The sequence below is a fragment of the Psychrobacillus sp. NPDC093200 genome, from assembly GCF_050280345.1.
GTDB classification, from domain to species: domain Bacteria; phylum Bacillota; class Bacilli; order Bacillales_A; family Planococcaceae; genus Psychrobacillus; species Psychrobacillus faecigallinarum.
This window is the reverse complement of record NZ_JBNNVC010000002.1, coordinates 113843-171513: the sequence shown is the minus strand read 5'-3', so window position 1 is coordinate 171513 and position 57671 is coordinate 113843. Positions and strand designations below refer to the sequence as shown.

General features: G+C 36.8%; 56 protein-coding genes and 2 riboswitches (2 of these 58 running past the window's edge). Of the genes, 14 read left to right on the top strand and 42 right to left on the bottom strand.

The window, feature by feature from the left end; translation table 11 throughout:
* The 7 genes from ACQKNZ_RS08455 to citZ all read right to left on the bottom strand — a co-directional run.
* Positions 1 to 891: the 5' portion of an ATP-grasp domain-containing protein gene (locus ACQKNZ_RS08455; protein ID WP_154310413.1), read on the bottom strand. 324 nt of this gene lie to the left of the window's left edge; 891 of the gene's 1215 nt are visible here — the first part of the coding sequence; the start codon lies at positions 889 to 891; its stop codon lies beyond the left edge, outside the window.
* Positions 892 to 902: 11 nt separating this feature from the next.
* Positions 903 to 2435 carry a two-component system histidine kinase PnpS gene (pnpS, locus tag ACQKNZ_RS08450; RefSeq protein ID WP_340863433.1) on the bottom strand — a complete coding sequence of 511 codons (1533 nt, stop codon included), beginning with the start codon at positions 2433 to 2435 and terminating at the stop codon, positions 903 to 905.
* Positions 2432 to 3142, bottom strand: a complete 711-nt coding sequence (locus tag ACQKNZ_RS08445; RefSeq protein ID WP_144537110.1) for a response regulator transcription factor — start codon at positions 3140 to 3142, stop codon at positions 2432 to 2434. Before ACQKNZ_RS08445 ends, pnpS begins: the two co-directional genes overlap by 4 nt.
* Before the next feature lie 70 nt (positions 3143 to 3212).
* Entirely contained in the window at positions 3213 to 3656 is a 444-nt protein-coding gene (locus ACQKNZ_RS08440; RefSeq protein ID WP_229654041.1) for a MaoC/PaaZ C-terminal domain-containing protein, read from the bottom strand.
* A 205-nt stretch (positions 3657 to 3861) separates the two neighbouring features.
* Complete coding sequence (gene mdh, locus ACQKNZ_RS08435) at positions 3862 to 4803, bottom strand: malate dehydrogenase (RefSeq protein ID WP_144535415.1); 942 nt, start codon at positions 4801 to 4803, stop codon at positions 3862 to 3864.
* Positions 4804 to 4884: 81 nt separating this feature from the next.
* Positions 4885 to 6150 (bottom strand): NADP-dependent isocitrate dehydrogenase, encoded by a 1266-nt coding sequence (gene icd / locus ACQKNZ_RS08430; protein ID WP_144535413.1) that lies wholly within the window; start codon positions 6148 to 6150, stop codon positions 4885 to 4887.
* Positions 6151 to 6230: 80 nt separating this feature from the next.
* On the bottom strand, positions 6231 to 7346 hold the full coding sequence (citZ, locus tag ACQKNZ_RS08425) for a citrate synthase (RefSeq protein WP_144535411.1): 1116 nt from the start codon (positions 7344 to 7346) through the stop codon (positions 6231 to 6233).
* A gap of 213 nt (positions 7347 to 7559) precedes the next feature.
* Between citZ and ACQKNZ_RS08420 the strand changes: the two genes are divergently transcribed.
* The gene (locus tag ACQKNZ_RS08420; RefSeq protein WP_186318034.1) at positions 7560 to 8513 is read left to right on the top strand and encodes an AI-2E family transporter; all 954 of its coding nucleotides are present in this window, start codon (positions 7560 to 7562) and stop codon (positions 8511 to 8513) included.
* Here ACQKNZ_RS08420 and ACQKNZ_RS08415 read toward each other — a convergent pair.
* From ACQKNZ_RS08415 to ACQKNZ_RS08380, 8 genes are all read right to left on the bottom strand, one after another.
* Positions 8491 to 8883, bottom strand: a complete 393-nt coding sequence (locus tag ACQKNZ_RS08415) for an FxsA family protein (RefSeq protein ID WP_144535407.1) — start codon at positions 8881 to 8883, stop codon at positions 8491 to 8493. The genes ACQKNZ_RS08420 and ACQKNZ_RS08415 overlap by 23 nt on opposite strands.
* A 73-nt stretch (positions 8884 to 8956) precedes the next feature.
* Positions 8957 to 10717: a pyruvate kinase gene (gene pyk, locus ACQKNZ_RS08410; protein ID WP_144535405.1), complete on the bottom strand. Its 1761-nt coding sequence runs from the start codon at positions 10715 to 10717 to the stop codon at positions 8957 to 8959.
* A gap of 38 nt (positions 10718 to 10755) precedes the next feature.
* Positions 10756 to 11715 (bottom strand): 6-phosphofructokinase, encoded by a 960-nt coding sequence (gene pfkA / locus ACQKNZ_RS08405; protein ID WP_427659131.1) that lies wholly within the window; start codon positions 11713 to 11715, stop codon positions 10756 to 10758.
* 67 nt (positions 11716 to 11782) lie between these two features.
* The gene (accA, locus tag ACQKNZ_RS08400; RefSeq protein ID WP_154310403.1) at positions 11783 to 12748 is read right to left on the bottom strand and encodes an acetyl-CoA carboxylase carboxyl transferase subunit alpha; all 966 of its coding nucleotides are present in this window, start codon (positions 12746 to 12748) and stop codon (positions 11783 to 11785) included.
* Positions 12742 to 13614, bottom strand: a complete 873-nt coding sequence (gene accD / locus ACQKNZ_RS08395) for an acetyl-CoA carboxylase, carboxyltransferase subunit beta (RefSeq protein WP_154310401.1) — start codon at positions 13612 to 13614, stop codon at positions 12742 to 12744. The genes accA and accD overlap by 7 nt, the downstream gene beginning before the upstream one ends.
* Entirely contained in the window at positions 13615 to 14259 is a 645-nt protein-coding gene (locus ACQKNZ_RS08390; RefSeq protein WP_427659128.1) for a FadR/GntR family transcriptional regulator, read from the bottom strand.
* 401 nt (positions 14260 to 14660) lie between these two features.
* Positions 14661 to 17714, bottom strand: coding sequence for a DNA polymerase III subunit alpha (gene dnaE / locus ACQKNZ_RS08385; protein ID WP_427659126.1), 3054 nt, complete (start codon positions 17712 to 17714; stop codon positions 14661 to 14663).
* A gap of 10 nt (positions 17715 to 17724) precedes the next feature.
* Complete coding sequence (locus ACQKNZ_RS08380) at positions 17725 to 18657, bottom strand: DHH family phosphoesterase (RefSeq protein WP_427659124.1); 933 nt, start codon at positions 18655 to 18657, stop codon at positions 17725 to 17727.
* Positions 18658 to 18749: 92 nt separating this feature from the next.
* Here ACQKNZ_RS08380 and ACQKNZ_RS08375 point away from each other — a divergent pair, with 92 nt between their 5' ends.
* Positions 18750 to 19058, top strand: coding sequence for a YtpI family protein (locus tag ACQKNZ_RS08375; RefSeq protein ID WP_154310395.1), 309 nt, complete (start codon positions 18750 to 18752; stop codon positions 19056 to 19058).
* A 59-nt stretch (positions 19059 to 19117) separates the two neighbouring features.
* Here ACQKNZ_RS08375 and ACQKNZ_RS08370 read toward each other — a convergent pair whose 3' ends face one another.
* Together ACQKNZ_RS08370 and ACQKNZ_RS08365 are read right to left on the bottom strand one after the other, a co-directional pair.
* On the bottom strand, positions 19118 to 20425 hold the full coding sequence (locus ACQKNZ_RS08370; RefSeq protein WP_144535390.1) for a DRTGG domain-containing protein: 1308 nt from the start codon (positions 20423 to 20425) through the stop codon (positions 19118 to 19120).
* Between the two features lie 61 nt (positions 20426 to 20486).
* Positions 20487 to 21170, bottom strand: a complete 684-nt coding sequence (locus tag ACQKNZ_RS08365) for a metal-dependent hydrolase (RefSeq protein WP_154310393.1) — start codon at positions 21168 to 21170, stop codon at positions 20487 to 20489.
* A gap of 114 nt (positions 21171 to 21284) precedes the next feature.
* Here ACQKNZ_RS08365 and ACQKNZ_RS08360 point away from each other — a divergent pair, with 114 nt between their 5' ends.
* Positions 21285 to 22376: a M24 family metallopeptidase gene (locus ACQKNZ_RS08360; protein WP_154310391.1), complete on the top strand. Its 1092-nt coding sequence runs from the start codon at positions 21285 to 21287 to the stop codon at positions 22374 to 22376.
* 398 nt (positions 22377 to 22774) lie between these two features.
* Here the strand turns inward: ACQKNZ_RS08360 and ACQKNZ_RS08355 are convergent, their stop codons facing one another.
* The 3 genes from ACQKNZ_RS08355 to ald all read right to left on the bottom strand — a co-directional run bounded on the left by ACQKNZ_RS08355 (position 22775) and on the right by ald (position 24667).
* Positions 22775 to 23128: a fluoride efflux transporter FluC gene (locus ACQKNZ_RS08355; RefSeq protein ID WP_427659121.1), complete on the bottom strand. Its 354-nt coding sequence runs from the start codon at positions 23126 to 23128 to the stop codon at positions 22775 to 22777.
* The gene (gene crcB / locus ACQKNZ_RS08350) at positions 23125 to 23481 is read right to left on the bottom strand and encodes a fluoride efflux transporter CrcB (protein ID WP_427659119.1); all 357 of its coding nucleotides are present in this window, start codon (positions 23479 to 23481) and stop codon (positions 23125 to 23127) included. The genes ACQKNZ_RS08355 and crcB overlap by 4 nt, the downstream gene beginning before the upstream one ends.
* A 70-nt stretch (positions 23482 to 23551) precedes the next feature.
* A complete protein-coding gene (gene ald / locus ACQKNZ_RS08345; RefSeq protein WP_154310384.1) occupies positions 23552 to 24667 on the bottom strand; it encodes an alanine dehydrogenase in 1116 nt (371 codons plus the stop codon).
* A 199-nt stretch (positions 24668 to 24866) separates the two neighbouring features.
* On the opposite strand from ald, the gene ACQKNZ_RS08340 reads away from it, so the two are divergent.
* Entirely contained in the window at positions 24867 to 25319 is a 453-nt protein-coding gene (locus ACQKNZ_RS08340; RefSeq protein WP_144535378.1) for a universal stress protein, read from the top strand.
* Positions 25320 to 25643: 324 nt separating this feature from the next.
* On the opposite strand, the gene ACQKNZ_RS08335 is transcribed toward ACQKNZ_RS08340, so the two are convergent.
* From ACQKNZ_RS08335 to sppA, 5 genes are all read right to left on the bottom strand, one after another.
* Positions 25644 to 26834 (bottom strand): acetate kinase, encoded by a 1191-nt coding sequence (locus ACQKNZ_RS08335; RefSeq protein WP_154310382.1) that lies wholly within the window; start codon positions 26832 to 26834, stop codon positions 25644 to 25646.
* A gap of 65 nt (positions 26835 to 26899) precedes the next feature.
* Positions 26900 to 27829 (bottom strand): class I SAM-dependent methyltransferase, encoded by a 930-nt coding sequence (locus ACQKNZ_RS08330; protein WP_154310380.1) that lies wholly within the window; start codon positions 27827 to 27829, stop codon positions 26900 to 26902.
* Between the two features lie 73 nt (positions 27830 to 27902).
* On the bottom strand, positions 27903 to 28406 hold the full coding sequence (tpx, locus tag ACQKNZ_RS08325; RefSeq protein ID WP_144535373.1) for a thiol peroxidase: 504 nt from the start codon (positions 28404 to 28406) through the stop codon (positions 27903 to 27905).
* 34 nt (positions 28407 to 28440) lie between these two features.
* Positions 28441 to 29025: an RDD family protein gene (locus ACQKNZ_RS08320; protein WP_191696765.1), complete on the bottom strand. Its 585-nt coding sequence runs from the start codon at positions 29023 to 29025 to the stop codon at positions 28441 to 28443.
* Positions 29026 to 29037: 12 nt separating this feature from the next.
* Positions 29038 to 30051, bottom strand: coding sequence for a signal peptide peptidase SppA (sppA, locus tag ACQKNZ_RS08315; RefSeq protein ID WP_144535369.1), 1014 nt, complete (start codon positions 30049 to 30051; stop codon positions 29038 to 29040).
* Between the two features lie 155 nt (positions 30052 to 30206).
* Between sppA and ACQKNZ_RS08310 the strand changes: the two genes are divergently transcribed.
* Positions 30207 to 31007 (top strand): NAD kinase, encoded by an 801-nt coding sequence (locus tag ACQKNZ_RS08310; protein ID WP_144535367.1) that lies wholly within the window; start codon positions 30207 to 30209, stop codon positions 31005 to 31007.
* 7 nt (positions 31008 to 31014) lie between these two features.
* Here ACQKNZ_RS08310 and rarD read toward each other — a convergent pair whose 3' ends face one another.
* Positions 31015 to 31923 (bottom strand): EamA family transporter RarD, encoded by a 909-nt coding sequence (gene rarD, locus ACQKNZ_RS08305; RefSeq protein ID WP_225215932.1) that lies wholly within the window; start codon positions 31921 to 31923, stop codon positions 31015 to 31017.
* A gap of 158 nt (positions 31924 to 32081) precedes the next feature.
* Between rarD and ACQKNZ_RS08300 the strand changes: the two genes are divergently transcribed.
* The gene (locus ACQKNZ_RS08300; RefSeq protein ID WP_427659114.1) at positions 32082 to 32669 is read left to right on the top strand and encodes a hypothetical protein; all 588 of its coding nucleotides are present in this window, start codon (positions 32082 to 32084) and stop codon (positions 32667 to 32669) included.
* Between the two features lie 148 nt (positions 32670 to 32817).
* Here ACQKNZ_RS08300 and mbcS read toward each other — a convergent pair whose 3' ends face one another.
* The 5 genes from mbcS to ezrA all read right to left on the bottom strand — a co-directional run bounded on the left by mbcS (position 32818) and on the right by ezrA (position 39015).
* Complete coding sequence (mbcS, locus tag ACQKNZ_RS08295) at positions 32818 to 34398, bottom strand: acyl-CoA synthetase MbcS (protein ID WP_427659112.1); 1581 nt, start codon at positions 34396 to 34398, stop codon at positions 32818 to 32820.
* A 185-nt stretch (positions 34399 to 34583) separates the two neighbouring features.
* Entirely contained in the window at positions 34584 to 34784 is a 201-nt protein-coding gene (locus ACQKNZ_RS08290; RefSeq protein ID WP_144535358.1) for an alpha/beta-type small acid-soluble spore protein, read from the bottom strand.
* Between the two features lie 81 nt (positions 34785 to 34865).
* A complete protein-coding gene (gene thiI / locus ACQKNZ_RS08285) occupies positions 34866 to 36068 on the bottom strand; it encodes a tRNA uracil 4-sulfurtransferase ThiI (RefSeq protein ID WP_154310368.1) in 1203 nt (400 codons plus the stop codon).
* A gap of 5 nt (positions 36069 to 36073) precedes the next feature.
* Complete coding sequence (locus ACQKNZ_RS08280; protein WP_427659109.1) at positions 36074 to 37207, bottom strand: cysteine desulfurase family protein; 1134 nt, start codon at positions 37205 to 37207, stop codon at positions 36074 to 36076.
* A gap of 107 nt (positions 37208 to 37314) precedes the next feature.
* Entirely contained in the window at positions 37315 to 39015 is a 1701-nt protein-coding gene (gene ezrA / locus ACQKNZ_RS08275; protein WP_427659107.1) for a septation ring formation regulator EzrA, read from the bottom strand.
* Between the two features lie 147 nt (positions 39016 to 39162).
* On the opposite strand from ezrA, the gene hisJ reads away from it, so the two are divergent.
* Positions 39163 to 39960, top strand: a complete 798-nt coding sequence (hisJ, locus tag ACQKNZ_RS08270) for a histidinol-phosphatase HisJ (RefSeq protein ID WP_427659105.1) — start codon at positions 39163 to 39165, stop codon at positions 39958 to 39960.
* 14 nt (positions 39961 to 39974) lie between these two features.
* Entirely contained in the window at positions 39975 to 40454 is a 480-nt protein-coding gene (locus ACQKNZ_RS08265) for a GAF domain-containing protein (RefSeq protein WP_144535348.1), read from the top strand.
* Between the two features lie 67 nt (positions 40455 to 40521).
* Here the strand turns inward: ACQKNZ_RS08265 and megL are convergent, their stop codons facing one another.
* From megL to ACQKNZ_RS08250, 3 genes are all read right to left on the bottom strand, one after another.
* Entirely contained in the window at positions 40522 to 41715 is a 1194-nt protein-coding gene (gene megL / locus ACQKNZ_RS08260; RefSeq protein WP_427659103.1) for a methionine gamma-lyase, read from the bottom strand.
* Positions 41716 to 41790: 75 nt separating this feature from the next.
* Positions 41791 to 43650: a sensor domain-containing diguanylate cyclase gene (locus ACQKNZ_RS08255; RefSeq protein ID WP_427659101.1), complete on the bottom strand. Its 1860-nt coding sequence runs from the start codon at positions 43648 to 43650 to the stop codon at positions 41791 to 41793.
* A gap of 70 nt (positions 43651 to 43720) precedes the next feature.
* Positions 43721 to 43873, bottom strand: a complete 153-nt coding sequence (locus ACQKNZ_RS08250) for a hypothetical protein (protein WP_154310360.1) — start codon at positions 43871 to 43873, stop codon at positions 43721 to 43723.
* Positions 43874 to 44019: 146 nt separating this feature from the next.
* Between ACQKNZ_RS08250 and rpsD the strand changes: the two genes are divergently transcribed.
* From rpsD to ACQKNZ_RS08225, 5 genes are all read left to right on the top strand, one after another.
* Positions 44020 to 44622 carry a 30S ribosomal protein S4 gene (gene rpsD, locus ACQKNZ_RS08245; protein ID WP_144535344.1) on the top strand — a complete coding sequence of 201 codons (603 nt, stop codon included), beginning with the start codon at positions 44020 to 44022 and terminating at the stop codon, positions 44620 to 44622.
* A 297-nt stretch (positions 44623 to 44919) separates the two neighbouring features.
* Positions 44920 to 45594, top strand: a complete 675-nt coding sequence (locus ACQKNZ_RS08240) for a response regulator transcription factor (protein WP_144535342.1) — start codon at positions 44920 to 44922, stop codon at positions 45592 to 45594.
* On the top strand, positions 45591 to 46961 hold the full coding sequence (locus ACQKNZ_RS08235) for a sensor histidine kinase (protein WP_427659097.1): 1371 nt from the start codon (positions 45591 to 45593) through the stop codon (positions 46959 to 46961). The genes ACQKNZ_RS08240 and ACQKNZ_RS08235 overlap by 4 nt, the downstream gene beginning before the upstream one ends.
* Before the next feature lie 282 nt (positions 46962 to 47243).
* A complete protein-coding gene (locus ACQKNZ_RS08230) occupies positions 47244 to 48278 on the top strand; it encodes an ABC transporter permease (protein ID WP_427659095.1) in 1035 nt (344 codons plus the stop codon).
* Between the two features lies 1 nt (position 48279).
* Entirely contained in the window at positions 48280 to 48954 is a 675-nt protein-coding gene (locus ACQKNZ_RS08225; RefSeq protein ID WP_154310354.1) for an ABC transporter ATP-binding protein, read from the top strand.
* A gap of 284 nt (positions 48955 to 49238) precedes the next feature.
* On the opposite strand, the gene ACQKNZ_RS08220 is transcribed toward ACQKNZ_RS08225, so the two are convergent.
* The 5 genes from ACQKNZ_RS08220 to ACQKNZ_RS08200 all read right to left on the bottom strand — a co-directional run bounded on the left by ACQKNZ_RS08220 (position 49239) and on the right by ACQKNZ_RS08200 (position 54204).
* On the bottom strand, positions 49239 to 49469 hold the full coding sequence (locus tag ACQKNZ_RS08220) for a hypothetical protein (protein ID WP_427659093.1): 231 nt from the start codon (positions 49467 to 49469) through the stop codon (positions 49239 to 49241).
* 304 nt (positions 49470 to 49773) lie between these two features.
* The gene (kdpC, locus tag ACQKNZ_RS08215; RefSeq protein WP_427659091.1) at positions 49774 to 50328 is read right to left on the bottom strand and encodes a potassium-transporting ATPase subunit KdpC; all 555 of its coding nucleotides are present in this window, start codon (positions 50326 to 50328) and stop codon (positions 49774 to 49776) included.
* A 25-nt stretch (positions 50329 to 50353) separates the two neighbouring features.
* A complete protein-coding gene (kdpB, locus tag ACQKNZ_RS08210; RefSeq protein ID WP_427659089.1) occupies positions 50354 to 52393 on the bottom strand; it encodes a potassium-transporting ATPase subunit KdpB in 2040 nt (679 codons plus the stop codon).
* A 36-nt stretch (positions 52394 to 52429) separates the two neighbouring features.
* The gene (kdpA, locus tag ACQKNZ_RS08205; protein ID WP_427659087.1) at positions 52430 to 54100 is read right to left on the bottom strand and encodes a potassium-transporting ATPase subunit KdpA; all 1671 of its coding nucleotides are present in this window, start codon (positions 54098 to 54100) and stop codon (positions 52430 to 52432) included.
* A 26-nt stretch (positions 54101 to 54126) separates the two neighbouring features.
* Entirely contained in the window at positions 54127 to 54204 is a 78-nt protein-coding gene (locus tag ACQKNZ_RS08200; protein ID WP_144537104.1) for a potassium-transporting ATPase subunit F, read from the bottom strand.
* A 543-nt stretch (positions 54205 to 54747) separates the two neighbouring features.
* A riboswitch (cyclic di-AMP (ydaO/yuaA leader) is annotated at positions 54748 to 54889 on the bottom strand.
* 252 nt (positions 54890 to 55141) lie between these two features.
* A riboswitch (cyclic di-AMP (ydaO/yuaA leader) is annotated at positions 55142 to 55283 on the top strand.
* A gap of 245 nt (positions 55284 to 55528) precedes the next feature.
* Between ACQKNZ_RS08200 and ACQKNZ_RS08195 the strand changes: the two genes are divergently transcribed.
* Positions 55529 to 55897: a DUF2294 domain-containing protein gene (locus ACQKNZ_RS08195; protein ID WP_151113516.1), complete on the top strand. Its 369-nt coding sequence runs from the start codon at positions 55529 to 55531 to the stop codon at positions 55895 to 55897.
* A gap of 262 nt (positions 55898 to 56159) precedes the next feature.
* On the opposite strand, the gene ACQKNZ_RS08190 is transcribed toward ACQKNZ_RS08195, so the two are convergent.
* The 3 genes from ACQKNZ_RS08190 to ACQKNZ_RS08180 form a co-directional block, all read right to left on the bottom strand.
* Positions 56160 to 56906: an alpha/beta hydrolase gene (locus tag ACQKNZ_RS08190; RefSeq protein ID WP_154310345.1), complete on the bottom strand. Its 747-nt coding sequence runs from the start codon at positions 56904 to 56906 to the stop codon at positions 56160 to 56162.
* A gap of 105 nt (positions 56907 to 57011) precedes the next feature.
* Positions 57012 to 57620, bottom strand: a complete 609-nt coding sequence (locus tag ACQKNZ_RS08185; RefSeq protein WP_427659084.1) for a response regulator — start codon at positions 57618 to 57620, stop codon at positions 57012 to 57014.
* 12 nt (positions 57621 to 57632) lie between these two features.
* Positions 57633 to 57671: the final stretch of a sensor histidine kinase gene (locus ACQKNZ_RS08180; RefSeq protein ID WP_260866563.1), read on the bottom strand. 1047 nt of this gene lie beyond the right edge of the window; only the last 39 of its 1086 coding nucleotides appear in the window; its start codon lies beyond the right edge, outside the window — the gene reads right to left on this strand; its stop codon occupies positions 57633 to 57635.

The following is a 57671-nucleotide window of genomic DNA, read 5'->3' as shown; positions in this document are numbered from 1 at the left end:
AACTTCAAATACTTTATATTTGCCATCTCGCTCATCATATTTTAAATCGAAGTTAGCAAAACCGACATATCCAATCGCTTCAAGGAAGTGTTGAAGCTTTTTCATTAACTCTTCATCATAGCGAGTAATAAGTGCGGTATAGTTTCCAATCGCCGTAACCGTGTGCTCTTGTAAAACTACTTGAGCAAGTGTACTTAGCTGCGCCTTGCCCTCCGAGCTAACATAAAACACAGAATCCCACATATATGTGTCATCTCCAGGAATATAATCCTGGATGATTAAGTCTTCCTCATAGCCACTTTCATTTACCTTGCGAATCACGTCATCTAATTCCTGCTGAGATTCAACTCTATATACTTTTTGTTGCCCTACAAATTTATGCTTATAATATTCAACCCCATTACTAGGCTTGATGATTAATGGGAAAAGGACATCTTCTGTAAATGGTTGTTTTTTAGCGCAAGAGTAAAAATACGTTTTAGGTGTATCTATACCATGCTCTTCACAGAGCTTATAAAAATTAGACTTTACTAAAAGGTTGTTCATTAAATCCTCGGGCATATAATTAAACACAAACATTTCTTTTAAGACATCTGCATTTTCAATGATCAAACGCACATAAAAATCATTTGTGCCTATTAATAATAACTTCTTATCGGCTGTTTTATATTTCTTTGCAACTTCAGTTAAAACGGACACGAATTCCGACTTGTCCCATAAGTTTGGGTGTATTTCTATATGACCTATAACACTACTCAATTTAGTGAAGGACATTTCTTCCTTCCCAACTAAAATTGGCTTGATACCGTATTCCTCGTGGAAGGAAATAGACATATTGTAAGCATTCATATCTGTCCCAATTATAATAGGGATAAAGGGTTGATTATTCATGATGACCTCCATTAACTATTCATGAGTGGAATGTACACAGTGAATGCTGTACCTTTTCCTACCTCACTTTCAACTTTTATCAAACCATGATGAGCTTCAACTATATGCTTGACGATTGCCAGACCTAATCCAGTACCACCAGAGTTGCGACTCCTAGCTCGATCTACACGATAAAAACGTTCAAAAATACGATCTATTTCTTCAGTTTTTATACCTATTCCTTGATCCTTAATCGTAAAGTAACCAAATTTATGATCTTTACCAATAGTAATCGTGATAAAGGTATCCTCAGAAGAATAGGTAATTGCATTTGTTAATAAGTTCATCATGATTTGCATAATTCGATCGGAATCTCCTAGCACCTCTACCTTTTCATCCAAAGAGAGGGTCAATTCCATATTTTTTTCTTCTAATAAATGATTGGTCATTTCAATACTTTGAATGAGCACATCATAAAGTTTCACTTTATTTAACTTAATTTCGTATCCAACTTGCTCGACAGTTGATAAGTCCAGTAAATCATTAATAAGCATTTGTAGCCGATTACTTTCCTTATAAATTATCTCTAAAAACGAAAGTAAGGTATCTTCCTTTTTATATGCACCGTATAAAAGTGTTTCAGAGAACCCTTTGATAGATGTTACAGGGGTTTTTAATTCGTGTGAAACATTAGCAACGAAGTCTTTTCTTACCTGTTCTAGCTTCACTAACTCCGTGACATCATGAATCACAACAACTATTCCTAGCCATCTTCCATGCTCCCCTATAACAGGCGCCCCATATGCTACCATATGATTAGTACTTAAATTTCGTTGCAGTGCAATTTGTTCTTTACTGAGCATTTCTGTCAAAAATAGCTTTTCTATAAAAGCTTCAACCTTTTCTGGCAAGCCAATTTTACGAAATTGTTTCCCATTTACCTGTTCAAAGCTAAGCTGGAGTTGATTGAGAAAGGAACGGTTAACAATACTAACTATCCCACTACGGTCGATCATTATTAGACCGCTCCCCATGTTTTCAATCAGTGTTTTCAGTCGTTCTTTTTCTGTTTCACGTATTATCGAAATATCCTGTAGATTCCTTGCAAGAATATTGATTGATTTCGTTAATTTTGACATACCTGAACTGTTATCCTCGAAAGCTCTAATACGATAATTACCTCTTGCTAGCTCCATAGCTGTTTCAGTTAAATGTTCAACAGGCTGTGCATACCTCTTTAAGATATTAAAGCCGATAAGTAAAGCAATAAGAAATGCAATTATTAAAATTGTTGCCAACACTAACCATAAGGTACCTTGAAAAAAATTGACATTGTCTTCTAGCAATGAAGCATCAAGTATCTCGACGACTTCTTGCCTTTGTTCTATAGAAAGCTGCGTACTACTTAGATAGTTTTCAATATCGTTTATTTTTCCATCAATGCTTGTACTCGTAGTACGTTCAATGAAAATAGGAAAGATTTGAGCAAGAGCTAGACCTATTCCAACTAGAATAAGTCCAATTAAAATAGAATAGGTACGAAATATTCTATTGTGAAAGCTCATACTTTTTTAGGCTCCTCAAATTTATATCCAAGACCTCTAATAGTTTTAATGTAAATCGGTTTTCGGCTGTTTTCTTCTATTTTATCTCTCAAATGACTAATGTGGACATCTACGATTCGAGTATCTCCAGCAAAATCATAATTCCAAACAGAGCTTAATAGCTGATCTCGGGTAAGCACTCTATTTTTGTTTTCGATTAAGTAAACAAGTAGTTCGAATTCCTTTGGAGTAAATTCCAACTGCTTATCATTCATGATCACTTCGAAGCGTTCAGGAAATACTTGCAGTCCACCAAATATATATCTTTCATCGGAATTTTTCTTTTGATGCTCTGACGTTAATACACTTCTGCGTATCATAGCCTTAACTCTAGCTGTAACCTCTCTAGGGCTAAAAGGTTTTGTCATATAGTCATCTGCACCTAGCTCTAGACCAAGCACCTTATCAAACTCTTCTCCTTTTGCTGTAAGCATTATAATCGGTGTCTGGATTTTTTTTAATCGTAGCTCCTTACACACTTCCATACCATCTAAACGCGGTAGCATCCAGTCCAACAAAATGACATCAGGCTGTTCTTCTATGGCAAGGTTTAAGCCTTCCTGCCCATCTGAAGCAGTTATAACATGAAAACCTGCTTCTTCCAAATTATATTTTAATAATGTTACGATTGAACTCTCATCATCTACAACTAATACTTTTTTCATTATTTTGGCCTCCATAGTCGATTTGAAACCCCCATTCCAAATCTGCAACTAAATAGGAAGTTATTATAGTTTTTCAGAAACGATAAGCAGGTGGTGTCACATGAAGAATACCATTCATCACTATTGCATTTTCCTCATTTTTTCCTTCTACTTCTATAATAATTTCATTTTTATGTACATTGACTTCTGTTATTACAAACGTAAAAGTTATTAAAGAATAATGATAGGTTGGTACAGGAAAAATTAACTCTTGCTTATTCACATGAGAACCCGGACCAGGAAGATACTTGGAAATGGCAGAAGTCACAATGCCAGTTAACATAATTGTTGGTACAATTGGTTTTTCAAATACTGTTTTAGAAGCAAAATCATGTTGAATATATAGAGGATTATTATCATTCGTCAATCCCAAATATAATAATAAATCCTTATCCTCCATCTTCTCGGTTATAGATAATTTTTCTCCTATAGACAAGTCTTCAATACTCTTTCCAATTTTATACGTTTTACCTAACAATTATTATTCATCCCCCTATACTTAGTCTAACTCTATCTTATCAATAACTCTTAGTTTTGCGCAATACACTGTACTGCCTACTTTAATAATCATAAGTAAAGTATGTAATTGATTTCCCTTAATGGACGTTTTGACGAGTTAAATGTTTCATATCTTATAGCCACAAAAACGAGCGAGAATTTAATCTCGCTCGTTTTTGCTATGATTATTCACTTAAAATCTTCATGACAGCTTTTACAGTATCAGCAGATTTGTTTAACAAAGTCGTTTCTTCTTCTGTTAACTCCAACTCAATAATTTTTTCGATACCGCCTGCTCCAAGTACAGTTGGCACTCCAAGATATATTCCTTCCATTCCATACTCGCCCTCTAAATATGCGATAGAAGGAAGAACACGTTTTTGATCTTTTAAGATAGCCTCTGCCATTTCTACTAGGGAAGCAGCTGGTGCATAGTATGCAGAACCGTTCCCTAAAAGGTTAACAATTTCTGCGCCACCTTTACGAGTGCGATCTACAATCGCTTCTAAGCGCTCTGCATCGATTAGATTTTCCAAGGGAATACCTCCAGCATAGGAGTATCTTACAAGAGGAACCATGTCATCTCCGTGGCCACCAAGTACAAAGCCGGTCACATCTTTAACAGATAGATTCAACTCCTGAGCAACAAAAGTTCGGAAACGTGCAGTATCAAGCACTCCTGATTGACCAATAACTCTTTCTTTAGGTAATCCTGATTCTTTGAAAACAGTATACGTCATTGCATCTACTGGGTTAGTTAACACTAGAACTGTTGTGTTAGGCGAATATTTAACAATCTCACCTGTGACACCTTTCATTACTTTTTGGTTTGTCTGAACTAAATCGTCACGGCTCATCCCTGGTTTACGTGCAATACCAGCTGTAATAATAACTAAATCGGAGTCTTTTGTATCCTCATAGTTGGAAGTTCCAATAATATTAGCGTCGAACCCTTGGACAGGGCCAGCTTCTGCCATATCCAACGCTTTTCCTTTAGTAGGGTTTTCAGCTTGAGGAATATCGACTAACACGATGTCTCCTAGTTCTTTTTGAGCTAGTAAAAATGCTGTAGTAGCTCCAGTGAATCCGGCACCAATAACTGAGATTTTATTACGTTTCATTGTCATGTCGTAACTCTCCTTTTGTCCAAATTAGAAAAGAGAGGATAGAATCCTCTCTCTTGTTAAACCAAATTTCATTACTACAGATTAAAGATTTTTAATCAATTCGTCAGCAAACTCCGAACATTTAACTTCTTTAGCACCATCCATTAGACGAGCAAAGTCATATGTTACAACTTTAGATTCAATTGTTTTTTCCATTGAGTCCATGATAAGTTTAGCAGCTTCGTTCCAGCCAAGGTGCTCAAGCATTAATACACCTGAAAGGATTACTGAAGATGGGTTAACTTTATCTAAACCTGCATATTTTGGAGCTGTACCATGAGTAGCTTCAAAAATAGCATGTCCAGTTACGTAGTTGATGTTAGCTCCTGGAGCGATACCAATACCACCAACTTGTGCAGCAAGTGCATCAGAGATATAATCCCCATTTAAGTTCATAGTTGCCACTACATCAAACTCTTTTGGACGAGTTAAAATTTGTTGTAAGAAGATATCAGCGATTGAATCTTTAACTAAGATTTTACCAGCTGCAAGTGCTTCAGATTGAGCTTTATCAGCTGCTTCAGTACCTTGTTCTTCTTTAATTTTGTCGTATTGGTTCCAAGTAAATACTTTGTCACCAAACTCTTGTTCAGCTACTTCATAGCCCCAGTTTTTGAAAGCTCCTTCAGTAAACTTCATGATGTTACCTTTGTGTACTAATGTTAAAGAAGTGCGACCTTCTTTAATGATGTAATTTAATGCAGCACGCACTAAACGTTTAGTACCTTCTTCAGAAATTGGTTTAATACCGATACCAGAAGTTTCTGGGAAACGGATGTTCTTAACACCAAACTCTGTTTGTAAGAAGTCGATTAGTTTCTTCGCATTGTCTGTACCTTTTGCATATTCGATACCAGCATAGATATCTTCTGTATTTTCACGGAAAATAACCATATCTGTATCTTCAGGACGTTTAACTGGAGATGGAACACCAGTGAAATAACGAACTGGGCGTAGGCAAGTATATAGATCTAGTTCTTGGCGAAGTGCCACATTTAATGAACGGATTCCTCCACCAATTGGTGTAGTTAAAGGACCTTTAATAGCGATTAGGTACTCATTGATAACATCTAAAGTTTCTTGAGGTAACCATTCACCAGTTTGGTCAAATGCTTTTTGTCCAGCAAGAACTTCTTTCCACTCAATTTTCTTTTCTCCGTTATAAGCTTTTTCTACTGCTGATTCTAATACACGTGAAGCTGCTGCCCAAATATCAGGACCAGTTCCGTCACCTTCAATAAATGGAATGATTGCTGTGTTTGGTACGTTAAGTACACCGTTTTCTACTGTAATTTTACCAGATGTCATGTATATTTCCTCCTACTATCATAATCATAGGGCCAATAACACAGGAGTGTTTAGCCCTAATCTTTTACAAACAATTAATATTATCGTTCTTCAATTGGAATATATTTTTGCATTCCTGGTCCAACATATTCTGCACGAGGACGAATTAATCGGTTGTCCGAATATTGCTCAAGAATATGAGCTACCCATCCAGAAACGCGTGAAACTGCAAAAATAGGTGTGAATAAATCATGGTCAATATTTAATGAATGGTATACAGATGCAGAATAGAAATCTACATTTGGTGGTAAGTTCTTTTGACCAGTAACGATTTCTTCAATACGTACTGACATATCATAAAGTTTAGATTCACCACGAAGTGTTGTAAGTTTTTGAGACATTTCACGTAAGTGTTTTGCACGTGGATCTCCTTTTCTATATACACGGTGACCAAAGCCCATAATTTTAACTTTGTTATCTAATTTATCTTGGATATAGCTATCAACGTTATCTAGAGTATCAATTTCAGTTAGCATTTTCATCACTTGCTCATTAGCTCCACCGTGAAGTGGCCCTTTAAGAGCTCCGATAGCTGAAACAACTCCTGAGTAGATATCAGACAAGGTTGCTACACAAACACGTGCAGTAAATGTAGAAGCATTTAACTCATGATCTGCATGAAGTACTAAAGCTTTGTTGAAAGCTTCAACTTCAATTTCTTCTGGCATTTCACCTGAAAGCATGTACAAGAAGTTAGCAGCATAGCCTAAATCTGTTTTAGGAGCTACCGGCTCTAATCCTTTACGTACACGAGAAAATGCAGTTACTAATGTAGACATTTTAGCTTGTAATTGAATAGCTTTTAGGTAGTTTGCTTCTTCGGACATATCCTCAGCAGCATCATCATATAATGCTAGCATAGATACAGCCGTTCTTAGTGCTGACATTGGGTGAACTTTATCAATTGGATAAGTCTTGAAATGATTCAAAACTTCTTGAGGAACTGCCATGTTATCAGCCAATTGTTGCTTTAATTCTGCTAGTTCAGAAGCATTTGGCAGACGTTTGTGCCAAAGTAGGTATACAACCTCTTCAAAACTTGCATTATTCGTTAAATCATCGATATCATAGCCGACGTATGTAAGTGTGTCATCTATAATAGAGCTAATCGATGACTGAGTCGCTACGATTCCTTCTAAACCACGAGTTGACGTCATTTGTTATCTCCCCTTCTACAGTAAAATTTATCCATCTACCTATCTCGTAATATGGAGATTTACCTGCATTTAATATGTACCTTCAAAATGCTTACTCTCGTATTATAATCAATTTTGGCTATTTTGTGAATGAAAACGCTTAAAATTATTAAAAAATAACTTTTCAATTAAATTATCCTAATAAAAGAATGGATGAAACTCGTTACTTTTCAAATGAACAAGAAAGATATTATATCTTACTGGATACCTATAGGAGTCATTCTGCTAATCCTTTTTATAGCGTACCCATTAACGTTATCTATTTTGTGTGGATACTTGCTTTTCCCAACATCTAATTTCTTTCATAAAAAGCTTAAACTTCCAATTTTCGTGAGTGTATTGTTAACAGAGATAATTATATTAAGTAGTTTTCTGTTGTTTGTATTCTTTATTTTCCAATCTTTGGTTACACTAATCCCGCTAATTCATGAACATCTTTTATACTTACCATTCGATGATTTACAAAATCATCCAATTTTTCTTATGTTTGAAGATAAGCTTCAAGAGTTGCTAGACACTATTTTAAATAATTTATTGATTAATCTAACGCATCTACCAACTTATATTTTCGAAATACTTCTCTTTAGTATCGGGCTTTTTTTTTCTTTATATGAGTCAACGAAGGACAGACTTTGGTTTCTAATCTATTTTCCAATAAAAACGAGAGATTTTTTTCATAAAACAGTGATTAAGTCTTCGGAAGTCGTTAATAGCTTTTTAGGTGTGGAAGTGAAGCTTTTACTTCTAACTTTTGTGCTACTTGCCACTGGCTTCAGTGTACTTGGCTTACATAACCCTATAAAAAATGCTTTTTTAATATCTTTAGTCGATAGCATACCATTTCTCGGGACAGGTATTATTTTAATACCTATGGCTATTTACTTCTTTTTACTGGATGCTAAACTGTTTGGCAGTATAATTTTATTGCTTTATATTTTTGTTCAGCTGACTAGACATATCGTAGATAATTTCCTTTGGTCGGCCTCCATGCAAATAAAAGCAGTTCATGTTTTTTTCTTAAGTGCAGCGGCAATATTAATTTTCGGCTTTATTGGCATCCTGTTTAGTCCCTTTATTTATTTAATCGCAAACAAATGGGGAGGTTCTATGAAGACTTCATCACGATAATTTGATTTTTTTTCATTTTCTTACGAATCCATCTATAAAAAAGAGGCTTAAATAATTTTCTTGTTGGTGAGAACAGCAGCAAAAAACCAAGGATATCTGATATAAACCCTGGAAGTACAACTAATATTGCTCCTAAAAAAATGCTGATTCCATTTATAGCTGATTCGCCTGGTGCTTGATAGTTTTTAACACTATCAGAAACCTCCCTGAATGCTTTCATACCTTGTCTTTTGGCTACAAAACCACCAATAACTCCAGTGGCAATGATCAATAGTAAGGTGTTAAATGCTCCAATAGACTTCCCAGCTAAAAGTAATATATATAACTCAATTGCAGGAACTACCACAAATAAGCCTATAATCCATTTCATACAGTCACCTTCCTCTCTTCTATACTAATTATAAAACAAGTGCCCCACTTTATGTGAGGCACTTGTTTAGGTTTTAAATAATACTTGCTTGACCGTTATAAATAACTCCACTTTCAGCATCAAGCGTTAGTTCTTGACCATTTTCAATAAGTTTAGTCGCGTCGGCAACACCAACAACTACAGGGATTCCAAAGCTTAAGCCAACCACAGCAGCATGGCTAGTTAAGCCACCCTCTTCTGTGATTAATCCTCTACAATTTTCGATAGCAGGAACCATATCCTTATCAGAACCTATCGTTACGATAATACTTTCGCTCGTATCTTGGCCTTCTAGTTCTTTTGCATTTTGAACAACAATTGCTTTACCAAAGGCAGTTTTCTTACCAATACCTTGACCTTTAGCGACCATATCACCAATAACATGAACTTTCATTAAATTAGTAGTTCCAGCTTGGCCTACTGGAACACCAGCAGTGATAACAACTAGGTCACCATGAGTTACATAATGTTGCAGAATACTTTCTTCTACAGCAATCTCTAACACTTCATCTGTTGAGGAAGCTTTTTTACCAACAATAGGATAAACTCCCCATACTAGTGTAAGCATTCTAGAAGGTTTCACAGTTGAAGTTACAGCTATAATAGGAACCCCTGGTCTAAATTTAGAAATCATTTTAGCAGTATGTCCACTTTCTGTAGGAGCTATAACTGCCTTCACCTTTAAATTGATAGCAGTATGAGCAACTGCTTGGCCTATAGCATCCGTTAGGTTTACATCGCGAGCCTTACTCAACTTAGTAACATTCGCTCTATAATCTACTGCATTTTCTGTATGTCTTGCAATTTTATCCATTGTCTGAACCGCCTCTAGTGGGTAAAGGCCTGCTGCTGTCTCACCAGAAAGCATGATGGCATCTGTTCCATCTAAAATCGCATTTGCTACGTCACTTGCTTCTGCACGAGTTGGTCTCGGGTTTCTTTGCATAGAGTCCAACATTTGAGTCGCCGTAATAACTGGTTTTCCTGCTTCATTACATTTTTGGATAAGAGATTTTTGAACTAAAGGAACTTCCTCAGCAGGAATTTCTACTCCAAGGTCTCCCCTTGCAACCATTAACCCATCAGATACTTCAATAATTTCATCAATATTATCTACGCCTTCTTGGTTTTCAATTTTAGGGATGATTTGAATGTGAGATCCATTGTTATTCTCTAATAATTCTCTGATTTCCAGTACATCTTTTGCTCTTCTAACAAAAGAAGCGGCGATGAAATCTACATCCTGCTCGATACCAAAAAGAATATCTTTTGCGTCTTTTTCTGTAATACCTGGTAATTGCACAGAGACTCCTGGTACATTCACACCTTTATTGTTTTTCAATGTTCCAGCATTTTGAACATACGTATGAATGATTCCATTTTCCGAATCAATTCCCTGAACAACTAGCTCGATTAGTCCATCATCCAATAATATAATAGAGCCTTCCTGTACATCTTCTATTAACTTTTCGTAGGAAATAGAAAAACGCTCTGTGTTACCTAACACTTCCGTCATAGAAATATCAATAGACTGACCAGTGACTAATTCGATAGCGTCACCTTCCATCTTATGAGTTCTAATTTCTGGACCTTTTGTATCCAATAATATCCCAACTATTTTACCTAGCTTTTTAGATACTTTTTTGATGCGTTCGATTCTTCCGGCATGTTCTTCATGACTACCATGAGAAAAGTTTAAACGGGCAACGTTCATTCCTGCCTCAATTAACTTTTCTAAAGTTTCCTCTGATTCACTTGCGGGACCGATAGTACATACTATTTTAGTTTTTCTCATAATCTTATCCTTCCTATTGCTGAAATTATGTAGTCTGTTTAGATAGATAACTCTTTAGATAATTGATACATCTTTTGATCAAAAACCTCTGTCTTTTCAAATGCTTCCGTCATATCATAGTCTATCACTTGATGATTTTGGATTCCAATTGCACGTCCTCCATGACCTGCCATTAAAACCTCAACGGCCTTCGCTCCAAATAAACTCGCAAGGACACGGTCTCTTCCCGTAGGAGAACCTCCACGCTGAATATGACCGAGAACAGAAACTCTCGTCTCAATATTAGCATGTTCCTTAAGTTTTAGAGCAAAATCTTGTCCACTCATGACTCCTTCTGCTACTACGATAATACTGTGTTTTTTCCCACGTGCAGTTCCGCTTTCTAAACGTTCCACTACTTCTTCTATTTTCATCTCTACTTCGGGCACAATTATAGTTTCTGCACCGCCCGCAAGCCCTGCCCATAAAGCTAAATCACCAGCATCTCTTCCCATAACTTCAATGATAAAAGTACGATCGTGAGAAGTTGCGGTATCTCGAATTTTATCTATACATTCAATGACTGTGTTAAGGGCAGTATCAAAACCTAATGTATAATCTGTGCCAGGAATATCATTATCAATTGTCCCTGGAATTCCGACACATGGGAAACCGTTCTTAGTCAAGGTCATCGAACCTCTATAAGAGCCATCTCCTCCAATAATAACAAGGCCATCGATATTATTTGCCTTTAGCTGTTCAATAGCTTTTTGTTGTCCTTCCTCTGTACGAAATTCTGGACACCTAGCAGAATACAGTTTTGTTCCTCCACGTTGGATAATATCACCTACGGAGCCTAAATCAAGCTTTTCCATCTTCCCCTCGATCAATCCTTGGTATCCATGTAAAATACCAACAACTTCTACCCCTTCATAAATAGCTTTTCTTACGACTGCACGAATAGCAGCATTCATGCCCGGAGCATCTCCACCACTTGTCAATACACCTATACGCTTCACATTAATCCCTCCAACCTAGCTATATTTACTATAAGCTTAACACGAAATGCTTTCAAAAAAAATGCGTCTAGTTAGACACATTTTCTTTGTACTTACCAATTTGTTTAAATTTATTGTACCTTGCATCTACTAATTCAGTTGGAGATAGCTTCGAAAGTTCTCGAAGAGATTGAATAATAGCTTCCTTCATGTACTGAGCTTGTGTCTCTAAATCCTTATGAGCACCACCATGTATTTCTTTTATGATTGTGTCAATGATGTTCATTTGTTTTAAATCCGGGGCAGTAATTTTCATAGCCTCTGCAGCCTGCTTGGATAGTGAAGAATCTTTCCAAAGAATTGATGCTGCTCCCTCAGGAGATATAACTGAATACGTAGAGTTTTCAAGCATATGGATATGATTCGCAACGCCTAAAGCCAATGCTCCGCCGCTACCACCTTCACCAATAACGATGCTAATAACCGGCACTTTTAAACCGGCCATTTCTACTAAGTTTCTTGCAATAGCTTCACTTTGACCTCTTTCTTCTGCCGCCTTGCCTGGATAGGCACCTTTTGTATCAATAAGGCAAATGATAGGTCGATTAAATTTTTCCGCTTGCTTCATTAAACGTAAAGCTTTTCGATATCCTTCCGGATGGGGCATTCCAAAATTTCTTTTAATATTTTCTTTCGTATCATGGCCACGTTGGTGTCCAATAACTGTGATGGGATTCCCATTCAATAACGCAATGCCTCCAATAATCGCCGCGTCATCACCGTATGAGCGATCACCATGCAGCTCGATGAAATCCGTAAATATTTGCTGTATATAATCACTTGTAGTAGGTCGACTTGGGTGACGAGCAACCTGTACTCTGTCCCAAGGCTCCATGTTCTCATAGATCTCTATTTCCAGCTTTCTGAGACGTTCTTCAAGATTCTCTATCTCAGTAGACATATCTACCTCTGCAGTCGCAGTATAATCTTTAATCTCTTCAATTTTACTTTTTAACTGAACAATTGGCTCCTCAAACGGAAGTACCTTTACCATGTGATAACCTCCTTCTGCATGTGTAGATTAACTAAATTCGCTACTGTATCTCTCATTTGCTTTCGATGGACTACTGCATCAAGCTGACCATGATCCATTAAAAATTCGGCAGTTTGGAAATCTTCCGGAAGCTTTTCTCTAACTGTTTGTTCAATGACTCTTCTTCCAGCAAAGCCTATCAAAGCCTTTGGTTCAGCCAAGTTTATATCTCCTACTGAAGCAAAGCTCGCTGAAACCCCCCCGGTAGTTGGATGAGTTAAGATAGATATATATAATAATCCATGATCACTATGTCTACGCAAAGCGACAGACGTCTTCGCCATTTGCATTAAGGATAGTACACCTTCCTGCATTCTTGCTCCACCGCTTGCTGTGTAAATAATGAAAGGAACTTTTAGCTCTGTAGCTTTTTCAACAGCTCTTGTAATCTTTTCTCCTACCACTGACCCCATGGAGCCCATTCTAAAGTGAGAGTCCATCACAGCAACAACTATCGTTTGTCCTTGTAGCTTTCCGACACCGGTTAAGACAGCCTCGTTTAGTCCCGTCTTATTGGAATCTGATTTTACCTTTTCTGTGTAGCCTGGAAAATTTAAAGGGTTAACCGTTTCTAGATGGTCATCCATTGATACAAATGTGTCTTCATCTAGAAAAATTTCAATTCGTTCTTGAGCTGTCATTTTCATATGATGATCACAGGAAGGACAAACTTTTAGATTTTTCATCAAGTCCTTTGTAAACACATTCTTTCTACACTCAGGACATTTAACCATTATTCCTTCTGGAACATCATTTTTTGCCTTCTCCGATGGTATCGTGGCATATTTTCTTTTCTGATTCTTTCTAAATATATCTCGAATGCTCATTTAAACATCTCCCCTGTTTAGTAACAATAGCCAATCCTCAAAAAGAGAAATTCCTTTTTGCTCATCTCCTAGCTTTATACATTCTAGCAGTAGAGTCCATATTCCTTTCTCTTCTAAAGTCATGTAGCTACGATAAGGCTCTCCACCGTATTGTTTCAATAAAAACCATATTTTTAAGCCAAGGCGATTATTCGAAATGATTAAAATTTCTCTAATAATATCTTCCCTAAGCACTTCTTCCTTTAGTAACTTTTCGATAAATGCATCCCAAATTAATAGTTTATGAAGTTTATCCGAATGGCAGACCTGTCTAATAGCATCTTTTTCGAGCGATGCTCTAGTTGTGTGTACATCTTCCTTTGATTTGGATTCTGGCAAGATGAAAGTGGATAACAACTCAACTAATTGATGCTTTCGATAATCTGAAAGAAAGGTCCCTTCGCCTCTTCTCGTTTCTATTAAACCAAGTAGCTCTAGGCTTCTTAATGCTTCTCTTACTGAAGACCTACCAACTTGAAGCCTTTCTGCTAATTCTCGTTCAGATGGCAATTTACCACCTATAGGAATTTTTTCATCGTGGATTAACTGCCTCAACTGTTTTACAATTTCTGAAAACATTTTTCTAGAGTTATTATTTGAATCCATCCACCATCACTCTTCCATTAATTACAAAGTGGTCAGACCACTTATAAATAATAGGATACATAAATTTTTCTTAAACGTAAAGGAAAAATTGCATATGTAACAATGTACTGTCTATTTTTTATAAGAAAGTCATTTCTTCTGGAATTTTCTGAATTAGAAGCTATACCAACTTTTTTTATAAATTTTGCTTAATTTGTGACGTATAAGTATTCAAGTTTTTAAGTTCATATCCTGCTTTGTAATTTTTCACATGAGTTTAGTAGCTTAACATTAAAAACTAATCATAAATGCTAGCTAAGCTAAGGATTCACTTAAATAAAAAAGACAAAGATAATCGAGAGATTGTACTCTCATTATCTTTGTCTATAGTCTGTAATAATGCATAAAGACTGTTGGTTCGTTTAGTAGAGTGTAATATTTTTAGCGATAACCTGAACTCTATTATTTCTGCTCTCTCTCTTGCCCTCCACCAAAATGATGGCTTGTTCTTTTAAAATTGCGTTAAACTTAGCGTATTCCTCCGGAAAAAGAGTTACTGAAATGTTTCCAGTGTCATCCTGAATTGTGACAAAGGCCATTGCCTCTCCTTTTTTAGTCCGAATTCTTCTAATTTCTTGTATCATTCCAATAGCATGTACAAAGGAGTCCTTAGAGGATTGCATTATATCCCATATATGCTGCGCCTTGTCGTTTGTTTTTTTCTTGGAGACCGTAGGATGCTCTGAGAAATATTGGCCAAGTACTTCCTTCTCAAACTGAAGCTTTAGCATTACTGGTAATGGATCCGTTTTAATATATTTAGATTTGCCAAAAGGTGATGAGTCTCCTTCAAATAAATCTGTTTCCTCAGTAGGACTGACAAGCTCTGCATATTTTACTGCGGCATCAATAGTAGCCAATAATGTGGAACGCTCTACTCCGAAATCATCCAATGCTCCAGCCTTCACAAGTGGCTCTATATTTTTACGTGTAAAAAAAACGGCTGATAAATCAGTAGCTAAGTCAAAAATATCTTCCCACTTAGCAGATCTTCTTTGTCTTTGCTGTAGTAGCTTTTGAGTGAAAGGATAAGATATTCCCTTCACTGCCTGTAAGCCAAAACGAATACCATTTTGCTCCACCGTAAAGGTTGATTGACTTTTAAAAATTGATGGTGGTAATACCGAAATTTGCTTTTGCTTCATTTCTAGCACTAACTGATTGATCTTGTCCTGATTGCCTATAGCAGTACTTAATAGAGCACCATAAAATTCTAAAGGATAGTGGGCCTTTAAATAGGCCATTTGATAAGAGATTACACTATAAGCAACTGCGTGACTTTTAGGGAAGCCATAATCTGCAAAACGGACGATTAAATCATAAACAGAGGTGGCAGCCTGCTCTTGATGTCCAAGCTGTTTTGCCTTATGAACAAAGTGGCTGCGCTCCTTTTCCAATACTTCACGGATTTTTTTACTAACTGCCCTACGGAGCAAATCAGCTTCACCGAATGTAAAGCCTGCCATTTGAGAGGCAATCTGCATAATTTGCTCTTGATAAACAATAATACCATATGTTTCTTTCAGTATTGGCTCTAAAACAGGGTGCTCATAAGTGACTGGCACATGCCCAAGCTTACGCTTAGCATACAGAGGAATACTTTCCATTGGGCCTGGACGGTACAAGGCATTCACTGCCACAATATCCTCAAATCTAGTTGGTTTAATTTGCTTTAGTGCACTCCTCATACCACTCGATTCCAATTGGAACACTCCTGTTGTATCTCCTTTTTGCAATAAGCGGAACGTTTGCTCATCATTGAACGGTATTTCCTTCAAAGAAAAGCTCTGTTTTTTATAATGAATGGAATTTAGGATTCGCTCCATAATGGTCAAATTTCTTAAACCTAAAAAGTCCATTTTTAACAGACCCTTTTCCTCTACTTCCTTCATTGGCCATTGAGTAAGGTAGATATCCTCATGCCCTTTTTGTATAGGAACAATGTCCACAAGAGGAACTGGTGACAACACAACTCCAGCTGCATGCGTGGAAGCATTTCTAGGTAATCCTTCTAATTTCAATGCAACATCAAACCATTTTTTTCGTATATTTTCTGTTTGGATGAACTCACGTAATTTTGATGATTGATCATAAGCCTCTTTTAAGGTGATTCCTAGCTTTGAAGGGATAAACGAGGAGATTGCCTCTAATGTACTGGATTCAAAGCCAAACACTCTCGCTACTTCACGAGCAGCTGCTTTGGCGGATAACGTACCAAATGTAATAATTTGAGAAACATAGTTTTGACCATACTTTTCTGCTACATAGCGAACAACGTCCATTCTTTTCGAGTCAGCAAAGTCAATGTCAATATCAGGCATAGTAATACGTTCTGGGTTTAAAAAGCGTTCAAATAGAAGTCCATATGGAAGAGGATCTACATCCGTAATATACAATGTGTAAGCTACAAGAGAGCTGGCGGAGGAACCCCTTCCCGGTCCGGTTAGAATATTTGACTGCCTTGCAAATTTCATAAAATCTTGAACTATTAAGAAATAATCCTCATATTGCATTTGACTAATGACGTCTAACTCATAGTGTAGTCTTTCTGTGTAGTCATGGGTGTAATGAGGAATACGAGCTTTCAGTCCCTCCTCACATTGGAGAGTTAAGTAATCCTTAGCTGTAATCTCAGCCGGCAATGGATACTTCGGCATTATATGCTTCTTTTTATCAAAAACAACCATACATCGCTCTAGCATTAATTTTGTGTTCGACAGCCATTCAGGCACGTCTGTAAACCATTCCTGCCACTCCTCATGGGAAAGCAAATGAGAATCAGGCTGAGGTTTTTTCCTTTGAAAATCAGACATTTTTACGGACTGATCCATCGCATTTAAAACTTCAAAGGCAAAGGCATCATCCTTCTCAACATAGCGACATTCATGATAAGCAGTAAGCTTAATATTTTCCTCTCCACAGGTTTTTCTAATCGCTTTCTCTTCCTCTGTTTCAATGCCGCTCGGTCGTTCTACGCCAACAAACAAATAGGTTGGAGTAAATATAGATTTCAGTTCCTCAAGAGAATCCTTGGAAAATAACAAATCTGCTTTATAAACGGCTATGATTCCTTCTTTATAGGCATGAAGCCACTTTTTTGGAAGTAAATCTAGCTCTCTTGTTTCCATACCACTTGAAATTTTCAAGATATTCTCATAACCTTTGTTATTTTCCGCATATAGAACTATTGATACCGGACTGTAGTCTAACTGGACTTTTAAAGTTAGACCGATAACGGGTTGGATTTGATTTTTTATGAGCGTATGCCAAAAAGGCAACACACCATACAACTTGCTGTTTGTAATGGCTGCTACCTTTGTATTATTCTTTTTCAGCTTTTCAACGAGCTGCTCCAATTGAATTGTACTTTTCAGCATATCCGCTGATGTTACAATTTGGGGATATACTGTTTGCATTCAAACCACCTCAATTTACAGCTTTTTTTAAATCTTCTATTACCCGATCTGCTTCTTCCCATGAATGAGCGGTTGCACCCGCGGCTAAAGGATGTCCTCCTCCACCATACTTCTTCGCTACTTCATTGATAATCGGTCCCTTGGAACGTAATCGTACCCGAATTTCCTTCTCGTCCTCGATGAAAAATACCCAGCATTTCATACCTTTCACGTCTGACAAGGCACTTACCAATAAGGAAGCCTCAGATTCTGCTACTTGATATTTATTCAGCAACTCTTTTGTAAGTTTCATATGCCCTACACCATTTTCCATTTCGAAATTGGCATAGATATAACCTTTTAGCTGAAGCATGTTACTCTCTACCTCATACATTTCATTGAACAAAGTAGTTCGGTCAAACCCATAAGACAGAAGCTTACCAGCATAAAACATTGTTTGCTCGGTAGTGCTCTGGAACATAAATCGACCAGTATCGCCTACAATACCTGCGTATAACAATCGAGCAATAGAAACATCTAACTCCCAACCCTTATATTCCTTCGCTTCTTCATAAAGCTCACAGATCATTTCACTTACAGAGCTAGCCTCTGTGTTTACCCATAATAGGTCTCCATAAGCATCCTCGTTAGGATGATGGTCTATCTTGATTAAAAAACTACCTAGTTTATAACGGCTATCATCGATTCTCTCTGTATTTGCAGTATCGGTCACAATAACTAGTGCATCCTTAAAATCCTCGTCTGAAACAGAATCTGGTTTTGCTAGAAAATCTAAAGTACTTTCATGAGTACCCGTTGCCCAAACTTTTTTGTCTGGATAATTTAATGCGATAAGTTCCTTTAAACCAATTTGAGAGCCATATGCATCCGGATCGGGTCTAACATGACGATGTATAATAATTTTGTCATAGCTTTCGATTGTGTCGATGATTTGTCTTTTCATTATTTTTCCTCCGTAGAGACGTAACTACTATTCGCCTTTTTTTAAATTTACCTATACAATAAAAGTAGCATTACTTTTATTGGAGGTACATTATGTTTATAAACGGTATATTAGTGTTAGGTATAATAGTCTCTTTTGTATGGTATTTTTATTTTAAAACAAAACAGCTTCGCGCAACACTTCCGATTCGCAAAAAATGGTATACTGCGAAAGCTTCCGTTTGTCTTGGAGCTTTTATTGTATTTTTTGGCATTAACTTTTTAGTGATTTATCAATCAGCCATCACTTATGTGGTTTCGATACTATTTATATTAATCGGCGGTTATTTTATGTACCATAATTATAAAGCAGCCAAACACTATGGTCAGTTTGTCCAAGAAGAACTTAATCTAAATCAATGATGCGGCATTATGCCGCATCATTTTTTTGTCCTTTACTAATAAAAGCTAGTTAGCAAATGCTATCTCTCTAGTAATTGATAAGTGACCATTGCCTTCCCAACTAACTGCTTGTCATTGAAAACTTCGATATCCATTTTTGCTACTTTTCTGCTCATTTCTAATAGCCTTGCTTGTATACGAAGTATACTTTCTAATTGTATTGGTTTTGTAAAATAGATTGTCATATTTTCTACAACGGATTCTCCACGTTTTCGGATTTTCAACGTTTGAGCTCCTGTCTCCGTTAAAAGAATAGTAAAGGCTCCATAAGACATCGCTCCATAATGATCGGTCATTTGAGGAGTAACGACAAATTCAAATATAAATTCTTCTGATGAAACTACTTTAATCTGTTGTTTTACTATATCGTCAATCGTTTCACCGTTTTGAGGTTGTCTAGAAGCTGCTTGTAATGCCTTTAAAACATCTTGTCTACTAATGACACCTACTAAGTAATTGCTATCCTTAACTACCGGCAGCAGGTCAATGCCCTCCCATATCATCCGATGACTGGCAGAGGCTACACTTGTTTTCATAGTTATCGAAATAGGATTCTTCGTCATTACCTTTTCAATTATCTCATTGCTATTTTTCCCTATGACATCTCTAGCCGTAACAATTCCGACAAGCTTATTAGCTCTATCTACTACCGGGAATCCGCCATGAGTTGTTATATTATTTAAGTCTCGGTATTGCTTCACCTGGTCGGTTGCATATAAATAATAGGTATCTTCTAAAGGAACATATATATCCTCTATAAGCAGAACATCTTTTTTTATCAACTGGTCGTCAATAGCACGATTTATCATAGTTGCTACTGTAAAGGTATCATAGCTAGTAGAAATCACCGGTAGCTCTAGTTCATCAGCCAACTTTTTTGTGTGGTCTAGAACATCAAAGCCCCCTGTGATTAGTACTGCAGCTCCTGCTTTTAAAGCAGTTTCATGCACCTTCAAACGATTACCAACAATCAATAAATTGCTAGGCTCTACATAACGCATCATATCCTCTAGCTGCATTGCGCCAATTACAAATTTGTTCAACGTTTTATATAATCCTGCTTTTCCACCAAGCACCTGTCCATCGACTATATTCACAACCTCAGCAAAAGTCAGACGTTCAAAATGTTCCTTTTTCTTAAGCTCTATACGAATCGTACCAACTCGTTCAATGGTACTAACTATTCTTCTATTTTCTGCTTCCTTTATCGCTCTATAAGCTGTTCCCTCGCTTACCGATAAATCCTTAGCAATTTGCCTAACCGATATTTTATCACCAACGGGAAGGTTTTCAATGTAAGCTAAAATCTGCTCATGTTTTGTTGTCATGTAGTCACATCCAAACGTTAGTTATACGCTTATTGTAACACATATTAATAATTTTCTAATCCTATGAGAGTGTAACAAATTCTCCAGCTGAAAGTACTTGTACATCTGCTTTTTTAACTAAGCCTTTAAAGTACTCTGGATCCTGTTTAATAGGCGGAAACGTATTATAGTGAATTGGAACTACTATTTTTGGTTGGATTAGCTCCGTCGCATAGGCAGCGTCCTCTGGCCCCATTGTAAAATTGCTACCTATTGGTAGAAAGGCAATATCAATATCGTGTCGCTCTCCTATAAGCTTCATATCACCAAATAAACCCGTATCTCCCGCATGATAGAGAGTAGTTCCCTCAGCACTGAAAATAATTCCAGTAGGCATACCTAAGTAAATTATATTTCCATCCTCCGTGGTCGTAGAAGAGCTATGAAAAGCTTGTGTAAATTTCACTTTACCAAACTCAAATTCACGCTCTCCGCCAATACCCATCGGATGTACTTCTACTCCTTTAGATTGTATGTAATTTGCTAGCTCAAAAGGAGCGATGACAATCGCATTGCACTTTTTAGCAATTTCAACAGTATCCCCCACGTGATCATCATGACCGTGTGTTAAAAGAATAGCATCCACCTGTTGTTCTGATGCCTTCAAGTCCGTAATCTCATTACCTGTGATAAAGGGATCGATTAATATAGTGTGAGATTTTGTTTTTATTTTTACTACTGAGTGTCCGTGATAACTAATTTTCATTTTGATATCTCTCCTTCAAATAGTATTAGGTTCACTTATTGTTCATTCAACGTAGATGCGAGAATTCCTTTATTCTGCTATCCTTATCTTATAAACTAAAAAGAGGTGCTACATTTGAAAACTATTGAAAAAATACAATCTTACCTACAAACTAATAATATAGATGCGGCGTTTGTAACTACTCCTGATAACGTCTTCTATTTTACTGGATTTAGAAGCAATCCGCACGAACGTTTACTCGGCGTAATGATTTTTAAAAATGCTGACCCATTCATTATTTGCCCCAAAATGGAGATGCCAGATGCCAAAGCGGCTGGTTGGGCAGGTAAAATTATTGGTCATCAGGATACAGAAAATGCTTGGGACATTTTAGCATCGGCAGTAAAAGACAATGGACAGTCTATTCAAAGTCTTGCTATCGAAAAGTCTCATATGACTGTAGAAAGATTAGAAGCAATAACAAAAAGATTTTCATCCCTACAGATTAATCGTTTAGACGAGAAGATTAACGAGCTTCGTGTAATTAAATCTGAGGAAGAATTAATTAATATGCGTAAAGCAGCAGAGTTAGCCGACTACGCTATTGAAGTGGGTTGTAAAGAAATTGCTGAAGGCAAAACAGAATTAGAAATTCTAAATGCGATAGAGCTAGCTGTAAAAGAAAAAGGCGCAGCTCAAATGTCATTTGATACGATGGTATTAAGTGGTCCGAAAACCGCTTCTCCACATGGAACTCCAGGTGATCGTAAAATCCAAAAAGGTGACTTTATCCTATTTGACCTTGGAGTTGTATATAACGGCTACTGCTCTGATATTACACGAACTGTAGCATTCGGTGAGCCATCTCCTGACAAAAGAGAAATCTATGAAACAGTGCTGAAAGCAGAACTAGCAGCTGTCCATGCAGTGAAGCCTGGTGTAACTGCTATGGAGTTAGACAAAACTGCTCGCGATGTAATCACAGACGCTGGTTACGGGGATTACTTTACACATCGTTTAGGTCATGGCTTAGGAATATCTGTTCATGAATTCCCTTCAATTACAGGTGTAAATGAAATGGTATTAGAAGAAGGCATGGTATTTACAATTGAACCAGGAATCTACCACCCAGATATTACAGGCGTTCGAATTGAAGATGATGTAGTCGTAACTTCGGATGGAGTAGAAGTCTTAACTAAATTCCCTAAAGAATTACAAATTCTTTAAACAAAAAAGAGTTTAATCCTCTATTGGATTAGACTCTTTTTTCATATAACCATCGAATAGAAACCATTTACTTTAAAAGTATAGAGAGAGATTTTTGATTTACGCTCCTAAGCGGACGCTTTCCGCGGGGGGAGCGATAAGCCATCACCGTCGCTAACGCGCCGTACATGATGGCTTATCTGTCTCCCTCCTCCCGCAGGAGTCGCCGCTTATCGCTTCAATCACATATAGAGAGAAGCGGTCAGAAAGTATATGAAACGAATAAAAACAGTTTACTGAAATAGCATGAACGAGAGATTTTTGATTTACGCTCCTAAGCGGACGCTTATCGCTCCCCCTACCGCAGGAGTCGCCGCTTATCACTTCAATCAATAATAATTAAATTGTTTCTATCAAAGTTAAAATACTTTACCTAGCATGTATCCTATGAATGCCACTAGTAAGCCACCGACGTAGGTGGCCGTAAAATAGAAATAGTATAACCTTCTATATTTCTGTAATTTAATTAACTCCACATTTAAAGTAGAAAATGTTGTTAGTGCTCCTAATAGTCCAATGCCAATCATCAAATAATAAATTCCTTCCGCATGCAGTCCACATAGTAAGCCAAGCATAAAAGAACCTATTATATTAACGAAAAGTGTACCCAGTGGAATCTTAGTATGCTTATTTAATTTTTCCGATGTATAGTATCTTATAATTGCTCCAAGGAAACCTGCTCCCCCTACTGCTATTAAAGAAAGAAGAGTCATTCGTCCACCTCTTTTTTCCACGCGAGATTAGTCAAAATAATGCCACCTATGATACTACTTGCCAAATAGAGCATAGCAAGAAGGATATGAGCTTGTTCTATCAACTGAATAGTTTCCATACTAAAAGCAGAAAAAGTTGTAAAAGAACCAAGGAATCCCGTCCCTAGAGCTAAACGTAATTTCAAGGAGAACCTCTCTGTACGAGACAAAATAAAGGCCAGGACAAAACAACCGATCCAATTCACAAGTAAAGTGGAAAAAGGAAAAGTAGATTGAGGAGCTAAATAGATACCGATTATATACCGGCAAATTGCCCCTAATCCTCCAGCAAAACCAATATATAAAAAGTTCATTTCCTCCACCTCTCTGTCCTAAAAAGTTAGAAATCACCCAGACTCAAAGGAGCTGGGTGATTTGTCATTCTTATTTTAATAATGATGTAACGTCTGTATAAGGCAGACCTTGTGCTTCTGCAACTGCTGCAAAAGTAACGTGACCATCTAGTGTATTAATCCCTTTTTGAAGTGCTAGATTATCTAAGCACGCTTGCTTGTACCCTTTGTTTGCGATTTGCACCGCATAAGGTACAGTAGCATTTGTTAATGCCATAGTAGATGTTCTTGGAACAGCTCCAGGCATATTTGCAACTGCATAATGCACAACGCCATGCTTCTCATAGGTTGGGTTGTCATGAGTTGTTATTCTATCAGAAGTTTCAAAAATTCCACCTTGGTCGATGGCAATATCAATTACAACCGATCCAGGAGTCATAGATTTAATCATATCCTCTGTTACTAGTTTCGGAGCTTTAGCACCCGGTATTAATACAGCGCCTACTACTAAGTCTGCTTCTTTCACAGCTTCTCCAATATTATATGGGTTAGAGATTAGTGTTTGAACATTGCTTCCAAAAATATCTTCTAATTGACGAAGACGATCTACATTTAAATCGATAATTGTAACTTTCGCGCCCATGCCGATTGCTACTCGTGCAGCATTTGTTCCTGCAATACCTCCACCGATAATCGCAACATTGGCACGTGGAACCCCTGGAACTCCAGCAAGTAAAATCCCTTTACCTCCATGAATTTGCTCTAAGAATTGTGCACCGATTTGAGTTGCCATACGTCCTGCAACCTCACTCATAGGAGAAAGAAGTGGTAAGGAATTGTTTGGTAATTGAACCGTTTCGTAAGCTATTGCTGTCACTTTCTTTTCTAACAATACTTTTGTTAAAGCTTCTTCAGGAGCCAGATGTAAATAAGTGAACAAGATTGACTCTTCTTGAATTAAATCAAATTCGTCATGAGTTGGCTCTTTTACTTTCATCACCATTTCTTGGTTCCATGCTTCCTGAGCAGTTTGAACAATGGTTGCTCCTGCAGCGACATAGTCTTCATCGGTAAAGCTAGAACCTAATCCTGCTCCTGTTTCGATGAACACTTGATGGTTATGTAGAGTTAAGCTAACAACTCCCGCTGGTGTCATTGCGACACGATTTTCGTGGTTTTTAATTTCCTTTGGAACTCCTATACGCATACCTATATCCCCTTTAACAAGATTAAATAGATTAGTGAAACAAGTATATTTTAGCATTAATAATTCCAAATTGCTCATCAATTTCTTTTTTTAATCCGTCTTTGTTCACAAATTAGACTAAATAACTATTAAAAAATAGCAGGAATAAGAGGATAAGTATAGAAATATAATAGTATAACAAACCCAGGAGGGATTTATAATGACATTAAAATACAATCAAATCTTAGTAGCTGTAGACGGATCGAAGGAAGCTGAATTTGCATTTAAAAAATCTGTTTCTATTGCTGAAAGAAATAACGCAACTTTAAATCTTGTTAATATAATTGATACTAGATCTTTTGCTGCAATTGAAGCTTATGACCGTTCTATCGCTGAAAGAGCACAAAATTTTGCAGAGGATTTACTAGATGGTTATAAAAAAGAGGCACTTGCTGCAGGTGTTGAAAATGTAAATATTATCGTTGAGTACGGTTCACCAAAGACAATGATTTCCAAAGATCTTGCAAACAAAGTACAAGCAGATTTAATCATTTGTGGAGCAACTGGTCTAAATGCTATGGAGAGATTCTTAATTGGTAGTGTGTCTGAATATATTGTTCGTTCTTCTACTTGTGATGTTCTTGTTGTTCGTACTGATGAAGTGCAAGCTTAATCTATTAATAGAATTAAAAGAGAACTTTGGCTTATGCCTTGGTTCTCTTTTTTATTTTGAAAAGTTGTAAAATTGAGGAGGATGAATAAAGCAGGAATAATAAGAAAGTAGAAGTTGATTTTCGCTTTCTGTGGGGTTGAGCGATAAGCCATCACTAAAGTGGAAATAAACAATAGTTCTTCCTTAAATTATTATGCATTATTCATTCCTATTATTGTTATAGGGAACACAAAAAGTGTTGTATATCATTCAATATGCTAATATATCGGCAATGATTGGACGTAAGAAAATAATCATTATTAGTTTAGGTTCTCTTCGTACTCTTTACAACCCAGAAATCCTCATAACATCTTTAGCGATCATGATTTCTTCATTTGTCGGGATTACGATAACCTTTACAGGAGAATGCGGATAGTTGATGAAACCTTCTTTGCCGTGTAGCTTGTTTAGATCTGGGTCCATGTAGATTCCCATGAATTGAAGCCCTGAGAGTACTTTTTCACGGATGACCTCGCTATTTTCGCCAATGCCCGCTGTAAAGATTATTGCGTCTACACCATTCATTCTAGCAGCGTATGATCCGATGTATTTGTGTATTCTGTTGGCAAAGACATCTAGTGCTAATTGGGCACGATCATTACCTTTGGTCGCCTCTGTAACAATGTCTCTTAAATCACTTGAGAAGCCAGATACGCCGAGCATCCCGGATTTCTTGTTTAAAATGTCTAGAATACCCTCTGCACTCTTCCCTGTCTTCTCCATTAAGTAAGGTATTAATGCAGGGTCTATGTTTCCTGATCTTGTCCCCATTGTAACTCCAGCGAGTGGAGTAAAGCCCATTGAGGTATCGATGGATTTGCCTTTGTGAATGGCTGCAATACTTGCCCCATTACCGAGATGACATGAAATTAGACGAGTAATCTCTAACGGTCTATTTAACAGTTCCGCTGCTCGATGCGCTACATATTTATGAGAGGTTCCATGGAAGCCGTATTTTCGAATACTGTATTTTTCATAGTAATCATAGGGAATAGAATATAAATAAGAGCTTTCTGGCATAGTTTGATGGAATGCAGTGTCAAAAACTGCAACAGCAGGAATGTCCGGTAATACCTTTTGGAATTCTCTTATGCCAGTAACATTAGCAGGATTATGCAAAGGTGCAAATTCTGCTAGTCTTTCGATATTCTGAATAACATCTTCGTCTATTAAAACAGAATCACTGTACGTTTCTCCACCATGAACTACACGGTGTCCAATCCCTTGGATATTCTCTAACGAATCTATCACCTTATGATCAATAAGCATTTTAATAAGCAATTTAACCGCCTGTTCATGGTTTTCTACTTGCTCTATCAGGTGTATTCGCTCATCGTCAAAGTTCATCGTAAATACAGGGTTAACTAATCCAATTCTTTCGATTAATCCTTTTGCTATCACTTTTTCTTCTGGCATTTTGTATAATTGAAATTTTAAAGAAGAACTACCTGCATTCACTGCTAAAATATTCGGCATAAGAAAACGCCCCTTCTTTATACTGATACAATAATTGTACCTTGCATAAAAGGGGCGGGCAAATTTTACCTATTATTTTGTTCTTGCCATATGTCAATTTTTTGAAAGAAAAGTTCCATTGCTTCTCGATTCGTCATACTTGGAACCTTAGCAAGCAATACCTCACGCGGAGCCTGTAAATTTTCACCCTTCTTTTGTAAAATGAGCAGGCTCTTTTCTTGGGCTTTGTTCTTAAAAATAGAGCCTGGTAGTTGAATAACTGCCTGAATCCAACCATTTTCTTTAATAAATTTATGCAGCTGTGCGGCTTGTTTTGATTCAAAAATACTTGCCGGAACTAGGAAGTAAAGGTATCCACCTGGTTTTACATGCTTCATTGCTTGTTCCATGAATAGATGATGTGCATAAGGCATCTCATCCTCAGTATGCAAGAAATAGTCTTTGGAAGTTTCCTCGTCTGGATAATAACCCACAGGTAAATCGCTTACTACTATATCAACCGGATCGATCATTAATGGACGTATTGCATCCTGTCTAAATAGCTGGATGTCCTGCTCTAATAACTCTCCTACCTGTGCCGCAAGCTGGATAAGCAACTCGTCAATTTCTACTCCAAAAGCATGGGAGGAATTTGGTAGAACATTCATTAATGTATACAGTAGGTTTCCAGTACCTAGCGCAGGGTCTAAAAAGGATAGCTCCTTTTTATCCTTATTCATTTCTTTTACGAAATAGCTTAAAAGTAATCCAATGGCGTCAGGTGTCATTTGGTGATTTACTTGTGTTGATCTATTCATCCCTTTTAAGATTCCTAGTTGTATTGCTTTGCGAATCTCTTCTTTTTTAGGATTTACAAGATCAGGTTTTTTCTTTTCTTCGAGCCATAGCTCAAGCGCATAGACGATTCCTTCAAGATAAGGAGCGGATTCTTGCTCTTCTATAAAAGTGGCTTCTTGATCGATAAATGAAAAGATTTTTTCTACGTTTGTTTGCATGGTGATCCCTCAAATGAAAACCCACTCGAGAAAGAGTGGGTTTACTTATTTTTTATAATTTTTAGACTAATAGTTATTGTGCTGCTTTTACAGCCTCAAGAGCTTTTTCGTAGTCCGGATGGTTCGTTCCTTCACTTACAATCTCCTTGTAAGTCACAACACCATTTTTGTCTACCACGAATACAGAGCGTGCAAGTAAGCGTAATTCTTCCATTACTACTCCGAATGCTTTACCAAAGGAAAGGTCTCGGTGATCAGATAATGTTTGAATTGCATCAGCTGCATTTGCTCCACACCAACGAGATTGTGCAAAAGGTAAATCTACAGAGATTGTTAAAATAACAACATCATCACCTAGACTTGCTGCACTCTCATTAAATTTGTTAGTTTGTGCAGAACAAACACCAGTATCAAGGGAAGGTACTACACTAATTAATCGAGTTTTGCCAGCTGAATCCTCAAGAGTTACTGGGGATAAGTCATTAGCTAATACTGTAAAGTTCGGAGCTTTTTCTCCAACCTCGACCTCTTTACCACCTAAAGTTACAGGATTATTTTTAAAAGTTACTTGTGTCATAATATGTAGCCTCCTTTTCAATACTTTCATCTTACTAGAATTCGTTCGTCTCTTGCAACTCATTTGCAACGGGAACTTGCTTATACGACACTTTTTCCTTTTTATCGTACGTATTCTCGTGAACAACTAGTGTGTCCGCAATATAATCATGAATCGCTTGTTTTTTTGGTGTAAACGCAGCTACTATATACGGAAGGTTAAATGGAATAATTGAGATTAATCGGCCTATCCACTCTCTAAAAATAACATTCCCCCATGTTAACTTTCCTTTATTTTTGGGAATCACTCGAATACCAAAAATCATTTTACCAATTGTCTGAGCAAAGAACTTAGTCATAAGAACGAAGTAAAGATAAAAAATGACAGCCGTTACTATCGAAATTGGTGCATACCAGCTCGGATTGTTAATGTCGATTGAAAATAATCGGAAAATCGGTTTGACCAGCAACATACCAATGGATGATAATACGAGCAGATCCACGGTGTAAGCCCAAAAACGAATCCAAAATCCGGCCGCCTTTTGTACATAACTTTCCGTTTGCTGTACAACTATTCGTTGTTGGGTTGACGATGGGCTTTCTTGCACATTCTCCCCATCGTTTTGTACAAACTCACTCATCTAGAACCCTCCTTATTCATTTCCATATAAGTACATCATTTTTGGTGCTGAATTGTCCGCAATTAGTTTAGCGATTAGTTTAGATTCAATATCTACTCCTAAAAATGATTGTGCTTTCATCGCAAATAACGAAGAGAAGCTAGGTGAATATCCGTACTCGAATACTTCTGCACCCTCCAAATCATAGTCTGCCTGAACTGCGGCAACTGCATCTTCTAAGAAACCAAGCTCATCTGCTAGACCAGCTTCGACTGCCTGTCTTCCATTTAAGATTCTTCCATCTGCTACTTTTTTCACTTCTGCCTCGGTCATGTTACGACCTTGTTCTATAATATCTACAAAATCTTCATAAGAATCATTCAGCATTTCTTGAAGCATATTACGCTCTTCCTCTGTCATGTCTCTTGTAGGACTCATAATATCTTTATAAGGACCAGATTTAATCGTAACAAATTCTACTCCGTATTTTTCAGCTAGGCCACCATAGTTAATACTCTGCATAATAACCCCAATGGATCCTGTCATTGTTTCTTTATTAACAAATATTTTTTCCGCTGGTGCAGATATGTAATATCCTCCTGAGGCTGCCATACTTCCCATTGAAACGTAAAAAGGTTTTCCTGTTTCCTCTTGGATTTCTCTAATTTCCTTGTAGATTTGAGCAGATTCCACAACTCCTCCACCAGGTGAGTTAACTTGAAGAACAACTGCTTTTACTGAGTCATCATATCTCACCTGATCTAATTGCTCTAGGAAAAATTGATGATTATAACCTTCTGTACCAAACAAGCTTGTAGTACCACCAGTGTCTTGAATAGTTCCATCTACTGTTAAAATGGCAACTCGTTCATCTATGCTGCCTGGTTCTAGAACTGTTTCAAAGAATTCTGTATTTGCGGTGGAAGTAACCTCTTCCATTAATGTTGACCAATTTGTTGAAAAGATTGATGAAGCTGTATTGACAACCAAAGATATGGCTAACAAAATAGAAGCTCCGACTATAGCCAACCAACGTTTCGTATTCATATTTCTATTTTCCTCCTTTTTCTATCCCTTTTACATACGTTATAAATGTCTAAATGTTTCACTAAATGATAAAATAAAAGTACATAGACTAAAAGTACAATTTTAAATAATAGATTTCGTACATTAAAGTATTAGCATAAAAAAGGAGCATGCATATGACTTCCAGAAATAATATCTACTTATACACTAAAAATGACACAGACTCACTACGACGAAAAGAATTGTTGCAAAAAGTTATTCATCAGCATGGATTTAAAGCTGTTGATAATTTTGAAGAAGCTTCTATTATTGTTAGCATCGGTTCTGACGCTACTTTTTTACAGGCAGTTAGAAAAACCGGGTTTCGTCAGGACACTCTTTACGCAGGAATCTCTATAACTGATTCTTTAAACATGTATTGCGATTTTTTCGCAGATGACATAGAGAAGATGGCAGATGCTGTACAAAAAGATAAAATTGAAGTTCGCAAATATCCTATTTTAGAGGTCTCTGTAAATAAGAACCCAAAGTTCTTTTGTCTAAATGAATTTACTATTCGTTCCAATGTCATCAAATCTTTTGTTTTAGATATTTTTATTGATCAAAAGCATTTTGAAACCTTTCGAGGAGACGGGATGGTCATTTCTACCCCTACCGGTAGCTCCGCATACAACAAATCATTAAACGGCGCTGTAGTGGATCCGCTCCTTCAATGCATTCAGGTTGCTGAAATTGCATCTATGAATAGCAATGAATATCGAACACTAGGTTCCCCTTTTGTATTAAGCAGTGAAAGAACTCTAGAGCTTCGCTTGCAGCAGGATTGGAACGACTATCCATCCATGAGCACAGACAATGAGGCACTAAGCATTCAGCATGTGGACACTGTTACCCTTTCCTTGAGCGATAGAGTAGTGAAAACCGTTAAGCTAAAAGACAATAGCTATTGGGATAAGGTAAAACGTTCTTTTCTATAAATCACACTTATACTATTAGCATTTTCTTTCTTCTTAATTCTAGAATTTTTGAAAAAGTAAATAATAAAAGCGCAACCCAAATGAAAGAAAAAGAGATGAACTCTATTTTACTAAATTTTTCACCATATACAAAGATACCTATAAGTAACATCAGTGTTGGCGCAATGTACTGAATAAATCCTGACATATAAAGAGGCATTGTTTTTGTACCTTTTGCAAATAGGACAAGTGGAACTGCAGTAGCTACACCCGTAAATACTAGAAGTATGGTTGTCGTAAAATCGCTCGAGAAAAATACCGCTTGATCTGCTACAACCATGTAACTAAAGTAAGCTAATGCAACTGGAAGCACAAATAATGTCTCAATAGTCAGCCCTCTTAACGGATCAATGGTGATTCTTTTCTTAATCAGCCCGTAAAATGCAAATGTACTTGCTAATAACATGGCAATCCATGGTATTTCACCATAGGAAATAGTAAGTAAAAGCACACCTGTCGCTGCTATTAGGACGGATAACTTTTGGGCCCAAGAAAGCTTTTCCTTCAAAAAGACAATGCCAAGCAATACGGATAGTAATGGATTGATGTAATATCCGAGACTCGCTTGCACTATATAGCCCTCGTTTACTGCAAATATGTACAAAAACCAATTTCCTGTGACTAAATAAGAGGCTAAAACAAGACTCCAAAAAGACTTTTTGTCCTTCCATAAATTTTTTAGGTCTTCTATTAAAACAGAAAACCTTCGACCTAGTAGGACTACTATCAATGTGAAGACGAATGACCATATAACACGTCCAGATAATATTTCACCACTAGCAACATGGTCCAACAGCTTCCAATAGATTGGCATAAATCCCCACCAAGCATATGCCAGCACAACTACAATAATTCCTTGCTTTTCTTCTGCACTCAAAACAAACACCTTCTTTACATACTTTGGCACACGAAATAATAGCATTATTATAGTTCTTTATCTAACTAAAGTAAATACGCAGAGTAGTTGATAAGCGAAATAAACAAGGGTTACCTTGAAGGCAATCATATAATGTGAAATTACCTAGGAGAATGTTTATGTTTACTGAAAAACAATTAAAATATTTAATTGCAGGTAAAGTAATAGGCAATAGCTTTCCATATAATACAAATGATCATCTTGAAATCGAAGCCCATATTCGACGACTATTTTATCAAATAAATCGTATTCCCAACTTAACATGTGTGGTAGAATGGGATCATTTTGGTAGCGGATTTGCCTCATTTGTGGAATTATTTTGTTTTCGAAAGGAAGATATTATAGTTATAAAAGAAAATAAAGAGCATAAAACAGAAAGGATAGAAGGAGTTGTTATCAATATATGTCGCTTAGCCCCTGTGGCAATATTAGGAGAAGATGAAAGAGATAAGACAATCCATATCATAACAAACGAAGTCGTTGGGGGCAGTTATAGCATGTTAGAGCATCCTAATCAATTAAAAACTAGTGAAAAATTTAGTCCAATGGTAAGGAAATTGAAAGCCGTATTAAGTAAGTACGATTATACACTTTTGGAAGCAGAAAATATAAATAAACCTTTGCCTTTTCAGGCCAAAATTCCAACGATTTATCGTAAACCTAGGGACTATTTGATAATGGATGCAATTTTTTATTGGGAGGATTAACATGTGATTAGTTATGTGGAGTTATTTAGCATTTAGCTGATAGCTATTATATAGACCTATATAGCCTTGATCCATACTAGGGGAACTGTAAACAAGCATAGAATATCCATGCTGTTTACAGTCCTAGCAGTAACTAAGTTTATAATTTTTACTTAGTCTTTAATAATTCCTTTTGTCTAAGCTCGATTCTTCTGATCTTCCCTGAAGTCGTCTTAGGTAATTCAGATATAAATTCTATTTCTCTAGGATACTTGTATGGTGCAGTAAGAGATTTTACGTGGTCTTGAAGCTCCTTCACTAGCTCCTCAGTTGGCACAACGGAAGAATCTCTTAACACGACATATGCCTTAACAATCGTACCGCGTACTTCATCTGGGCTTCCAACAACTGCGCATTCTTGTACTAATGTGTGTTTAGTTAATGCATCCTCTACTTCAAAAGGTCCGATAGTATACCCAGAGCTAATGATGATGTCATCTCCTCTTCCCTCAAACCAGAAATAGCCGTCTTCATCCTTTCTAGCTCTGTCTCCCGTTATATAGTATTCTCCTCTAAATTGCATTGAGGTTCTTTCCGGATCCTTTAAATATTCCTTAAAAAGAGCTGGAGTTTCTATATGAACAGCAATGTCGCCTACTTCTTCTGCAGCACAAGGTTCACCCTGGTCGTTTATAACCTCTACAGTATTCCCTGGAGTAGGTTTGCCCATAGAACCAGGCTTAGCATCCATCCCCTTCATAGTACCAACTAGCAAAGTATTTTCAGTTTGCCCATATCCGTCTCTTACTTCGAGGTTAAATAATTTCCCAAAGGTTTCAATAACCTCTCTATTCAATGGCTCTCCTGCAGATACTGCACTGTGAAGGCTAGAAAGATTATAATCTGCAAGCCCTTCTACCTTTGCCATAATTCTATATTCTGTAGGTGTACAGCAAAGAACGTTGACTTTATGTTGCTGAATGTTCTTCAAATATACTTTCGGTTCGAATTTACCGTTATATACATATCCTGTTGCACCACTACCAAGAGTAGCTAAGAAAGGACTCCAAATCCATTTTTGCCATCCTGGACTAGCAGTTGCCCATACAATGTCCCCATCCTCAATACCTAGCCAATTAGGAGCTGAAGTACGCAAATGCGCAAAAGCCCAGCCATGTGTATGAACAACACCTTTAGGATTACCTGTAGTTCCACTCGTATAAGATAAGAAAGCTATATCTTCTTTTAATGTATCTATTGTAGGAAAACTATCTTCTTCCTTCTCCATCTCATCTGTTAAAGAAATCCATTGCTCTTGACCTTGGCCTATAACAAATAATAGCCTACTCTCTAAATCCCTTACCTCTTCATATTGAGACAGGAAGGGTTCGTAAGATATAATCGCTTTTGCTTCACTATGTGATAAACGATATTCAATATCTTTTGCTCTTAACATTTCGGAGCTTGGTATTACGACTAAACCTGCTTTTAAAGCGGCAATATAAACTTCATATGCTTCAATTAGTCGAGGTACCATAATAAGCACTACATCGCCTTTTTTAAGGCCCTTGTTAGTAAATACATTTGCAATTTTGTTTGCTCGAAGGATTAAATTTTTATAGGTGATTTGTTTCTTTTCACCTTTATCTGATTCCCAAATAAGAGCTAACCTATATTCATCTGAACCATACTTCTCAAACTCGCTGACTAAATTATAGTGTGATGGTGCGATTAAATCTTCTTTGTTCATGAATCATTTCCCCCTTCTTGTTCTACTATAAAGTATAGGGGATTCTTCTCAATTTTCAAATAATAATTTTATTTTTCAAAAAATATAATGGCATGAGTTTATTCGTTGAGGGGGCTTTATCTTGGCTTACTTAAAATTGAAAAAGGAAGCCAACAGTTTTCACTGCCGACTTCCTTTTTATATTATTAGCTGTTAAAACCGTTCATTTGTTGTTGAGCTTTTTGCACTAAACGCTTAGTAATTTCTCCGCCTACGGATCCGTTGGCACGCGCAGTTGCATCTGCTCCAAGATTCACACCAAATTCTTGAGCGATTTCATATTTCATTTGATCAAGAGCTTGTTTCACGCCAGGAACTAAAAGTTGGTTGCTGTTGTTTGAAGACATTGTAATCACCTCCTTGTGAAATTAGAATGGTCGATTTCATTCTTTTTATGTACACAAGAAATGAGGTATATTTTGTTATTTTTACAAGAGTTCTTCAAAAGCATTTTCTTTTTTCTTTGGAAACGAAATAACTTCTCTATTTTCAACCGCTTCTTTTATTAGCTCATCAAAATCCTTAAAGCTTTCGTAGAATTCCACTTTTTCTAGCTTCGGCTTTGTTTTAGGGCATGATGGAGTAAAAATAGTACAACAGTCCTCGTATGGAAGAATAGATGTGTCATAAGTCCCTATTTCCCGGGCAATATCAATAATGTCTAATTTGTCCATTGATATTAAAGGTCTAAAAATAGGCGTAGAAGTTACTGCATTGATTGCAGTTAGACTTTCAAGCGTTTGACTAGCCACTTGTCCTAAGCTTTCTCCAGTTACAATGCCCAATGCACCAATTTCAAGACGAACTTGATCTGCAATTTTCATCATAATTCTGCGTGTCGTTGTCATTGAAACATTATCAGGAATTTGAGCTTGAATACTTTGCTGTATTTCTGTAAAAGGTATGACATGAAGGCGTACAGTTGCCCCGAAATGACTCAACTGATTGGCAAGATCCATAACCTTTTCTTTTGAGCGCTCACTTGTAAAAGGGGGACTATGAAAATGGATAGCGTCTAATCTTACCCCACGCTTCATTAGCATGTATCCTGCTACAGGGCTGTCAATTCCACCTGAAAGCATTAATAATGAACGACCATTAGATCCTAATGGCATTCCTCCTGCTCCTGGAATTACTTGTGCCATCATATAAACAGCATCTGCTAGAACTTCAATTCGCAAATCAATTTCCGGCTTTTTCATTTGAACTTTTAGAGAAGGATAATTTCTTAGTACATTACTTGCAACAGTTGTTTGCAATTCATACGTATCCATAGAGAATCGTTTATCGGTCCGCTTGACCGTAACTCTGAAGGTTTTATCTTCTGTATCTAAACTTTCCATAATCTCTAATGCAGTTTTTTGAATATCTTCTATGTCTTGAGTACAAGAAGCAACCGGACTAAAGGATTGAATACCAAAAATTTTAGGCAGACGTTTAATAAGCTCTTGAATTTCCTCATCATCAGAAGAAGTTAAGAACATACGGTCTCTTTCTGCATGAACCTTTATATTAGGCAAATCCACAAATGAAAATTTTATATTATTACGTAAATGATTGATAAACTGCTTTCTATTTTTTCCTTTTGTTGATAGCTCTCCGTACCTAACTAATATTTTTTCCCACTTCATAACATTTAATCTCCTTTAATAACATTTATCACTTCGGTGAATATTTTTTTAAACGTATCTATTTCCTGTTCTGTTGTTAAGGAACTAATACTTAACCGAATAACTCCCTTAATATAATCATCTGAAATATGCATTGCCTGCAACACATGGCTTGTCTTCGTTTGTCTAGACGAGCAAGCACTGCTTGTCGACACAATCACATTTCTTTTTTGCAATGCATTGATTATAACCTCTCCCTTAACTTTACGCACAGAAAAAGTAACGATATGGGGAGCACGAGTATCTGGAGAAATAATCTTAATATTTTCGAAGCCACGAAGAAAATGAACAAGCTCCTCTGTTAGCCTCTTCATTTCCGTTGTATTTTTTTCTAAGCTAGCACTAGCAATTCTAATTGCTTTAGCAGTGCATACTGCTAAGGGGACAGGTGTAGTGCCACTACGAATTCCAGCTTCCTGTCCGCCACCGAGGATCATTGGCTCCACTTCACGTGTTTTAGAAAGTGCAAGTAAACCTGAACCTTTTAGGCCATGAATTTTATGAGATGAAATAGTAAGCGCATCTATATCATAACGCTTGAAATCTATCGGTAACTTGCCAAAGCTCTGAACGGCATCGATGTGAATAACAGCCTTACTATTGCTTCTAACCATTTTACTAATAGCTTCTATTGGTTGAATAGCACCTATTTCATTATTCACATGCATGACACTAACTAGAGATGTTTCTTTCCTTAGTAGCTTTTGTAGTTCAACTAAGTCAATGATTCCTTTAGAATCAACGGGAATGAATTCTACTTCAAAACCCAATGTATTTAGCTGTTTAGCTGCCTCTAAAACAGATGGATGTTCTATTTTTGAGACAAGTATATGCTTCCCTCGGAATTTGTACTTGTTAGCCAGCCCAAAAATAGCTAAATTGTTTGATTCAGTTCCTCCTGATGTAAAATATATCTTCGAGCTTGACGTATGCAATATTTCTGCAACCTGCTCGCGCGCTGATCGTAACAGTTCATTTGTGTTATGACCAAATTCATGTATGGAGGATGGATTTGCCCAATATTTTTCATTCACTGCAATAAAGGTATCCATTATTTCAGGCAAAACCTTGGTTGTTGCACTATTGTCCAAATAAATCAAAGTATTCTCTCTCCTTTTTAGGAAAAAGACCACCTTCACAAGTAGTGAGGTGGTCTACATTTCTATCTGATTTTATAAAATAATTAATAGCTAATGCCAGATATTTGTTATGTACGCCAAGCTGCTTCTTTAATCATCATTTCGATTTTCTTTAAAGCTCCCGGTTCCACCTCTTCCACAGCAGTAGCAGCATCCTCTAACGCCTTAGCATAGCGCAACTGTCTGAATGCTTCCTCTGCTTCGAGTAAACGTGCATGGACATTTGGATGTGTCGCACGATAACGGTTACCATATTGAATAATTTTTTCGGTTAACTCTACATTCTCTAGCATTTCTTTGGCTTTTTGGTGCACTTCTTCCATGCAAGCTTCAGCCTTTTCAAGATAGCCATCTACTAACGTCATATTCAATGGAACTTCCTGTAGGCTTTGCATAGCAACATAAATATGCTCTTCTGCTTCTTCTAGACGGACGTCCATTTCCTCTGGAATTCCTGGAATATTAGCCTTTTGAATCATTCGGTCTGTATCATGTAGTAATACTTTTAAATCATCTAGCTTTTCACGAGCTTTATTTTCATCAATACGAAGATTTTTTAAGCGATTCGCAAAACGATCCTGTTCTTCGTATAACCGATCGATTTCTTCAGCAATATCATTTAACTCCTCTTGAAGGCTAGAATAAGCAGATTTTTCTTCTTCAACTCTTTGAGCTAGAAGGCTAAACTTCTTATTAAGTTCCTCCAGCTCTTTTAGACAGCTTTGAGGAATTTCAGCTTCTTTTTCAGGTAAACGATAGCTTTGTTGAACATATGTTGCTTCTTCGTTTATCGCTTTAGTAGCACTCGTTACTTCTTTTAATCGTATAGCGGTTTGATCCTTATAATTATCCACATACTTTTTAGCCAATACTTCTTTTTCCAATAAATCATAGAAAGTTTCTATTTCTTCTTTAATCTCTTCTACACGAGTCAATGGCTTACTAACCTCGAGTTCCACAATAGAGGCTTTCAATTCTCCAAGCTCCGCTTCTAATCCATCTAGCTTCTTTGTCATTTCTAAATGTTGCAAGTAGTAAGAGCTTGCTTCCATTTCTTTTTGACCATTTCGTAATTCATGAATAGTAGCTGGAATCTTATGTTGGATTTCGCTCAGCAATGTTGGAATCTCATGTATTTTATGAAAGAATTTTTGTCCTTCGTTTTGAATATTAATCACTATTTCTCTAGCACTCAAATAGTTACCTGTATCAGTTAAATGATCGAATTCCTCGAAAAGTGGAAGAAAGGATTCTAACTTGGCTTCTAGAGCAGGAGCCGCTTCTCCGAAGGAATATTGATGAGCAAGTAATGTTTTTCTTGCCGCTCGGTGCTGCTCTTTCAATTGTTCTATTTCAATTCTATTCTTTTCTTCACTACCGATCAGTTCTTCGAGTTCCTTAATGATGCCTGACATTTTTTCATCACAAGAGGATATTAAAATTTGAAGTTCTTTTTCGATTTTGGTGGCTTTCATAAATAGGAACTTATCTACATATTCTTCTGCATCAAAAAGAAGAACGTCTATCTTAAGCATATGTACATCCATAACCTCTGTCCAGGTATTGCGCCATCTTTCGAACATTTCCTCTGTCTGCCCATTCATATTCAGTTGTTTAACTTTCGTCATTTCTTCTAAAATAGGCTTGTTTTGAATTTGGTGCTTTTCATGCTCCAATCGAGCAATTTCTGTATGATGTTTTTTTCGTATGATAAATGCAATGATTGCTATTACTAAAAGTACAATGACTGCTGGGATGATATACCTCATCGTAAGCCCCCTGTTCCAAAATCAAAAAGTTCTAATTCTATCTTACTCTATATATTACCATGCTTTTTATGTTATTGTTTCATAAAAGAAGAATAAACCTAGGAAATGTTAAAAATATTTTACTTTTGTCAAAAGGAGCTAGTAATAATGATAAAAGATGGACATATACATACACCTTACTGCCCACATGGATCTCTAGATAGCTTTCATCAATATATTGAGAAGGCTATACAAGCTGGAACTAGCGAAATCTCCTTTACCGAGCATGCTCCGTTGCCTTCTAATTTTAAAGACCCTACCCCAGACGAAGATAGTGGCATGGACTTAAAACTACTTGAGGCATATCTGTTTGATCTAGATCAGTTGAAAAAAGAATACAAACAAGATATTGTTATATCTACAGGTTTGGAAATTGACTATATTACAGGCTTCGAACTTGAAACTACTAGTTTTCTAAACACTTATGGCAAATATTTAGATGATTCGATTTTATCAGTACATTTCTTACTCGCTCATGATGACTATGTATGTATCGATTATTCTAAAGAAGTTTTTCTAAAATTTGTTCAAAAACTAGGTAATCCTATGTCTGTCTATAAATTGTATTACAAAACGGTGATGGATTCAATAACGAGCGACTTAGGAATATTTAAGCCAAAACGAATTGGGCATATTACACTTGCTCATAAGTTTCAGCACGCTCTTCCCAAAACGGTTGACGATCATGAGGACATATTAGCTATACTAGTAGAAATAAAGAATAGAAATATGGAGTTAGATGTAAATAGTGCTGGCTTTGCTAAGCCCTTTTGTAAAGAGAGTTATCCGCCACTTCCATACGTATCACTAGCAAAAAAATTAGGAATACCTTTAGTGTTCGGTTCAGATGCACATCAAGCAAAAGATTTACATCAGCATTATAATCTTATAAGTAATATATTGTAGAATGGAGAATCAATATGTTTCAAACAACCAACTATTCAACTGACTTATCAGCTAATTATTCATTATTATCTAAGCAGCTAGATGCTCTATTAGAAGGCGAAAAAAATGTGATCGCTAACTTAAGTAATGCTGCAGCACTTTTAAACCAATTTTTTGATCAAATAAATTGGGTTGGATTTTATTTAGTAGAAGACGGCGGTCTTGTACTAGGACCCTTCCAAGGATTACCTGCTTGTGTAAGAATACAGCTGGGTAAAGGCGTTTGTGGTACTGCGGCAGAAACACAGGAAACGATTATCGTTCCAGATGTTCACGCATTCCCTGGTCATATTGCTTGTGACGCTGCCTCTCAATCGGAGATAGTTGTACCTATAGTAAAAGATAGTAAACTAGTTGGAGTTTTAGATATTGATAGCCCCATAAAAGAACGTTTTTCTTCCGAGGATGCAGAGGGTTTAGAAAAATTTATAGAGGTGCTTATTAAGCATATTTAAGATAGTACTTTGTTTTTTAATATTAGGAGAGGATGCCCCTGACTTATGTCACGGCCATCCTCTCTTTTTATAGCTTCAAATTATCAAAGGCTTGCTTTAGATCCTCTATTATATCTTCGGAGTTTTCTAGACCGACGGACAGTCGGAGTAATCCATCAGTAATCCCCATTGCAACTCTTTCTTTTTCCGGTACAACAGAATGTGTCATTGTTGCCGGATGCTGTATTAGCGTTTCTGCATCACCAAGACTAACGGCAATCTTGATAAGGGAAAGAGCATCCATCAGTTGGTGGGCTTTTTCTTTGCCTCCTTTAACTGCAAAAGAAATAAGTCCCCCCCCACTTTTCATCTGTTTCTTTGCTACCTCATACTGAGGATTTTTCTCATCGAAAGGATAATAAATGGATTCTACTGAAGGGTGCGATGCTAAAAAGGAGAACACCTCTTCAGCATTTTTTGAATGTCTATCCATTCTTACATGCAAAGTTTTTAACCCTCTAATTAATAGCCAAGCATCAAACGGAGAAATGATTCCACCAAAATCCTTTTGAACTGTTGAGCGGATTTTATCCATCTCTTCTTTATTTTTTCCTACCAGAAGTCCAGCTATTACGTCACCATGTCCATTAATGTATTTCGTTGCACTATGCAGCACAAAGTCTGCTCCTATGTCCAAAGGATTTTGTATATATGGAGAGCAAAAGGTGTTATCTACTACTACTGGAATATTATGCTTCCTAGCAATATTCGTGATTAAAGCAATGTCTACAATTTCCATTGTTGGATTAATCGGTGTTTCAATATAAATACAACTTGTATTCGGTTTAATAGAAGCTTCAATCTCTTCTTCTGTCGTTAATTTTTCTAAACTATGTGTAATATTGTATTTTTCTTTCATAATGTTGAGTAAGCCGAATGTACAACCATAAATACCTCTAGTACATAAAATATGGTCACCTGCCTTTGTTAAATGTACTAGGATTGTGCTCACTGCGGCCATCCCCGACCCAAAGGCAAGCGCTCCCTCTCCATTTTCAATTGCAGCCATTCTTTGTTCCAGTACATTAACAGTTGGATTCCCTAAGCGAGAGTATATTCCGCCTGCTTCCTCCCCTGCAAATCGTCTTGCACCCTGCTCAGCATTCTCAAATGCAAAAGTAGAAGTTTGATACAACGGAACAGCTAAACTATCGTGATGATTTTCTGTCGTATACCCTTGATGAATTAATAATGTTTCTTTTTCCATTGATGATTTTCCCAAAATAGTGCACCCCTTTTGTAAACGCTTACAACAATAGTGTACACATTTATTAAAAAAAAGAAAAGGCAGCTACTCTTAGAAGTGGTCTGCCTTATAAACACAGAGCTGGTTTTTACCATTATTTTTTGCCTCATATAACGCGGTATCAGCATGATGAAACAAATTGTGGAAGTTCATATCGCCGTCCTCACACCATAACGAAACACCGATAGACACAGTTACACTTGGATTTGTATATATAGGAATTATTTCTAAAAGAGATTTACAAATTTTTTTCCCTTCTTCAAGAGTCATTTCGGAAAAATATAGAGCAAGCTCCTCCCCGCCCCAACGTGCACCAATCCCTAATTTTTCAACTTGCTTCTCAATAACGGTAGCAATTTGCCTAAGAATGCTGTCCCCTATTTGATGACCATGTGTGTCATTTATTTGTTTGAAGTTATCAATATCCATTAATACAAATGTCCCGCTTGTATCCTTTTCCATAGATTCCTCTACATACCTATCTAAATAGCTTCTAGCGTAGAGATTCGTCAAATGGTCACGATCAACCATTTCTTGAAGCTTATGACGAAGCGCTGAGTTACTAAGTGCTAAAGAGGAATGCTGTATTAATGATTGCATTAATTTGAAACTATCAAAGGAAAAATAGTAAGGTTCACTATGCAATACAATGCTAAATCCAGTAATAGTATCTTGTTCTCTCAAAGGAATTGCCACTAGAGAGCGATACGCAACAGTTGCGTTGCTAATCCGATTGAAGTCAGCTATAAACAGAGAATCCTTCATCTTTTTAAATTGATTGCCCACGTGCTGGATATACATTTGACCTTCTAATGTATAAAAATAATCCGAACTTGCTGCATTTATAGAATATTCTTCATCCTCTATAAATACAAAGCACACATGCTCTGGTTGAAAGGATTTCATCAGCTGATTTCTTAAAAAAATAACCATTTCACCCTGCGATAAATTCATATTTAACTTATGCGTAGTTTCATTTATTAATTGTAAGTCACCTACTAGACGGTGAGATTGGATAAATAACTTCGCATTTTCCAATGCATTTCCCGCCGTGGCAGCAAGCATCGTGATAAACTCCTTCTGTCTATAGGAAAACAAATAATCTAGAGGGGTGGAAACTTGTAAAATCCCATAGTTCCCCTGCTTTCCTTTAATCGGTACGTTTAGCTGTCTCATTTCTAGGTCTTCTACTAAATCGGAAGTTATCTCCCCTGACACATATGCTTCTACTGTAGCAGGTCTTTCCGCTGTATAATCAAACAACTTATAAGGAACAGAAGTTTTACGATCTTGATCATTCGATAGTATTAGAGTCGTGCCAAAGTCAGGAAACGCATCATGAATGGCAAATAATGTCCCTTGTAAAATTTGGTCAATTTCTAGAGTCGAGTGGAACATCTTTGTAACATTAAATAGATTTCGATATTGGTGCTCTTGTTGAGTGAGATAAACTGACTTTCGAATAACCTTGATTAGTTTACTTACAATGGCAATAAATTCATTTACATCTGGTGTTTGAGAAAATCTCTCCCATTTTTCAGTTAGGTCCATCATAAGCATTCCGAGTATAACGTTTTCTTCATCTCTTAAGAGAATAGAAACCTCTCTGTTCAGTTTTTCCTCTTTTCTTATAAAAGGAATTTCTGCAAAATCTTTTTCGTAGAAAAAACCCTCTATCTCATGCCATCTAATGGCTTCTCTTTTCTTGGAGAGTGAATGATTCCATTTCAATTGAATAAATGTATGTGCATCTTGTATATAATAGCCGGCATACTTCACATCAAAAAATTCGGCTAATAAAATTTTAAAATCCTCGAACCATTTAGCACTAGACTCATGGCTAAACGCAAATTCTGTCCATATGTCAAACACTTTACCTTTAAACTTCGTTAAGTCTATTTGATTGTCCATTTATACACCTCTCAGCTTTGTAAGAGAAAACATGATACTTTTAGCCCAAAACCCTTATAATTCAATTTGACTATAAAACTACCTGATTGTCAATATATTCTATCTCCAAAAACAATTTAAATATGATGAGTTCAAACGAATATGATTGACTTTCTGTTTCCTGCAAGATACAATAATCTTTGTGTAAAATAAATGCAGCAGTTGTATGGATTAGATTGTTCATTTTGTTCCTCTATGTATATAGATGGTGTATCCCGTAACCCTCGGCTGCTAGGGCGATGATACATGAAAACGAAATGGCTGCTTTTCTGAATGCATCTGGTTCTTATTTTACAACAAAATAAAACCAATACAAAGGAGGAGTCTTTCATGGCTCGCTATACAGGTCCAGCATGGAAATTATCACGTCGTCTTGGTATCTCACTAAGTGGCACTGGTAAAGAATTAGAAAAACGCCCATACGCACCAGGACAACACGGTCCTAACCAACGTAAAAAATTAACTGAGTACGGTCTTCAATTACAAGAAAAACAAAAACTTCGTCACACTTACGGTGTAAACGAACGTCAATTCCGTACTTTGTTTGATAAAGCTGGTAAAATGCAAGGTAAACATGGTGAAAACTTCATGATTCTTCTTGAAACTCGCCTTGATAACATTGTATACCGTTTAGGTCTTGCTCGCACTCGTCGTGGAGCTCGTCAATTAGTTAACCACGGTCATGTTATGGTTGATGGTAAACGTGTTGATATTCCTTCTTACCGCTTAAAACCAGGTCAAGAAATTTCACTTCGTGAAAAATCTCAAAACTTGGACGTTGTAAACGAATCAATCGAAGTAAACAACTTCGTACCAGAATACCTTACATTTGACGCAGACAACAAAGTTGGTACTTTCGTTCGCCTTCCAGAACGCAGCGAATTATCAGCTGAAATCAACGAAGCTCTTATCGTTGAGTTCTACTCTCGTTAATCTTATTGCTCTGCAAAGAGTGATGTTAAAAGCCTTCACAACCTTGTTAATACAGGGTTTGGAGGCTTTTTTATTTTGTCTATAATGAAAGATAAAACAAGTAATAGAAAGTAATCCTCCCTTTTACCCTACTTCCTAAACTAGTCCTCCGCGAAACCAATTGAAACATTAATAATCTTCTTTAGGTGCCTCTATAAATTACATCTTCCTTTTTCTTCTCATTAAATTGCTTCTTCGTGTATTAAGCCTTATAGTCTAATTATTGTTATTTTACAATGCATATGAAGGAGGATTTAAGTGATTCGCATACTTGCAGTAGATGACGATATACATATGCTGAATTTTGTTTCAGCCGAACTTCGACAAAATGGCTATGAAGTAATTGAAGCGACTTCAGGCGAACAAGCTTTAATGTGCTTAAATTCTAAGGCAATGGATTTAGCAGTAGTTGATGTAATGATGCCAGGTATGGATGGGTTTGAACTTACAAAAATATTGCGTAAAGATTACGATCTTCCAGTCATCCTGCTTACTGCTCGTCATCATATTGAAGATAAAGAGCGTGGATTCTTAGCCGGCTCTGACGATTATCTAGTTAAACCTTTCGAGTCTAAGGAGTTGTTATACCGGGTTAAAGCTATTTTGCGAAGATATAATTATCCCGAGAATGACACGTTGACTATCGGTTCCTTGACCATTGATTTCAAAAGCTACGAAGTAAGCTCGCAACAAGGAATATTGCTCATTCCCCTTAAAGAATTTGAATTGCTGACACTTCTTGCCTCGAGACCTAGACAAGTGCTGAGTCGAGATTTAATAATAGAACAAATATGGGGAATTGACTTTCAAGGCAATGAACAGACGGTGAATGTTCATATTAAACGTCTACGCCAACGTTTAGAGCGTTTCGCTCCAGATGTTCGGATCATAACTGTAAGAGGAGTAGGCTATAAACTTGAGGTGAACACATGAGCCTTTATGTCAAATTTATTTGGTTCACCTTTGCAACAATGCTCTTCAGCAGTGTCGTCTCCTTTTTCGCGATGAACACCTATTATCATCAATATTTAAAAGAAGAAAATAACGACAAAAATCTGGACGTTGCCACATCTATTATCGAATTCATGGATAACCTCCCTTCAGATCAAATTGAAAAAGCTTTTAGTTTGCTAGGAGATGCCGGTTATCAGCTGTATGTCACAGATGGAAAGACTGTAAATCGCTTTGGCGGAAAGTTCCGGGACGAATCTATTGATGATGAGAACGTTCAACAAGTTCTGGACGGGGAAGTTTTTAATGGTATTCGAGATTTTCCGCGAGAAACCTTCGTTACCGGTTTTTTTGCCAACGAGTTAGAAAATACAGTGGGTGTTCCTCTGGAACTTAATGGTGAAAACCACGCACTCTTCCTACGGCCGAATATTAAGCTTCTTTTCCAAGAACTTCACTTATTATTTGGTGGAATGGCAGCAGGTATCATTTTATTGAGTTTTATCGGAATGCTACTGGTCGCACGCTTATTGATTCAACCGATTACGAAATTAACGGAAGCGACAGAAAAAATGGGTACGGAAACCTTTGACGTTCCTCTTTCCATTGATCGAAAAGATGAGATTGGCCGTTTGGCCGATCAATTTATCAAGATGCGTAATAGTATCGAACAATCCACCTTAAAACGTAAAGAATTCGTTCACAATGTATCCCATGATATACAATCACCGCTTCATACAATACAAAGTTATTTGTCTCTTCTTCAAAAGAAAGAAAGCAGCGAGGAGGAAAAAAAACAATACGCTGCCATTATCCAAGAAGAAACGACTCGCCTATCTCTTTTAACTAAACAATTACTCACTTTAGCGTCATTTGATGTAGAAGCGACAGATTTAGTAGAGGAGATTTTCATTGACCAACAGATACGCGACATACTGTCTCATTTGCGGTACGCATTTGATGAAAAAGAGATTGGAATTTCAGCTAAATTGGTAGCTGTTAAAGTGAAAGGAAACGCAGTACTCCTTCGAACTGTTTGGGAGAATCTGTTGACCAATGCAATTAAATATAGTGAACCTGGAGATTCCATTGAAGTCCAACTAAGCGTTACTTCTACTAATATGGTGTTAGAAGTTTTGGATGAAGGGATCGGTATGACAGCTGAAGAAGCCAGTCGTGCATTTGATCGCTTTTATCGGGCGGATCATGCACGAATACGTTCATTGAAAGGATCTGGTTTAGGATTGGCTATTGTAAAAGAGATTGTCGAATTGCATAAAGGGACTGTTGAAATTAAAAGTACTCCTAATATAGGCACGACAGTACAAATAAAACTGCCTCTTTTATAAATGAATGTTGAAATAACAAATTTAATGGAGTTTTTGCTTTGCAGTGTTCCGTTTAATCTGTGCTTTTGATGCTGCTGACAACGTTCTGGATATGCTAAAAAGATGAGAAATAAGTAGAAGCCATTCACCGCGGAACAGGGTGATTGGCTTCTACTTATTTCTTTGGGTTCAAAATGTGAAGCGTTATTTTGGGACTTCCATCTCGATCTGTAATCTCTTGTTCATCTTCCATTCATCTAACGGATATAAACTGAGACTATAAACAAAATCGGAGGCATTCAAATGAACATTGCATGGAAAGAAATTAAAAAAAATAAAATAAGATTTATGATTTTGGGTTCGATTGTGTTTCTGGTCAGTTTGTTGACCTTCATTATTTCTGGTCTCGCTAATGGTTTGTCCCAAGACAACGCAGCTCTGATTAAAGAGTTGCCGGATGGACAATTTTATATGAATACAGACGCGGAAGAAACCTATAATCTTTCTCTGATAGATACCAGTGTCCAAGATACTGTTTTAAGTGAAAAAGAAGACGCTGCTGCATTATCCATTCAAATGGGGTTTTTGAATGATGAAAAAGACAAGCAACGCAGTGTAGCATTTGTCACTTCAACTGAATCGAAGTTGTTTGAAAACGTCAAAGAAGGCGAAATTGTCCTGGATCGCTCTCTGGAGGAAGAGGGATTAAAAGTCGGTGATACACTGACCAACAACCAATTCAGTGGCGAATTCATTGTTAAAGGATTTGTAGATCAACAAAAGTACAGTCACGCTCCTGTCGCATTTATCAATATGGAAAACTACAAAGAGATGTATCGGGTAAATGAAATGCAATTGATTTTTATACCTGGTGAAGAGAGTTTACCAGCAATCGAAGGGCTACAATCTTTTTCAAACACCGAGTTCCTCAATACTATTCCCAGTTACAGTGCGGAACAATTGTCACTTAACATGATTGTCTGGTTTTTAGTGGTCATCAGCGGACTGTTGTTCGCCATCTTCTTCTATATGATGAATGTACAAAAAATCGGATTGTATGGGATCTTAAAAGCAATCGGTGTAAAGACGAGTACACTGTTTAAAATGATGTGGGCTCAGATGCTCTTCATCACAGTCATTGCCCTCGGACTGTCAATTGCACTTAGCCAGAGTTTTAACTACATCGCACCTGAAGGAATGCCTTTTAGTTTAACTGCTGCCACTACGGTCCAATTGTCTATCGTTTTCCTCATTATTGGATTTGTTGGTGCAACACTTTCAGGTATCCAAATAAAAAAAGTCGAACCGCTGCAAGCGATTCAACAAGGAGAGGTTTAATATGGCAATTTTCACAATAAATGATGTGAGAAAAAAATTTACAAATGGCGAAGTAGTAGAAGAAATATTAAAGGGAATCGACCTTTCTCTTCAACAAGGCGAGATTACTGCGCTAGTAGGGGCCTCAGGTTCTGGTAAAAGTACTCTACTGACAATTGCAGCAGGGCTCCAACCGGCATCGGACGGCCAAATTATGTTCAATGGAAAAAACATGACAGACATGGACCAAGAACAAATACGAAAAGTCCGGGCTAGTGAGTTTGGCTTTGTCTTTCAGTCTGCGCATCTTGTACCTTTCCTTACAGTAGAAGAACAGTTGATTCTAATGCTCGAGGTGTCGGAATCAAAATTAAAAAAAGAGCAACAAAAAAAAGAAATTGCCCATATTTTAAAACTGATTGATATGGAACACCGAAAAAATGCCTACCCAGCATCTTTGTCTGGTGGGGAGAGACAAAGGGTAGCGATTGCCCGTGCCATCATTCATAAACCCAAAATACTTTTTGCAGACGAACCAACTGCCAGCTTGGATTCAAAACGCTCAAAAGATGTTATGGAGCTAATTCGCAATTTAACTAAAACACTTAATATTACAACCTTGATGGTGACTCATGACGAGGAAATGCTTGCATATGCTGATCATATCATTACGATGAAAGATGGCTTAATCAAATAATGAGAATAACATTAGTACAAACTCGTTCCTATTTAGGGGCGAGTTTTTTATGCAAAAAAATAGATGAGAAAGGAATAACTACTTTGACTTGGTTAATCACGCACTTTAATCTTGATTTTATGAATCTTTTGCTACTATTAAATCATTGAATAAAAAAGGGTTAACAAGCATAAAAAAAGCATATCTAAGAAAAATCTTGGATATGCTTTGTTGTTAGGAAGTCAATAGTATAGCTAAGTACGACTATCAGTTTATTTATTACCTACATTTTATATTGCTACTTGTTAGCTATAAAAATTTGACTCTTTGCTAAACTCCTTAAGTAAAACTCCTACATTATAATCTAACCATTTTTTCATTTCTCGCTCTACCGCTTTGTTTTGCCATTCAAACCAAAAATTTATACACTCGCTGCAATGGCTATCTACACCTTTATTATTATTCAGATCCCTACAAGTAAATAAGGTTTTTCTACGGCAACTGTAGCAGTAGATTTCTTTTTCATCTAAAAGCATTTATAGTTCCCCTCCAGTTTAGATAAATTATTGTCCAATAAATGGATTTTTATACCTAAAATGAGGTCATTACTAGTTCCAAGCTTTGATAGTATCTATGTTATCTTGGCATGCTTTTGTTCTGCTACAACTAACACATCGAAATGCCACTCTGAAGGAACCTTTCTACAGGGCCCTCTACTAGTTCCTCCGCTGCTCTATTGTTTCTTTACGCCAATGGGTTTCAAGTAAGCCAATTAAAATTTCGCTTCCTAAAGGTTGCCTCCTTCATCTTAGAAAAGAAGTCATAATTCTATCATTATGCTTACAATTGATCTAGTGCAATATTCAATTTCAAGACATTTATTCTCTGCTCACCAATAAAATTAAATTGACGACTTTCTGTATTATCTTCTATTAAATTCATTAATTTAGCTTCACTTAATCCACGCTCTTGAGCAATTCTAGGTACTTGAATTTGTGCTGCAAGCTTGGTTATATGTGGGTCAAGTCCCGAGCCAGAGTTAGTTAATAGATCATTGGGAATATCTTCTTGTCTTACTTCGGGATTGTTCTTTAAAAACAGTTTTAAATCGGTTTTCGTTCGTTCAACCATATCTTTATTTGTTGGTGCATAATTCATAGAGCCCGATCCGGAAGCATTATATTCTATAGATGATACTCGACCATTAAAATAATGTGGTTCAGTAAATTTTTGGCCTATCAGTTCAGATCCAATAATATTACCCTCTGCATTAGTAATGATACTTCCTGCAGCCTTCTCGGGCATTAATAATTGTGAAATTCCAGTCATTACTAAAGGATATGCCAATCCACATATTAAGAGTAGCATAATACTAATACGTAAATTTTTTAACATTTATATCACCTTTCTTTTATATTACTTAAACAAGATTAATAGAAACTAACAATATATCGATTAGCTTAACTCCAATAAATGGAATAATGACTCCTCCCATTCCATATATCAATAAGTTACGACTTAAGAGTTTTGTAGATTTCATCGGCAAATATTTTACACCTCTCATTGCTAATGGTATGAGTAGCGGAATGATTACTGCATTAAAAATTAATGCTGACAGAATGGCACTTTGTGGTGTAGCTAAATTCATAATGTTAAGCGCACTCATTTGAGGGATAGTTAACATAAACATAGCAGGGATAATTGCGAAGTATTTCGCGATATCATTAGCTATACTGAATGTCGTCAGTGCCCCCCTAGTCATTAATAATTGCTTACCAATACCTACAACTTCAATTATTTTGGTAGGATCTGAATCTAAGTCCACCATATTAGCAGCATCTTTAGCAGCTATAGTACCGCTATTCATAGCCATTCCTACATCCGCTTGTGCAAGTGCCGGCGCGTCATTTGTTCCGTCTCCAGTCATTGCTACAAGCTTCCCTTCTGCTTGTTCCCGTTTTATAACAGCAATTTTATCTTCAGGCTTTGCCTCTGCGATAAATTCATCAACTCCAGCCTCTTTAGCTATGGTTGCAGCAGTCAATGGGTTATCTCCTGTACACATAATTGTTTTAATCCCCATTTTTCGTAGTTGATCAAAGCGCTCCTTCAATCCAACCTTAACAGTATCCTTTAGGTATATTAAACCCATTATTTTATTGTCTACTACTACAGCAAGTGGTGTTCCACCTTTGGATGCTATCAATTTTGATTTATCATCTAAATCAGATGGAATAACGCCACCTTGCATGATTACATATTCTTTTACTGCATCTACAGCACCTTTACGTACTTTAAGTCCATTTTGAAAGTCTGTTCCGCTCATTCGAGCTTGTGCATTAAATTCAACCCCGAAAGATTCTTTCATATTTTGCTCTATCTCGATAAGGCCCAATTCTTTTGTTAGTTCAACAATCGAACGTCCTTCAGGTGTCTCATCATATAAAGAGCTAAGTAATGCCGCTTTTGTCAGTTCAACTGATTTAACATCTTCAACGGTTATAAATTCGGAAGCCATTCTATTCCCATAAGTAATTGTTCCGGTTTTATCCAAAATAATTGTATTAATGTCCCCAGCAGCTTCCACCGCTTTTCCTGATTTAGCTATCACATTGAATTTAGTTACACGATCCATTCCTGCAATCCCTATTGCAGACAAGAGTCCACCTATCGTAGTAGGAATTAAACAAACAAGCAACGCTACCAAAGTAGCGATTGGAATAGTAACCCCTACATAGCCTGAGATAGGCACTAAGGTAACACAAACGATTAAAAATATTAATGTTAAGCTCACCAAAATTATATTAAGAGCAATTTCATTAGGAGTTTTTTGTCGCTTAGCACCTTCTACTAAACTAATCATTCGGTCTAGAAATGATTCACCTGGATTAGAGGTTATGCGTATTGTAAGTTGATCACTAATAACCTTAGTTCCTCCAGTAACAGAACTAAAATCTCCTCCAGACTCTTTAATAATGGTAGCTGATTCACCTGTAATAGCTGACTCATCGACAGATGCTAAACCCTTTATAACTTCCCCATCACTTGGAATTAACTCCCCAGCTTCTACAAAAATTATGTCTCCTTTTTTTAAATCCTTAGAGCAGACATAACTATAGCTTCCGTCTTCTAACAAAACTCTTGCTTGTAAATCTTTTTGGGTTTTCTTTAGACTTTCGGCTTGTGCCTTACCTCTCCCCTCCGCTAAACTTTCCGCAAAGTTTGCAAATAAAATTGTAATAAGCAATATAATACTTACAAATCCGTTATAATAAAAATCTGATTCTGCTCCAAAGAAAGATGGAAAGAACGTCATTATTATTGTCACTAAAAATCCTATCTCTACAACAAACATGACAGGGTTTTTCCTCATTGTTTTTGGATTCAACTTTCTAAGTGATTCGACAAAAGCCAGTTTAATCATCTCGTTTGTGAGCGCCGTGTTCCGTTCTGAATTCATAATGATACTCCTTTAATCTCTTTTTTCATTTCAATTTCACATGGTTAGAGCTTCGGCAATTGGTCCTAATGCTAGTACCGGGAAGAATGTTAATGCTCCAACAACCAATACAGTAGCTATTAGGAAAACTAAAAACGTGCTATTGTCAGTCCTAATAGTTCCTATTGTTTCAGGCACAGGCTTTTTAACCATTAGAGACGCAGCAACAGCAAGCATAGCAATCATAGAAAAGTAGCGACCGAATAACATTACCAAACCTGTTGAGATATTCCAAAAGTCTGTGTTATCTCCTAAACCTTCAAAACCCGATCCGTTGTTTGCTGCAGATGAAGTAAATTCATATATCACTTGAGATATTCCATGAAAACTAGCATTCGAGATCGCTGAATTGCCCATTTCAGTTGTTAGCGCAATCGCAGATGGGACTAGAATGATCAAAGGATGAATAAGAATGGTAATTGCAATTAGTTTCATTTCTTTTGCATCAATCTTTCTTCCCAAAAATTCTGGAGTCCTGCCTACCATTAAACCAGCAATAAAGACAGCTAAAATTGCATACATAATAATGTTTACAAAGCCCACTCCATCTCCCCCGAAGATATTGTTTAACATCATTAACACTAGTGGCACAAAGCCACCGAGAGGCGTTAATGTATCATGCATATTATTTACAGACCCTGTAGTGGCAGCCGTTGTTACAGTTGTAAATAAAACACTTTGGGCAATTCCAAATCTGACTTCTTTACCTTCCATACTTCCTGCATCTTGCGACAGACCTATATTAGCTAAAACTTGGTTTCCATTAGACTCCTGAACATAAATTGTTACTAGCATTGCTAAGAAAATAATACTCATAGCACCCGTAAGCATCCAGCTAAGCTTCCGTTTTTTTGTCATATATCCAAAGGTAAAAGGAATCGCCATAGGTATTAATAACATCGAAAGCATGTGTATAACATTTGAAAATGGTGTCGGATTTTCAAATGGGTGAGCAGCGTTAACACCAAAGAATCCGCCACCATTAGTTCCCAAATGTTTAATAGATTCTAAGGATGCAACTGGTCCTCGAGATATTTGCTGTTGTTCCCCTTCAAGAGTTGTTGCAATTGCAGTTGGATCCAAGGTTTGTGGTACTCCTTGGCCTACCAATAAGAGACCTACTACTATTGAACTTGGTATGAAAATTCTGGTAAGCGAACGAACTAAATCCACGTAAAAGTTACCTAAGCTCTTATGACCTGAAATTCCTCTGATGAACGCGATACATAGGGCAAGACCTGTTGCCGGTGTCGTCATCATTAAGAAAGTAATCACTGTCATTTGAGAAAAATATGATAGCCCACTCTCACCACTATAATGCTGCAGATTAGTATTTGTCAGAAAACTAGAAATCGTATTGAACGATAATAATGCTTCCATCCCCCCTATTTCACTTGGGTTAAAGGGCAGAATCCCCTGTAGCCTAACAATCAAGTAACAGAGTCCAAACATTACAAAGTTACTAATAAGTAAAGCTGTTGCGTATTGCTTCCAATTCATATGTGATTGACTAATACCAGATAATTTATATATAAAGTTTTCTATAGGATTGAACACTCGATCCAGTCTTGTTCTTTCAAGTGAAAGGCTTAAAGCAATATATTTACCCATCGGTATTGCGATTAATAACGCAATAGCCAAGACTAATGCGATTTGAAATAAATCCATTTCATTTCCTCCATATACTTGAAAATTTAATATCTCTCAGGACGAATCAATGCATCCAGCAAATAAATTGAAGTTGCAATAGAAAAAACAAGTAAAATAATCATCGCTTTTCCCTTCCTTTCTCTTCAATTACTTTGTTGCAAAATGCTGTAAATCCAAAAAAAAGAGAAAATGAGAATATTATTAAAAAAATAGATACGACATCCATATAATTCTTCCTTTCTATAATTGCTTGTAGCTCATCCTTTAACTAACCTTCTTAAAAATCACATCTTTAAATTTCCCCCTTAACGGAATCAAGAAATTTCCTTCAGATTAATGCCATTGCCGAAAAATAAAGACAAAAAAAGACCAATGACTACTTTTTCCCCGATATGCTACTTTGCAAATATTCTTCAGACAAAATAGTGAAGTACAATCACATATTCTGACTTAGAAAAGTTTGCAGCAGTATACATTTTTAATGGAGAAAAAGTATCACTGGTCTACTTAGCGCCTAGCAAGCAAAAAGCCCTCTCTGCGTTCTGTCTTCCATGAAACCTTTTCAGTTATTATAGGCATTATAAAAAGACCTACTATTTATCAAGCTGCTTTTCTGCTTTAAAATCCTACAAAAAAGCCCCGTGAATTAATAAGGTGGTCTCATTGACCTCCTTCGCTTTAGCCGACGAAGTTAGCTGACGGGTAGGATGGCGAAAGAGTATCTCATCCTTTCTACAACTTGTAGAATTAACCCCAAAAAATTGGTTCCTCCGTTCCTGATTGCTCAGGATTAGACCGATATTCAAATTGGTTATGTTTGGATTTTACGACGTTATTTTTCCGAAGTAAATAATCCTTAAGTACTATTTATATTATTCTTTTCAAAAATAAAAAAGGTGAATCTAGTTTAACAACTCATATCATTGCTATCTCAACACTAAGTTGGTTTAGTGTATGGCTTTCAGAAAATATCAGTTCGATAAAAAGGATTAAAAAATTTTCTTTACTTATTTATCCTCTTTACAGAAATTTCCCCAAGTAGTATGATAGTTTCAATTTCAACCTAAATCGCTGAATTCATTATTGAATCGGGGGAACCACCTGTTATTATCTAAAACTGGGGTGAATCCTTTCAAAGGGTAGGGTGACTCTGACCATCCGAATCCGACAGCTAACCCCGTAAGCGTTGTTGGAGAGAGAAGGTGAATAGAAAGTTCTTAGAAGACTGAAAGAAACACTTACTTCCAACTACGAAAAGGCTAAACTGTTAATACTTTCACTTTTACTATTTCAAATAGCCCGACTAAAGAGCTGAAGCTATCTCTTAAGCTATATTAAAATTAATAAATTTTGTGGAATTAGCAGAGATCTTTTCAAGTTTAATAACTGAGATACTTATTCTCTTTTAGTTAGATATTAAATCTTACAATTCCATTTGGAGGCATTATGTCAAAAAAGAAACTAGAGGCTGATATCAGCTCAGCATTCATTAAGCTACAGCTTGATTTAATTGGAAAGGGGCCACAAGAGGCTAAAACATATATTATTAATGATATGTTAATCACCCGTTTTAAAGGAGTTCTAACGGTAGAGGAAAAACACCTCGTCAATCATACTACTGGAAGACGTCTTGTCAAACAAATGCGTACATTACTTCGCGAACAGTATAGTAAGGAATATGAAAAAATTGTAGAAGAGTATACTGGCTGCAAGGTTCTTTCCTCTCATTCGGATATAAGCACAAAGACTGGTGAAAGAATCGAGGTATTTATCCTTGAAAAAGATTTAGAGCAATTCCTCTTGGTAAATGCATGACAACAACCTATCCAAGTGAATAAGCAACATTGCCTATAGGTACTAATTCTCTACTTTTTGATACTGTTTGGAACAGTTCATTACATGAAGACTTTAGAGAGGTGGTCGTTATTCACGTTGCGACCATGCTCCTTTTTATATTATCTTATGACTTTTACTTGGGCGTCACCTTCCTCCAACTGCAAAGTTTAATGACAGAGATTAATGGGACGATTGTATTTCAAAAAAAGCCTCGAAACCAGTGGTTCCGAGACGTTCATCTTTATATTCGAGCATTTATAAACTGTATGCTTCTTTCTGCTATCAACTCTTTATCAGTATCAAGCGTAGCAACATGATAGCTATTTTCTAATTCCACTATTTCTTTTCCGACAGAGGAGATTGCCTCGAATATTTGATGTGAGTTATCAGGTGGCACGACATGATCTTCTGTAGATTTAAATATCAAAGCTGGTGCCGTAATTTTAGAAAGATTATCTCTTACTAATCTAGACAGCAAAATGATATCAGACATTGACTTCACTGGTGTCTTCGAATACGCTAGTTCTTGTATTCCCTCTAGCTTAATATCCGACCCAATTCCATCAACAAACCTAGTTTCCTCTTTTGAAAGGACTTCATAATTTTCTATCATTTCCGGCATATAAATTGCAGCATTAACAGGCATAATCCCCTTGATTTCCTTGTGATTTTCTGCCAGGTATAAAGTAAGAGTACCACCCATAGATAATCCACAAACAAAGATATCAGTACAAGTTTCTTTCAGCTTGTTCAATCCTCTTTCCACATCTTTTATCCAATCTTCGTAGCTTGCTTGTTCCATATCCTCAGGAGCCGTACCATGGCCAGTGAGCCTTGGTCCAACAACAGTAAAACCAGCTTCTGCAAACCTTTCTCCTAAAAAACGCATACTTTGAGTTGTACCTGTAAAGCCATGAATAACTAAAACTCCAACGTGATTTCCCTCGAAGTAAAATTCCTCTGCATCCTTCAACACTTCATAATTCACTTTCCCATCCCCTTTTAAATTGTCATATTTACAAAACTATGTTTTATGCCATTATTCCTCTACCACATTTGTATATACTATAAACAATAAAAAGAAAGGGGTCTTTCATTCAAGCCACCCGTTTTCATTTGCTTTGTTAACAGCCTGCTGCCTGCTTTCCACCTGTAGCTTTTGGATAGAGGAGGACAAATAATTACGGACGGTGCCCTTTGTTAAAAATAATCTCCTCGTGATTTCTGATGTAGTTAGACCTTCTCTTACAAGGCGTAATACGTCTATTTCTCGATCATTAAGCGGATTCTCTACTTTCATGAATAGTGTAGCAGCTAAGTCTCTGCTCACAACTTTCTCACCAGCTGCCACCTTCCGTATTGAATCTATTAAATAATCGATTGGCTCATCCTTCAATAGATATCCTGTAACATCACTATCAATAGCTTTTTGCAAATATCCAACTCGTGAAAAAGTTGTCACAATCATTACTTTGCTCGGAATTTGTTCCTCTTTAATTTTTCGTGCAAGCTCCAGACCTGTCATATGTGGCATTTCAATAACCAAAATACATACATCAGGTATTTTCTCCACGATCAATTCCCAGGCTTTCTGACCATCTTGAGCTTCTCCAACGACCTCTATATCAGTTTCAAATGCTATTAATGAAGAAAATGCTCCTAGGAGCATTTTTTGATCCTCTGCAATTACCACTCTTATCACTATGTATCCCCCTTACAAATGAATAGGTAATGTGATCGTTACCAAAGTGCC

What these genes read in the sequence shown, in the direction of transcription:
- pnpS (WP_340863433.1), bottom strand. Translation starts at nt 2,435, where the DNA reads ATGAGCTTTCACAATAGAATATTTCGTACCTATTCTATTTTAATTGGA.
- mdh (WP_144535415.1), bottom strand. Translation starts at nt 4,803, where the DNA reads ATGACAATGAAACGTAATAAAATCTCAGTTATTGGTGCCGGATTCACT.
- icd (WP_144535413.1), bottom strand. Translation starts at nt 6,150, where the DNA reads ATGACATCTGGTAAAATTACAGTAGAAAACGGTGTACTTAACGTACCA.
- citZ (WP_144535411.1), bottom strand. Translation starts at nt 7,346, where the DNA reads ATGACGTCAACTCGTGGTTTAGAAGGAATCGTAGCGACTCAGTCATCG.
- ACQKNZ_RS08420 (WP_186318034.1), top strand. Translation starts at nt 7,560, where the DNA reads ATGAACAAGAAAGATATTATATCTTACTGGATACCTATAGGAGTCATT.
- ACQKNZ_RS08415 (WP_144535407.1), bottom strand. Translation starts at nt 8,883, where the DNA reads ATGAAATGGATTATAGGCTTATTTGTGGTAGTTCCTGCAATTGAGTTA.
- pyk (WP_144535405.1), bottom strand. Translation starts at nt 10,717, where the DNA reads ATGAGAAAAACTAAAATAGTATGTACTATCGGTCCCGCAAGTGAATCA.
- accA (WP_154310403.1), bottom strand. Translation starts at nt 12,748, where the DNA reads ATGGTAAAGGTACTTCCGTTTGAGGAGCCAATTGTTCAGTTAAAAAGT.
- accD (WP_154310401.1), bottom strand. Translation starts at nt 13,614, where the DNA reads ATGAGCATTCGAGATATATTTAGAAAGAATCAGAAAAGAAAATATGCC.
- ACQKNZ_RS08390 (WP_427659128.1), bottom strand. Translation starts at nt 14,259, where the DNA reads ATGGATTCAAATAATAACTCTAGAAAAATGTTTTCAGAAATTGTAAAA.
- dnaE (WP_427659126.1), bottom strand. Translation starts at nt 17,714, where the DNA reads ATGCAAACAGTATATCCCCAAATTGTAACATCAGCGGATATGCTGAAA.
- ACQKNZ_RS08380 (WP_427659124.1), bottom strand. Translation starts at nt 18,657, where the DNA reads ATGAAAAGACAAATCATCGACACAATCGAAAGCTATGACAAAATTATT.
- ACQKNZ_RS08375 (WP_154310395.1), top strand. Translation starts at nt 18,750, where the DNA reads ATGTTTATAAACGGTATATTAGTGTTAGGTATAATAGTCTCTTTTGTA.
- ACQKNZ_RS08370 (WP_144535390.1), bottom strand. Translation starts at nt 20,425, where the DNA reads ATGACAACAAAACATGAGCAGATTTTAGCTTACATTGAAAACCTTCCC.
- ACQKNZ_RS08365 (WP_154310393.1), bottom strand. Translation starts at nt 21,170, where the DNA reads ATGAAAATTAGTTATCACGGACACTCAGTAGTAAAAATAAAAACAAAA.
- ACQKNZ_RS08355 (WP_427659121.1), bottom strand. Translation starts at nt 23,128, where the DNA reads ATGACTCTTCTTTCTTTAATAGCAGTAGGGGGAGCAGGTTTCCTTGGA.
- crcB (WP_427659119.1), bottom strand. Translation starts at nt 23,481, where the DNA reads ATGAACTTTTTATATATTGGTTTTGCTGGAGGATTAGGGGCAATTTGC.
- ald (WP_154310384.1), bottom strand. Translation starts at nt 24,667, where the DNA reads ATGCGTATAGGAGTTCCAAAGGAAATTAAAAACCACGAAAATCGTGTC.
- ACQKNZ_RS08340 (WP_144535378.1), top strand. Translation starts at nt 24,867, where the DNA reads ATGACATTAAAATACAATCAAATCTTAGTAGCTGTAGACGGATCGAAG.
- ACQKNZ_RS08335 (WP_154310382.1), bottom strand. Translation starts at nt 26,834, where the DNA reads ATGCCGAATATTTTAGCAGTGAATGCAGGTAGTTCTTCTTTAAAATTT.
- ACQKNZ_RS08330 (WP_154310380.1), bottom strand. Translation starts at nt 27,829, where the DNA reads ATGCAAACAAACGTAGAAAAAATCTTTTCATTTATCGATCAAGAAGCC.
- tpx (WP_144535373.1), bottom strand. Translation starts at nt 28,406, where the DNA reads ATGACACAAGTAACTTTTAAAAATAATCCTGTAACTTTAGGTGGTAAA.
- ACQKNZ_RS08320 (WP_191696765.1), bottom strand. Translation starts at nt 29,025, where the DNA reads ATGAGTGAGTTTGTACAAAACGATGGGGAGAATGTGCAAGAAAGCCCA.
- sppA (WP_144535369.1), bottom strand. Translation starts at nt 30,051, where the DNA reads ATGAATACGAAACGTTGGTTGGCTATAGTCGGAGCTTCTATTTTGTTA.
- ACQKNZ_RS08310 (WP_144535367.1), top strand. Translation starts at nt 30,207, where the DNA reads ATGACTTCCAGAAATAATATCTACTTATACACTAAAAATGACACAGAC.
- ACQKNZ_RS08300 (WP_427659114.1), top strand. Translation starts at nt 32,082, where the DNA reads ATGTTTACTGAAAAACAATTAAAATATTTAATTGCAGGTAAAGTAATA.
- mbcS (WP_427659112.1), bottom strand. Translation starts at nt 34,398, where the DNA reads ATGAACAAAGAAGATTTAATCGCACCATCACACTATAATTTAGTCAGC.
- ACQKNZ_RS08290 (WP_144535358.1), bottom strand. Translation starts at nt 34,784, where the DNA reads ATGTCTTCAAACAACAGCAACCAACTTTTAGTTCCTGGCGTGAAACAA.
- thiI (WP_154310368.1), bottom strand. Translation starts at nt 36,068, where the DNA reads ATGAAGTGGGAAAAAATATTAGTTAGGTACGGAGAGCTATCAACAAAA.
- ezrA (WP_427659107.1), bottom strand. Translation starts at nt 39,015, where the DNA reads ATGAGGTATATCATCCCAGCAGTCATTGTACTTTTAGTAATAGCAATC.
- hisJ (WP_427659105.1), top strand. Translation starts at nt 39,163, where the DNA reads ATGATAAAAGATGGACATATACATACACCTTACTGCCCACATGGATCT.
- ACQKNZ_RS08265 (WP_144535348.1), top strand. Translation starts at nt 39,975, where the DNA reads ATGTTTCAAACAACCAACTATTCAACTGACTTATCAGCTAATTATTCA.
- ACQKNZ_RS08255 (WP_427659101.1), bottom strand. Translation starts at nt 43,650, where the DNA reads ATGGACAATCAAATAGACTTAACGAAGTTTAAAGGTAAAGTGTTTGAC.
- ACQKNZ_RS08250 (WP_154310360.1), bottom strand. Translation starts at nt 43,873, where the DNA reads ATGAACAATCTAATCCATACAACTGCTGCATTTATTTTACACAAAGAT.
- rpsD (WP_144535344.1), top strand. Translation starts at nt 44,020, where the DNA reads ATGGCTCGCTATACAGGTCCAGCATGGAAATTATCACGTCGTCTTGGT.
- ACQKNZ_RS08235 (WP_427659097.1), top strand. Translation starts at nt 45,591, where the DNA reads ATGAGCCTTTATGTCAAATTTATTTGGTTCACCTTTGCAACAATGCTC.
- ACQKNZ_RS08230 (WP_427659095.1), top strand. Translation starts at nt 47,244, where the DNA reads ATGAACATTGCATGGAAAGAAATTAAAAAAAATAAAATAAGATTTATG.
- ACQKNZ_RS08225 (WP_154310354.1), top strand. Translation starts at nt 48,280, where the DNA reads ATGGCAATTTTCACAATAAATGATGTGAGAAAAAAATTTACAAATGGC.
- ACQKNZ_RS08220 (WP_427659093.1), bottom strand. Translation starts at nt 49,469, where the DNA reads ATGCTTTTAGATGAAAAAGAAATCTACTGCTACAGTTGCCGTAGAAAA.
- kdpC (WP_427659091.1), bottom strand. Translation starts at nt 50,328, where the DNA reads ATGTTAAAAAATTTACGTATTAGTATTATGCTACTCTTAATATGTGGA.
- kdpB (WP_427659089.1), bottom strand. Translation starts at nt 52,393, where the DNA reads ATGAATTCAGAACGGAACACGGCGCTCACAAACGAGATGATTAAACTG.
- kdpA (WP_427659087.1), bottom strand. Translation starts at nt 54,100, where the DNA reads ATGGATTTATTTCAAATCGCATTAGTCTTGGCTATTGCGTTATTAATC.
- ACQKNZ_RS08200 (WP_144537104.1), bottom strand. Translation starts at nt 54,204, where the DNA reads ATGATTATTTTACTTGTTTTTTCTATTGCAACTTCAATTTATTTGCTG.
- ACQKNZ_RS08195 (WP_151113516.1), top strand. Translation starts at nt 55,529, where the DNA reads ATGTCAAAAAAGAAACTAGAGGCTGATATCAGCTCAGCATTCATTAAG.